Source organism: Micromonospora sp. NPDC049275 (assembly GCF_043197115.1).
In the GTDB taxonomy this organism is placed as follows: Bacteria; Actinomycetota; Actinomycetes; order Mycobacteriales; family Micromonosporaceae; genus Micromonospora.
Map to the genome: position 1 here is coordinate 168,800 of NZ_JBICSN010000003.1, position 56,393 is coordinate 225,192.

The 56,393-nt window shown below is 72.1% G+C and carries 55 protein-coding genes (2 of these 55 running past the window's edge); 39 read left to right on the top strand and 16 right to left on the bottom strand.

Going from position 1 to position 56,393, the window contains the following annotated elements:
- Positions 1-136, top strand: the 3' end of a protein-coding gene (locus ACGFIE_RS11290; RefSeq protein ID WP_393293489.1) for an NAD(P)/FAD-dependent oxidoreductase. 1,100 nt of this gene lie to the left of the window's left edge; 136 of the gene's 1,236 nt are visible here — the last part of the coding sequence; its start codon lies off the left edge, out of view; the stop codon is at positions 134-136.
- 31 nt (positions 137-167) lie between these two features.
- The gene (locus ACGFIE_RS11295) at positions 168-938 is read left to right on the top strand and encodes an isoprenyl transferase (RefSeq protein ID WP_363678495.1); all 771 of its coding nucleotides are present in this window, start codon (positions 168-170) and stop codon (positions 936-938) included.
- Between the two features lie 28 nt (positions 939-966).
- Here the strand turns inward: ACGFIE_RS11295 and otsB are convergent, their stop codons facing one another.
- From otsB to ACGFIE_RS11310, 3 genes are all read right to left on the bottom strand, one after another.
- Complete coding sequence (gene otsB / locus ACGFIE_RS11300) at positions 967-1,791, bottom strand: trehalose-phosphatase (RefSeq protein ID WP_393293493.1); 825 nt, start codon at positions 1,789-1,791, stop codon at positions 967-969.
- A gap of 66 nt (positions 1,792-1,857) precedes the next feature.
- Positions 1,858-2,211 (bottom strand): hypothetical protein, encoded by a 354-nt coding sequence (locus ACGFIE_RS11305; RefSeq protein ID WP_363678499.1) that lies wholly within the window; start codon positions 2,209-2,211, stop codon positions 1,858-1,860.
- Positions 2,212-2,373: 162 nt separating this feature from the next.
- Complete coding sequence (locus tag ACGFIE_RS11310; protein WP_266248891.1) at positions 2,374-2,817, bottom strand: XRE family transcriptional regulator; 444 nt, start codon at positions 2,815-2,817, stop codon at positions 2,374-2,376.
- A 264-nt stretch (positions 2,818-3,081) separates the two neighbouring features.
- Here ACGFIE_RS11310 and ACGFIE_RS11315 point away from each other — a divergent pair, with 264 nt between their 5' ends.
- From ACGFIE_RS11315 to ACGFIE_RS11345, 7 genes are all read left to right on the top strand, one after another.
- Positions 3,082-3,438: a hypothetical protein gene (locus tag ACGFIE_RS11315; RefSeq protein ID WP_039907344.1), complete on the top strand. Its 357-nt coding sequence runs from the start codon at positions 3,082-3,084 to the stop codon at positions 3,436-3,438.
- Between the two features lie 31 nt (positions 3,439-3,469).
- Positions 3,470-3,805: a hypothetical protein gene (locus tag ACGFIE_RS11320; protein WP_393293496.1), complete on the top strand. Its 336-nt coding sequence runs from the start codon at positions 3,470-3,472 to the stop codon at positions 3,803-3,805.
- A 471-nt stretch (positions 3,806-4,276) separates the two neighbouring features.
- The gene (locus ACGFIE_RS11325) at positions 4,277-5,692 is read left to right on the top strand and encodes a PhoH family protein (RefSeq protein ID WP_393293498.1); all 1,416 of its coding nucleotides are present in this window, start codon (positions 4,277-4,279) and stop codon (positions 5,690-5,692) included.
- Between the two features lie 275 nt (positions 5,693-5,967).
- The gene (locus ACGFIE_RS11330; RefSeq protein WP_393293500.1) at positions 5,968-6,648 is read left to right on the top strand and encodes a lytic transglycosylase domain-containing protein; all 681 of its coding nucleotides are present in this window, start codon (positions 5,968-5,970) and stop codon (positions 6,646-6,648) included.
- A 114-nt stretch (positions 6,649-6,762) separates the two neighbouring features.
- Entirely contained in the window at positions 6,763-7,416 is a 654-nt protein-coding gene (locus ACGFIE_RS11335) for a rhomboid family intramembrane serine protease (protein WP_393293502.1), read from the top strand.
- A 105-nt stretch (positions 7,417-7,521) separates the two neighbouring features.
- Positions 7,522-8,490, top strand: a complete 969-nt coding sequence (locus ACGFIE_RS11340; RefSeq protein WP_393294623.1) for an NAD(P)/FAD-dependent oxidoreductase — start codon at positions 7,522-7,524, stop codon at positions 8,488-8,490.
- Between the two features lie 65 nt (positions 8,491-8,555).
- The gene (locus tag ACGFIE_RS11345) at positions 8,556-10,205 is read left to right on the top strand and encodes a hypothetical protein (RefSeq protein WP_393293504.1); all 1,650 of its coding nucleotides are present in this window, start codon (positions 8,556-8,558) and stop codon (positions 10,203-10,205) included.
- A gap of 11 nt (positions 10,206-10,216) precedes the next feature.
- Here the strand turns inward: ACGFIE_RS11345 and ACGFIE_RS11350 are convergent, their stop codons facing one another.
- Together ACGFIE_RS11350 and glpX are read right to left on the bottom strand one after the other, a co-directional pair.
- Positions 10,217-11,188, bottom strand: a complete 972-nt coding sequence (locus ACGFIE_RS11350; RefSeq protein WP_393293506.1) for a DMT family transporter — start codon at positions 11,186-11,188, stop codon at positions 10,217-10,219.
- Positions 11,185-12,216, bottom strand: coding sequence for a class II fructose-bisphosphatase (glpX, locus tag ACGFIE_RS11355; RefSeq protein WP_363678513.1), 1,032 nt, complete (start codon positions 12,214-12,216; stop codon positions 11,185-11,187). The genes ACGFIE_RS11350 and glpX overlap by 4 nt, the downstream gene beginning before the upstream one ends.
- Positions 12,217-12,373: 157 nt before the next feature.
- On the opposite strand from glpX, the gene ACGFIE_RS11360 reads away from it, so the two are divergent.
- The 3 genes from ACGFIE_RS11360 to ACGFIE_RS11370 all read left to right on the top strand — a co-directional run bounded on the left by ACGFIE_RS11360 (position 12,374) and on the right by ACGFIE_RS11370 (position 15,089).
- The gene (locus ACGFIE_RS11360; protein ID WP_393293508.1) at positions 12,374-13,090 is read left to right on the top strand and encodes a DUF4245 domain-containing protein; all 717 of its coding nucleotides are present in this window, start codon (positions 12,374-12,376) and stop codon (positions 13,088-13,090) included.
- 105 nt (positions 13,091-13,195) lie between these two features.
- A complete protein-coding gene (locus ACGFIE_RS11365; protein ID WP_393293510.1) occupies positions 13,196-14,008 on the top strand; it encodes a hypothetical protein in 813 nt (270 codons plus the stop codon).
- Between the two features lie 232 nt (positions 14,009-14,240).
- Positions 14,241-15,089 (top strand): hypothetical protein, encoded by an 849-nt coding sequence (locus ACGFIE_RS11370; protein WP_393293512.1) that lies wholly within the window; start codon positions 14,241-14,243, stop codon positions 15,087-15,089.
- A 44-nt stretch (positions 15,090-15,133) separates the two neighbouring features.
- Here ACGFIE_RS11370 and ACGFIE_RS11375 read toward each other — a convergent pair whose 3' ends face one another.
- Complete coding sequence (locus tag ACGFIE_RS11375; RefSeq protein ID WP_030486721.1) at positions 15,134-15,355, bottom strand: exodeoxyribonuclease VII small subunit; 222 nt, start codon at positions 15,353-15,355, stop codon at positions 15,134-15,136.
- A gap of 51 nt (positions 15,356-15,406) precedes the next feature.
- Entirely contained in the window at positions 15,407-16,627 is a 1,221-nt protein-coding gene (xseA, locus tag ACGFIE_RS11380) for an exodeoxyribonuclease VII large subunit (protein WP_393293515.1), read from the bottom strand.
- 155 nt (positions 16,628-16,782) lie between these two features.
- Here xseA and ACGFIE_RS11385 point away from each other — a divergent pair, with 155 nt between their 5' ends.
- Together ACGFIE_RS11385 and ACGFIE_RS11390 are read left to right on the top strand one after the other, a co-directional pair.
- The gene (locus tag ACGFIE_RS11385; RefSeq protein WP_363678525.1) at positions 16,783-17,757 is read left to right on the top strand and encodes a 4-hydroxy-3-methylbut-2-enyl diphosphate reductase; all 975 of its coding nucleotides are present in this window, start codon (positions 16,783-16,785) and stop codon (positions 17,755-17,757) included.
- A gap of 90 nt (positions 17,758-17,847) precedes the next feature.
- Positions 17,848-18,258, top strand: coding sequence for a hypothetical protein (locus ACGFIE_RS11390; RefSeq protein WP_393293518.1), 411 nt, complete (start codon positions 17,848-17,850; stop codon positions 18,256-18,258).
- A 24-nt stretch (positions 18,259-18,282) separates the two neighbouring features.
- Here ACGFIE_RS11390 and ACGFIE_RS11395 read toward each other — a convergent pair whose 3' ends face one another.
- Positions 18,283-19,431, bottom strand: a complete 1,149-nt coding sequence (locus tag ACGFIE_RS11395) for a DNA recombination protein RmuC (RefSeq protein ID WP_393293521.1) — start codon at positions 19,429-19,431, stop codon at positions 18,283-18,285.
- A gap of 54 nt (positions 19,432-19,485) precedes the next feature.
- Between ACGFIE_RS11395 and ACGFIE_RS11400 the strand changes: the two genes are divergently transcribed.
- Entirely contained in the window at positions 19,486-20,373 is an 888-nt protein-coding gene (locus tag ACGFIE_RS11400; RefSeq protein WP_393293523.1) for a hypothetical protein, read from the top strand.
- A 92-nt stretch (positions 20,374-20,465) separates the two neighbouring features.
- On the opposite strand, the gene ppc is transcribed toward ACGFIE_RS11400, so the two are convergent.
- Positions 20,466-23,252 carry a phosphoenolpyruvate carboxylase gene (gene ppc, locus ACGFIE_RS11405; RefSeq protein WP_393293526.1) on the bottom strand — a complete coding sequence of 929 codons (2,787 nt, stop codon included), beginning with the start codon at positions 23,250-23,252 and terminating at the stop codon, positions 20,466-20,468.
- Between the two features lie 128 nt (positions 23,253-23,380).
- Positions 23,381-24,394, bottom strand: coding sequence for a hypothetical protein (locus ACGFIE_RS11410; protein WP_393293529.1), 1,014 nt, complete (start codon positions 24,392-24,394; stop codon positions 23,381-23,383).
- 84 nt (positions 24,395-24,478) lie between these two features.
- Between ACGFIE_RS11410 and ACGFIE_RS11415 the strand changes: the two genes are divergently transcribed.
- Entirely contained in the window at positions 24,479-25,519 is a 1,041-nt protein-coding gene (locus ACGFIE_RS11415; protein WP_393293532.1) for a S66 peptidase family protein, read from the top strand.
- Between the two features lie 44 nt (positions 25,520-25,563).
- Here ACGFIE_RS11415 and ACGFIE_RS11420 read toward each other — a convergent pair whose 3' ends face one another.
- Positions 25,564-26,721: a serine hydrolase domain-containing protein gene (locus ACGFIE_RS11420; RefSeq protein WP_393293535.1), complete on the bottom strand. Its 1,158-nt coding sequence runs from the start codon at positions 26,719-26,721 to the stop codon at positions 25,564-25,566.
- A gap of 210 nt (positions 26,722-26,931) precedes the next feature.
- Between ACGFIE_RS11420 and ACGFIE_RS11425 the strand changes: the two genes are divergently transcribed.
- Positions 26,932-28,167, top strand: coding sequence for a sensor histidine kinase (locus tag ACGFIE_RS11425; protein ID WP_393293538.1), 1,236 nt, complete (start codon positions 26,932-26,934; stop codon positions 28,165-28,167).
- A gap of 5 nt (positions 28,168-28,172) precedes the next feature.
- Complete coding sequence (locus ACGFIE_RS11430) at positions 28,173-28,823, top strand: response regulator transcription factor (protein ID WP_393294625.1); 651 nt, start codon at positions 28,173-28,175, stop codon at positions 28,821-28,823.
- Positions 28,824-29,063: 240 nt separating this feature from the next.
- Here the strand turns inward: ACGFIE_RS11430 and ACGFIE_RS11435 are convergent, their stop codons facing one another.
- Both ACGFIE_RS11435 and ACGFIE_RS11440 read right to left on the bottom strand, forming a co-directional pair.
- On the bottom strand, positions 29,064-29,984 hold the full coding sequence (locus tag ACGFIE_RS11435; RefSeq protein ID WP_393293540.1) for a helix-turn-helix domain-containing protein: 921 nt from the start codon (positions 29,982-29,984) through the stop codon (positions 29,064-29,066).
- A 143-nt stretch (positions 29,985-30,127) separates the two neighbouring features.
- Entirely contained in the window at positions 30,128-31,042 is a 915-nt protein-coding gene (locus ACGFIE_RS11440; RefSeq protein WP_393293542.1) for a cyclase family protein, read from the bottom strand.
- Positions 31,043-31,342: 300 nt separating this feature from the next.
- Between ACGFIE_RS11440 and mfd the strand changes: the two genes are divergently transcribed.
- The 4 genes from mfd to ACGFIE_RS11460 all read left to right on the top strand — a co-directional run bounded on the left by mfd (position 31,343) and on the right by ACGFIE_RS11460 (position 38,518).
- Complete coding sequence (gene mfd, locus ACGFIE_RS11445) at positions 31,343-34,972, top strand: transcription-repair coupling factor (protein ID WP_393293544.1); 3,630 nt, start codon at positions 31,343-31,345, stop codon at positions 34,970-34,972.
- A 47-nt stretch (positions 34,973-35,019) separates the two neighbouring features.
- Entirely contained in the window at positions 35,020-35,808 is a 789-nt protein-coding gene (locus ACGFIE_RS11450) for a hypothetical protein (RefSeq protein WP_393293546.1), read from the top strand.
- A 2-nt stretch (positions 35,809-35,810) separates the two neighbouring features.
- Positions 35,811-36,791 carry a nucleoside triphosphate pyrophosphohydrolase gene (locus ACGFIE_RS11455; protein WP_393293548.1) on the top strand — a complete coding sequence of 327 codons (981 nt, stop codon included), beginning with the start codon at positions 35,811-35,813 and terminating at the stop codon, positions 36,789-36,791.
- Positions 36,792-36,898: 107 nt separating this feature from the next.
- Positions 36,899-38,518, top strand: a complete 1,620-nt coding sequence (locus ACGFIE_RS11460) for a DUF885 domain-containing protein (protein WP_393293551.1) — start codon at positions 36,899-36,901, stop codon at positions 38,516-38,518.
- A 9-nt stretch (positions 38,519-38,527) separates the two neighbouring features.
- On the opposite strand, the gene ACGFIE_RS11465 is transcribed toward ACGFIE_RS11460, so the two are convergent.
- The gene (locus tag ACGFIE_RS11465; protein ID WP_393293553.1) at positions 38,528-39,220 is read right to left on the bottom strand and encodes a hypothetical protein; all 693 of its coding nucleotides are present in this window, start codon (positions 39,218-39,220) and stop codon (positions 38,528-38,530) included.
- 213 nt (positions 39,221-39,433) lie between these two features.
- Here ACGFIE_RS11465 and eno point away from each other — a divergent pair, with 213 nt between their 5' ends.
- From eno to ACGFIE_RS11485, 4 genes are all read left to right on the top strand, one after another.
- Positions 39,434-40,717 (top strand): phosphopyruvate hydratase, encoded by a 1,284-nt coding sequence (gene eno, locus ACGFIE_RS11470; RefSeq protein ID WP_007455677.1) that lies wholly within the window; start codon positions 39,434-39,436, stop codon positions 40,715-40,717.
- A gap of 84 nt (positions 40,718-40,801) precedes the next feature.
- Positions 40,802-41,440: a septum formation initiator family protein gene (locus tag ACGFIE_RS11475; RefSeq protein ID WP_393293556.1), complete on the top strand. Its 639-nt coding sequence runs from the start codon at positions 40,802-40,804 to the stop codon at positions 41,438-41,440.
- A gap of 34 nt (positions 41,441-41,474) precedes the next feature.
- Complete coding sequence (locus ACGFIE_RS11480) at positions 41,475-42,032, top strand: DUF501 domain-containing protein (protein ID WP_007455679.1); 558 nt, start codon at positions 41,475-41,477, stop codon at positions 42,030-42,032.
- Entirely contained in the window at positions 42,029-42,550 is a 522-nt protein-coding gene (locus ACGFIE_RS11485) for an amino-acid N-acetyltransferase (RefSeq protein ID WP_363678560.1), read from the top strand. Before ACGFIE_RS11480 ends, ACGFIE_RS11485 begins: the two co-directional genes overlap by 4 nt.
- 1 nt (position 42,551) lies before the next feature.
- Here the strand turns inward: ACGFIE_RS11485 and ACGFIE_RS11490 are convergent, their stop codons facing one another.
- Positions 42,552-43,427 (bottom strand): alpha/beta hydrolase family esterase, encoded by an 876-nt coding sequence (locus ACGFIE_RS11490; RefSeq protein WP_393293560.1) that lies wholly within the window; start codon positions 43,425-43,427, stop codon positions 42,552-42,554.
- A gap of 97 nt (positions 43,428-43,524) precedes the next feature.
- Here ACGFIE_RS11490 and ACGFIE_RS11495 point away from each other — a divergent pair, with 97 nt between their 5' ends.
- From ACGFIE_RS11495 to ACGFIE_RS11555, 13 genes are all read left to right on the top strand, one after another.
- Positions 43,525-44,517: an ArsR/SmtB family transcription factor gene (locus tag ACGFIE_RS11495; RefSeq protein ID WP_393293562.1), complete on the top strand. Its 993-nt coding sequence runs from the start codon at positions 43,525-43,527 to the stop codon at positions 44,515-44,517.
- A gap of 21 nt (positions 44,518-44,538) precedes the next feature.
- Positions 44,539-45,468: an exopolyphosphatase gene (locus tag ACGFIE_RS11500; RefSeq protein ID WP_393294627.1), complete on the top strand. Its 930-nt coding sequence runs from the start codon at positions 44,539-44,541 to the stop codon at positions 45,466-45,468.
- Between the two features lie 217 nt (positions 45,469-45,685).
- The gene (locus ACGFIE_RS11505; RefSeq protein ID WP_393293565.1) at positions 45,686-46,018 is read left to right on the top strand and encodes a PadR family transcriptional regulator; all 333 of its coding nucleotides are present in this window, start codon (positions 45,686-45,688) and stop codon (positions 46,016-46,018) included.
- Positions 46,015-47,010, top strand: coding sequence for an HAAS signaling domain-containing protein (locus tag ACGFIE_RS11510; RefSeq protein WP_393293567.1), 996 nt, complete (start codon positions 46,015-46,017; stop codon positions 47,008-47,010). The genes ACGFIE_RS11505 and ACGFIE_RS11510 overlap by 4 nt, the downstream gene beginning before the upstream one ends.
- Before the next feature lie 130 nt (positions 47,011-47,140).
- On the top strand, positions 47,141-47,647 hold the full coding sequence (locus ACGFIE_RS11515) for a hypothetical protein (RefSeq protein ID WP_393293569.1): 507 nt from the start codon (positions 47,141-47,143) through the stop codon (positions 47,645-47,647).
- Between the two features lie 227 nt (positions 47,648-47,874).
- Positions 47,875-48,561 (top strand): dienelactone hydrolase family protein, encoded by a 687-nt coding sequence (locus tag ACGFIE_RS11520; RefSeq protein WP_393293572.1) that lies wholly within the window; start codon positions 47,875-47,877, stop codon positions 48,559-48,561.
- A complete protein-coding gene (locus tag ACGFIE_RS11525; protein WP_393293574.1) occupies positions 48,554-49,294 on the top strand; it encodes a uracil-DNA glycosylase in 741 nt (246 codons plus the stop codon). Before ACGFIE_RS11520 ends, ACGFIE_RS11525 begins: the two co-directional genes overlap by 8 nt.
- A 20-nt stretch (positions 49,295-49,314) precedes the next feature.
- Entirely contained in the window at positions 49,315-50,124 is an 810-nt protein-coding gene (locus ACGFIE_RS11530) for a DUF4129 domain-containing protein (protein ID WP_393293577.1), read from the top strand.
- A 22-nt stretch (positions 50,125-50,146) separates the two neighbouring features.
- The gene (locus tag ACGFIE_RS11535) at positions 50,147-50,734 is read left to right on the top strand and encodes a hypothetical protein (protein WP_393293579.1); all 588 of its coding nucleotides are present in this window, start codon (positions 50,147-50,149) and stop codon (positions 50,732-50,734) included.
- On the top strand, positions 50,734-51,741 hold the full coding sequence (locus tag ACGFIE_RS11540) for an AAA family ATPase (RefSeq protein ID WP_393293582.1): 1,008 nt from the start codon (positions 50,734-50,736) through the stop codon (positions 51,739-51,741). Before ACGFIE_RS11535 ends, ACGFIE_RS11540 begins: the two co-directional genes overlap by 1 nt.
- Positions 51,741-53,189, top strand: a complete 1,449-nt coding sequence (locus ACGFIE_RS11545; protein ID WP_393293585.1) for a DUF58 domain-containing protein — start codon at positions 51,741-51,743, stop codon at positions 53,187-53,189. The genes ACGFIE_RS11540 and ACGFIE_RS11545 overlap by 1 nt, the downstream gene beginning before the upstream one ends.
- A 142-nt stretch (positions 53,190-53,331) precedes the next feature.
- On the top strand, positions 53,332-53,892 hold the full coding sequence (locus tag ACGFIE_RS11550; protein WP_393294629.1) for a hypothetical protein: 561 nt from the start codon (positions 53,332-53,334) through the stop codon (positions 53,890-53,892).
- A 103-nt stretch (positions 53,893-53,995) separates the two neighbouring features.
- A complete protein-coding gene (locus tag ACGFIE_RS11555; RefSeq protein ID WP_363678580.1) occupies positions 53,996-55,327 on the top strand; it encodes an NAD(P)/FAD-dependent oxidoreductase in 1,332 nt (443 codons plus the stop codon).
- 57 nt (positions 55,328-55,384) lie between these two features.
- On the opposite strand, the gene ACGFIE_RS11560 is transcribed toward ACGFIE_RS11555, so the two are convergent.
- Positions 55,385-56,393 carry the 3' portion of a hypothetical protein gene (locus ACGFIE_RS11560; protein ID WP_393293587.1) on the bottom strand. 851 nt of this gene lie beyond the right edge of the window, so only the last 1,009 of its 1,860 coding nucleotides appear in the window; its start codon lies beyond the right edge, outside the window; the stop codon is at positions 55,385-55,387.

Here is a 56,393-nt window from a genome sequence, read left to right on the forward strand (position 1 = left end):
CCGGGCGGCCCGCCGAGACGACCGCGTCTTCGACGATGTGGTCGAGCTGGGGCTCGGCGACGGGCGGCTCACGGCCCGCACGCTGGGCATGATCGGAATCGAACTGTCCGGCGGGGATCGCCCTCCGAAGGGGTGATCCTGCCGGCGGGTCGCTACGCTGCTAGGTGATGACGCTGCGGAACCTTATCTACTCCGTGTACGAGCGCCGGCTCACGGCGAAGCTCGCGGGCAAGCCGGTGCCCCGACACGTCGGGGTGATGTGCGACGGAAACCGCCGGTGGGCGAGGGAGATGGGCTACGTCGACCCCAACGACGGGCACCGGGTCGGCGCGGCGAAGATCAAGCACGTCCTCGGCTGGTGTGACCAGGCCGGCATCGGCCACGTGACCCTCTACCTGCTGGCCACCGACAATCTGCGCCGCCCGGCCAGCGAGCTGGATCCGCTGCTGCAGATCATCGAGGACCTGGTGGTGGAGCTGGCCGAGGAGGGCAACCCCTGGCGGCTGCGCATCGTCGGCGCACTGGACCTGCTGCCCGCGCAGACGGCGGCGGCGCTCAAGGGCGCCGAGGAGCGCACCCGGGACCGCAGCGGCGGCGCCGAGGTCAACATCGCCGTCGGCTACGGCGGCCGGCGGGAGATCACCGACGCGGTCCGTTCGCTGCTGCTGGAGCACGCCGCCTCCGGCGGCACCATCGAGGAGCTGGCCGAGGTGCTGGACGTCGAGCACATCGCCGAGCACCTCTACACCCGCGGCCAGCCCGACCCCGACCTGGTCATCCGCACCAGCGGGGAGCAGCGGCTGTCCGGTTTCATGCTCTGGCAGTCCGCGCACTCGGAGTTCTACTTCTGCGAGCTCAACTGGCCGGATTTCCGGCACATCGACTTCCTGCGCGCATTGCGCTCGTACGCGACACGTCAGCGCCGCTACGGGGCGTGAGCCCCGCCGGGGCGGGAGCCAGGCGGGGTCAGGGCAGCCGGGTCAGGGCCCGGGTGAGGAAGTCACCCAGTGCGGCCGGGGACTCGATGGTCAGGTCGGCGGCGTTGGCCACCTCCTGACCGGTCTCCGGGTTGGCGACTGCCACGCAGACGCCGAAGAAGTCCGGATCGGCCTCGGCGCGGGCGCGCAGCGCGGCGAACGCCTTGATGTCGGACACGTCGTCGCCGAAGTACCAGGCGCCGGTGGCGCCCTGGACCACCTCGCCGATCACCATTCCCTTGTCCCGGTCGACGGGCGGCTTGAGCTCCAGCACCATCCGGCCGGCCTGCACCCGCAGCCCCAGCCGGTCGGCCTGCGCCTGCCCCCACTGCTGCACGGTCCCGCCGAGCTGCGGCGCGGTACGCCAGTGCAGCGCGACCGAGAGCCGCTTGTACTCGACGAGCGTGCCCGGTGGCAGCTCCGCCCGGGCCAGGTCGGCCAGCTCGGCCATGGTGGGCACCCACGGCAGGGCGGTGGGCTCGGTGACGGTCTCCCCACCGGAGTGGCTGTGCTCCAGCCCGTAGAGACCGTAGAGGTCGACGCCGCTCAGCTCGCCGAGGCGATCCCGGAGGAACTCCACGGGCCGCGCGGAGACGATCGCGATTCGCTGCACCACCGGAGCCAGCGCCTCGATCGCGGCCAGGGCGTTCGGCGCGGGGCGCACCGCCGTCGGGTCGTCGTCGACGGGCGCGAGTGTGCCGTCGAAGTCGAAGAAGAGCACGGTTCCGCCCGCCCGGCCGGCAGTGACCTGCCATGCCTGGTCGGCGTTCAACGGGGTTCTCGGCTGGTGGTTGCCCAGATTCAACGGCGGCACGCGCGTCAGCGTACCCCGGCGTTGAGGGCTCATTCCTGGCCGAGCACCACCGCTCGGCGGCGCGTGTCAGCGTTCGGCGGCTCCTCGTCCGCGGCGTCCGAATGGCACCACAGCCGCGTCCTGACCGTGGCTGAGCAGGTAGCCCTCCACGAAGCCGGTGTTGCGGTCCCCGGTGTGGGTCTCGATCTCGTTGAGCCGTGCCACCAGGAACTCGGTGAGGGCGCTGATCCGGTCGTCGAGTCGCTCGTGCAGCTCGGCGACGACGGCCAGGATGACCGCCGTACCGGCGCTGGTCAGCGCGAGAAGGTTGACGAGCAGCGGCAGCTGCCCACCGTTGACCGCGAGGGTCACCACGTTGCCGGTCGCCCACAGTGTCATCGACACCGTGGCGACCACGACTGCCCACCACTTCAGGGTCATGGACAGACCCCTCCTTATGTCCCGCAGGGCTGGGTTCGGCCTTGTCCCGTCCCCCCGCCGATGACGAGCCCAAGCAGTACGAGTAGGGACGCTAGCGTGCCCGTTGTGGCCCCGGAGCGAAACGAATGAACCTGACCAGGCGTTCTTTCGCCATTTGAGGAACTACCCTGCCTGATTGCCTCTATTTCGGACATCGACCGGCAACGTTGGGCGATATGCGAGGTATCTAATGGTTTCCCGGATGTGGAACTTCTCCGCGTCCGACACGTTCGGGTCGACCAGGCGGCGCAGCAGAGCCTCCACGTCCGGGTCCATCGGCGGGGCCGGTTGGCCGGCGCGGGGGCCGCTCGCGGTGCGGTCCCAGCCGAGCGCGGCGAAGGCGGCGGCGGGATTCAGGCCCAGACCCTCGCAGAAGGCGACGACGCGTTCGGCCTCGGGGTCGCTGGCCCAGTCCCCGCGGACCCACCGGTTGATGGTCTGCCGCGAGACGCCGGTGCGCCGGGACACCTCGGTGCCGCTCCAGGCCCGCGTCGCTCGCGCCTCGTCGAGGGCGCGCCGGACGAAGGTGGCGAAGGCGATTTTTCGCGCATTGGCCGTCTCGGTCACCCCGTGACGGTACGGCCAGCCGGGCGCGGGTGTATGCCCAGGCGCGCTGCTGTCACGCGGACGGGACGGCACTCTCGGATTTGCGGTAAACGATCCAGTGCCGCTCTGGAGGGGTGTCACCCGGGCAGAATAGATGCCCGTAGTGGCGGATGTAAGCGGACGAAAAGCTGATACTGTCACGCTCATGGGACAATCTACGGTGTGTCACGTGCATGAGACGATTGGTGCTCACATGCGTCACGCCCCCGGTGCCGAGGGGGTGTGGTGACCGAGCTCGCCACCCGAGCCCAGGCCTTCGGGCTGATCGCCGAGGGAGTGGCCGCGGGGCTGAGCGCCCCCTGGCGCCTCTACCTCGCCCGAGGCTGCCGATACCTGTCGCTGAGCGTGGGCGACCGCACCGAGTGGAACGCCTGGCGTACCCATCTCGGCTGCCCCGAGTTGAGCGTCCGTGTCTACGACGCCGGCGGGGAGATCCGCCGGTCCTCCGTGGCCGAGGTCGTGCTGGACGGCTGCCGGATCAGCGTCGAGCTGGTCGAGGAGGTCAGCACCGACGACCTGGACCGGCTGCTGGTCGCTGATCCCACCGCCGACCCCACCACTGTCGAGCCGGAGGAACGATGATCCGGTATCCGGGTCGGGCCGGGGCCGCCCGATGAGCCCGTTCCTCGTGGTCTTCCTCGTCCTGGTGCTGGGTGCCACCAGCTACGCGGCCGGTCGCCTGCACGGGCAGCTCAGCTACCGCATCGGCTACCGCTTCGGCTATCGGCAGGGCTACTTCGACGGTGACCGGGGCGCCTGGAACCGGCGTCGACGCGACGCCCAGGCGGCGATCGCCTCCGCCCTGTCGGTCTCCTCGGCGGGGGTCGTCCGCTCCACCGGCACGGTGGCCCGCCCCGGCACCACGTACACCGGCTCGTCGTTCACCGCGCCGGCCGCCCCGATCACCGGGCGGCACCCGACCGGCACGCTCGTTCGACGGACCGGCTGAGCCGGCCGGCGGGCCGCTGCGGGCGGTCCCGCCGACCGGCGCGGAGAAACGCGGTGCGTCGTCCGCGGCGGACACGCACCGGCGGGGCCTCGTCAGACCGGTGACGGTGGCCCCGGCCGGCCGGGATGCGCGCAGGGGGCATGCATCCCGGCCGGCTCGCCGCGCCGCCGGCTCCGCGGGTTGCGGTCGCCGGTGTCGTCCTATCCGGGCGCGGGATCGGCCGTGGCGACGATCTGCCGGGTCATCCGACCGGGCGGTGTTCACGCGGCCGTTCCCGGAGATCCACGATCGCCCCTAGCCGGGACGGTCCGCCGCCGCTAGCGTCTAGGCATGGCACGGGGTTCTCCCGAGCCAGCCGGCCCGCCCGGATCTGCGACCTCGCACACGGGGTTCCGCATCCGACCCCGTGTCCCCGGGCACCGGACGAGGCGGAACACGGGTGGCCGGGTGCCCATCCGTCGGAGCAGGCCTGTGACGACTCGCCGTACCACCGCCGGTGCCGACCAGAACCCGGCCGCGACTGCCACGACCCGCCGTGCCCCCCGGAGCCGCCGTACTGCGGCAACCGCGCCGGCCGACCCCAAGGAGCCGCGACCAGCAGGCCAGGCGTTCGTTCTGGACACGTCAGTGCTGTTGTCCGACCCGGCGGCGTTCCACCGCTTCGCCGAGCACGAGGTGGTGCTGCCGCTGGTGGTCATCACCGAGTTGGAGGGCAAGCGGCACCATCCGGAGCTGGGCTGGTTCGCCCGGCAGTCGCTGCGGATGCTCGACGAGCTGCGGATCCAGCACGGTCGACTGGACACGCCGGTGCCCGCCAACGACGTGGGCGGCACGCTGCGGGTCGAGCTGAACCACACCGACGACGGGGTGCTGCCTCCCGGGTTCCGCACCGAGAGCAACGACGCCCGGATCCTCTCCGTGGCGCTCAACCTCGCCGCCGAGGGCCGGGACGTCACGCTTGTCAGCAAGGACATGCCGCTGCGGGTCAAGGCCGCCTCGGTGGGTCTGCGTGCCGACGAGTACCGGCACGGCCAGGCCGGTGACCCCACCTGGACGGGCATGTCCGAGCTGGATCTGAGCGAGGAGCAGATCTCCGCGCTGTACGCCGGCGACACGCTCGACCTCGACGAGGCGGCGGGTCTGTCCTGCCACACCGGCCTGGTGCTGCACTCGGGTCGCGGCTCCGCGCTGGGCCGGGTGCTGCCGGACAAGTCCGTCCGGCTGGTCCGGGGCGACCGGGAGGCGTTCGGTCTGCACGGCCGCTCGGCCGAGCAGCGGGTCGCCCTCGACCTGCTGCTCGACGAGACGATCGGGATCGTCTCGCTGGGTGGGCGGGCCGGCACCGGCAAGTCGGCGTTGGCGCTCTGCGCCGGCCTGGAGGCGGTGATGGAGCGTCGCCGGCACAAGAAGGTGATCGTCTTCCGCCCCCTGTACGCCGTCGGCGGTCAGGAGCTGGGCTATCTGCCCGGGTCCGAGTCGGAGAAGATGTCGCCGTGGGCGCAGGCGGTCTTCGACACGCTCGGCGCGGTGGTGCACGAGAACGTCCTGGAGGAGGTCACCTCGCGCGGCATCCTCGAGGTGCTGCCGCTGACCCACATCCGGGGGCGCAGCCTGCACGACGCCTTCGTGATCGTGGACGAGGCCCAGTCTCTGGAGCGCGGCGTGCTGCTGACCGTGCTCTCCCGGATCGGGCAGGGCTCCCGGGTGGTGCTCACCCACGACGTCGCCCAGCGGGACAATCTGCGGGTCGGTCGGCACGACGGCGTGACGGCGGTGATCGAGGCGTTGAAGGGCCATCCTCTCTTCGCCCACGTCACGCTCAGCCGGTCGGAGCGGTCGCCGATCGCCGCGATGGTGACCGACCTTCTGGAGGACATCCCGCTGTAACGGGGCTTTCGTAGGTTTTCGTCCACCTTATCGATGTGGTGCAAATCACAAACCTGCCGGTTGGTTTCCCATCAGCCTCACTGTGCGCGATCGTGTCCCACGAGCGCCCACGCACCACAGGCATCGTTGGTGATCGTTCGTCCGAGATCTGGGCGGCATCGGTGACGGTCGGTGCGTCGGCGCGACCGGCTCACCGGTCGGGGCGCTCACGGCACGGCTGAGGGCCACCTGGCCTGCGCCGCGCCGTGTCCATGCCCCCGACGAAGGGACACTTCGTGAGTCGGCTGTGGAGCCGGTTGGGCGCCCGTACGGCCGCTGTCGCGCTGCTCTCCGTGGGCGTTGCCGGTGGTTTCTACCTGGGCGAAGATCGGGAAACCCAGCAACAGGGCCTGACCGAGCAGGCTAGCGTCGAGGTCGAGCGGATCGACTTCGCCTACCAGCGCGAGCGCCAGGCCAGCCACCAGATCGCGTTCGCGCGGCAGCGGGCCGCCGAATACCAGGCGAAGCTGCGGGCGGCGCAGGTCGCCAAGGAGGCCGCCGAGCGGGCCCGCAGGGCCGAGGCCGCCGCGGCGTCGCGCAAGCGCGAGCGCGAGGCCGCTGCCAAGGAGGTCGCCAAGCCGTACGACGGGCCGATCCCGGCGTCCTGCGCGGAGTACAGCGGCAACCGCAAGATCGGCTGCGCGCTGATGCTCGAGGCGGGCTTCGGCATCGCCGAGTTCCCCTGCCTGGACAAGCTCTGGAACAAGGAGAGCGGCTGGAACCACAAGGCCAGCAACTCCTCCTCCGGCGCGTACGGCATCCCGCAGTCGCTGCCCGGCAGCAAGATGGGCTCGGTCGCGGACGACTGGCGGACGAACCCGGCCACCCAGATCAAGTGGGGGCTGGGCTACATCAAGGGCCGTTACGACACGCCCTGTGGCGCCTGGAGAAACTTCCAGAACAACGGCAACTACTGACGTCGCTGACCGGCGGGGCGGGTGGTCATCCACCCGCCCCGCCGTCGCGCGTACACCGGCGAGCGGGCGGGACGTGAGTGGCGGTAGGCCCCTTTTGCTGATAGCAGTTGGGGGGTGAGCCTGCAGCCGCCAAGCGGCGACCCCTACCGGTTCGGCACCGAGGCGTTCTACGCCGCGCTCGGCCGGGCCTTCGTCGCCATGTGCGCGGTGGTCCCGTTCCTCTTCCTCATCGAGGCGGTCGACCAGGGGCTCGCGTTCGGCCTGGACGCGACCGCCGGCATCATCCCGCACCGCATCGACGGCCTGGACGGGGTCTTCTTCTCACCGTTCCTGCACCACGGCTTCGACCACCTCTACAGCAACAGCATCCCGCTGATCCTGCTGGGCACCTTCGTGCTGGCCGCCGGTGCCCGCCGGTTCCTCTGGTCGACCCTGATCATCATCCTGGTCAGCGGGCTCGGGGTCTGGTTCACCGGCTCGCCCAACTCGGTGGTCGTCGGCGCCAGCGGCGTCATCTTCGGCTACCTGGGCATCCTGCTCACCCGGGGCATCGTCGAGCGCAGCTGGTGGAACTTCGCCGTCTTCCTGCTGGTCGGTCTGCTCTACGGCTGGCAGCTGGTCGGCATCCTCCCCACCGACGAGCGGATCTCCTGGCAGGGGCACCTGTTCGGCCTGCTCGGTGGCGTGGTGGCGGCGATCCTGTTCCGTCGGCGGCGACCGAGCGTGGACGGCACGGACTACTCGGGTTCCACCCTCAGCCTGCCCTGACCCGCTCCTCGGCGCGCCCCTGGGACATGCTTGCCCGACCGCTGCCCCCCGCCTACGGTCGAGATCAGCACGCGTTGATCCGTGAGCGGAAAGCGACGGTACGCCATGCGCGAGGTCGATGTCGCCGTGATCGGGGCCGGTCCCGCCGGCCTGTTCGCCGCGTACTACGCCGGATTCCGAGGGTTGTCGGTTGCGGTGATCGACGCGCTTCCGGAACCGGGCGGCCAGGTCACCGCCATGTACCCGGAGAAGCTCATCCTCGACGTCGCCGGCTTCCCGGCCGTGAAGGGCCGCGACCTGGTCGCCAATCTGGTCGCCCAGGCCGCGCCGTTCGGCCCGCAGTACCTGCTCGGCACGCGGGCCGAGAAGCTGTCGTACACCGAGGACCGGCCGGTGCTCGGCCTGGCCGGCGGCGAGCAGCTCGGCTGCGGCGCGGTAGTGGTCACCGGCGGGCTCGGCAGCTTCAGCCCACGCCCACTGCCCTGCGCGGACGGCGCCCCCGGCAACGGCATCGTCTACTTCGTCACCGACCCGGCCGAGCTGGCCGACCGGGACGTGCTCATCGTCGGCGGCGGTGACTCCGCCTTCGACTGGGCGCTGGCCCTGCAACCGCTGGCCCGCTCGGTGACCCTGGTGCACCGGCGGGAGAAGTTCCGGGCGCACGCCTCGACCGTCGCCCGGGTGCTGTCGCTGCCGGTGCGGGTGGTGGTCAACGCCGAGGTCACCCGCCTGCTCGGGGACGCCACGGTGACCGCCGCCGAGGTGACCGTGCGCGGCGGCGCGGCCGAGACACTGCCGGTGGACACGGTGGTCGCCGCCCTCGGCTTCACCGCCGACCTGGGCCCGCTCGCCGAGTGGGGTCTCCGGCTGGACCGCCGGCACATCCTGGTGGACAGCGCCATGGCCACGAACCTGCCCCGGGTCTTCGCGGCCGGCGACATCACCGAGTACCCGGGCAAGGTCCGGCTCATCGCCACCGGCTTCGGCGAGGCCGCGACCGCTGTCAACAACGCGGCGGTGGCCATCGACCCCGACGCCCACCTGTTCCCCGGACACTCCTCCGACGCCGGTTGACAGTCGGTATCGGACACACACCGATGCGTGTCCGGACCGAGACACGCCCGGCCGATCCTGAGGGAATGACGGGGTCGGAGAAGACGCACGACGGCGCACCCGTGACGTTGTCCTGGCTCTGTCATCCCGTCACCCTGCTCGCCCTGGCCGTGCTGCTGGTCAACGACCACGTGCTGAAGCCGGCCTTTCCCGGCCCGCTGACCGGCAAGCTGAGCGACGTCACGGGCCTGGTGCTCGCCCCACCGCTGGTCGCGGTGCTGCTGACGCTGCTGGTGCCGCGGCTGCCCACCCGCGCCGCCGCGCTGGTCGGCCTGGTCGCGGTGGGCGCCGGGTTCGCGGCCGTCAAATCCAGCGGGTACGCCGCCGAGCTGGCCTCCTCGGCCTGGACCGCGCTGGCGGGGCCGTCGCTGGTCCGGGCCGATTGGACCGACCTCCTCACGCTGCCGGCGCTCGGTCTGGCCTGGTGGAGTTGGACACGGGCCCGGACGCGGCCGGTGCGTCACCGGACCGCTCGGCTGGTCCGGCTGCTTGTGGTGCTCCCGCCGGCGGTGTTGGGGGTGGCGGCCACCAGCGCGGTCTACTACCCCTACGCGCTGGGCACCACGATGCTCGACGGTCAGCCCGCGATCTCGGTCGGCTCCGGCTACACCTCCTGGCCGACCGAGCCGTCCGACGGAGAGTGGGCGATCAGTGGCGACGCCGCGACCACCTGGCGACCCGCCACCGAGACCGAGGGGTCGCGCCTCGCGCAGCAGGGTCCCGGGCAACGGCAGGCATGCGTGCCCGACAACCCTCGGCGCTGCTACCGGGTGGTCACCGGTCATCTGCGGGTGGAGCAGAGCGACGACGACGGTGCGACCTGGCAGGCGGCCTGGGAGGTGTCGGACGCGCGACGGGAGGAGCTGGCCCGCAGATCCCCGAACCCGGGCAACGTCGGCCAGCACTTCGCGTCCCGCGACCTGATCGTCTACAGCACCGCAGGCGGTGGCCACGAGGTGCTTGTCGCCAACGGGCGGGACGGCTTCCTGCGCCGGCTGCCCGACGGTGGGTGGCGGCGTGCCGGGTTCCTCTTCGAACAGGGCAACTCCGCCATCGACTGGGACGAGCCACCACGGGTCGACGGCGGCAGCCCCGGCGAACGCCAGACGGACCTGCTGCTCGCCGTCGTGCTCGCCTTCTCCCTCGGCGTCACAGTCCTCGTGTTCGCCGCTCATCTGGCGGTCCGCCGCAGTGGCGGCGGGCCCTGGTGGGGGCTCGCCGGTGGGGTCTCGATGCTGTTCGCCGCCGGCCCGCTGGTGTTGCTCTGGCGCCGTGACGACGACTTCGCCACCGTGCCGGTGCTCCTGATGATCGTCATGCCCTTGGGCGCCGTCACGGCGGTCGTGCTGTTCATCGGTGCCCGCTACCAGGGTGCGACCACCAGGTGGGGCGGTTGGGCGCTGGGCGGTTTCGCGCTCACCGTTCTGCTGACCGCGGTGCCGCTGATCGGCTGGCTCTACGGCATGCCGTTGCGGACCCGGTTCGCTGTGGCGCTCGCCCTGTTGGGCACCGTGCCGGGCGTCCTGCAGGCGATCCGGATCTCCCGGTTGGTCGATCCGGCTCGCGCGTACGCCCGCCGGCATGCGCCCCGCCCGCTCTATCCGTACGGGTTCTACCCTCCGGGCCCACCGACGCTGCCCGAGCCGCCCTACCCGCAGCAGCCGCCACCGCGCTGAGCGTGCGCCGGTCAGCGGCGGGCGGGTGGCGCGAGCGCGGCGATCAGTACGGCCACCATGGTCAGCGCCGCCCCGAGCAGGGTGTTCACGCCGGGGTGGGAGGCCGCCGTGGGCAGCACCAGGTCCAGTAGGACCGCCCCCACGATCTGGCCGGCGATGGTGGCCAGGCCGAGCAGCAGCACACCTGTGAACCGTACGATCGCGGCGGCGATCGCGATGAACACGATGCCGATCGGTCCGCCCAGATAGAGCCACGGCTCGCTCGGCAGGTGGCCGGTCGGCCAACCCCGTACCGCGAGGTCGATGGCGAACGCCACGAGCAGGGTGACCGTGCCGACGGCGAAGTTGACGAGCGTGGCGGTCAACGCGCTGTCTGCCGCCCCCCGGACCCGTCCGTTGACCGCCTGTTGCCAGGCCGTGCCCACCCCGGCGACAAGTGGCAGCAGGGCCAGCGCCAGCGTGCCCGGAGCGCCGAGTCGATCACCGACGGCCAGGCCGACCGCGAGCACGGTGAGGACCGCGCCGGCCAGCCGTTGTCGGGTCACCGGCTGCCGGCCGGTCGGACCGATGCCGGCCCGGTCCACGGCGAGGCTGCTGCCGGACTGGCCGGCGACCACGGCCACGGTGAAGACCGCCACGCCCAACGTGCCGATGGTGAGGCCCTGGGAGGCCACCAGGAACGCGCCGCACATGCCGCCCAGGCACTGCCAGGGCCGGAGCGCGCCGGCCGCGAGGGCGCGACGTAGCGCGGTCAGCCCCCGTCGCCCGCCGGGGGTGGCGGGCACCAGCACCAGCAGCACCACCAGACCCACGCCGAACGAGACCACCGCGGCGGCGAACCCGTCGGCCAGGCGTACGCCCAGCTCGCCGTTGATCCGAGACTGCACCGCCACCGCGACCCCGGAGACCGACGCCAGCGCGACACCCAGGATCCGGCGGGTGGCCGACAGCGTCTGCGGGGTCGCCGTGTCGGTGCCGCTCACTCCTGCTCGGCCAGCGGACGACCGTCGAAGTCGACAGCGGAGTAGAGAGCCAGCTTCTCCAACCGGTGGTACGAGTCGATCACCCGGATGGTGCCGCTCTTCGAGCGCATCACGATCGACTGGGTGTACGCGCCGCCGGCCCGGTACCGCACCCCGCGCAGCAGGTCCCCCGAGGTGACCCCGGTCGCCACGAAGAAGCAGTTGTCCCCGGTGACCAGGTCGTCGGTGCCGAGCACCCGGTCCAGGTCGTGCCCGGCGGCGAGCGCCTTCTCCCGCTCCTCGTCGTCGCGCGGCCAGAGCTTGGCCTGCATCGCCCCGCCCATGCACTTCAGCGCGCAGGCCGAGATGATGCCCTCGGGCGTGCCGCCGATGCCCATCAGCACGTCGACGTCCGACTCGCCGCGGGCCGCCGCGATGGTGCCGGCGATGTCGCCGTCGGAGATGAACCGGATGCCCGCCCCGGTCCGGCGGATCTGGGTGACCAGGTCGTCGTGGCGGCTGCGGTCCAGCACGCAGACCGTCACCTCGGACACGTCGGTGCCCTTGACCTTGGCGATCCGGCGCAGGTTCTCGGCCACTCCGGCGTTGATGTCGATCACGTCGGCGTACGCGGGACCGACGGCGAGCTTCTCCATGTAGAAGACCGCGCTCGGGTCGAACATCGCGCCTCGCTCGGAGACGGCGAGCACCGCCACCGCGTTCGGCATGCCCTTGCTCATCAGGGTGGTGCCGTCGACCGGGTCGACCGCGACGTCCACCTCCGGGCCGGTGCCGTCGCCGACGTGCTCACCGTTGAAGAGCATCGGGGCGTTGTCCTTCTCGCCCTCGCCGATCACGACGATGCCACGCATCTGGATCGAGTTGATCAGCTTGCGCATGGCGTCGACGGCGGCGCCGTCGCCACCCTCCTTGTCGCCCCGGCCGACCCAGCGGCCGGCGGCCATCGCCGCGGCCTCGGTGACCCGGACCAGGTCGAGGGCCAGGTTACGGTCGAGATCCTGTGGGATCCGCGTCCTGGTGTTCGTCATGACGGCTGCTCCTCCTCGCGACGGTGCGGGGACGGCCGGCGGCGGAGCGCCCCGCTGCCGGCTTTGTCGCTGATCCTCACACGATGGCCGAACGGGCGTCGGTGCGGGGCGGTGATGGGCCGGATACCGCCGGTCGGGAAGCTGCGAAGATGGCAGGGTGGAACCCGCACAGCCTGCCGACCGCGTACCCGCCGACCGCACGCCGCCCGACGGGCAGCCGCCGGCCGACCTCCCCGCCGGCGCCGAGCCCACCGCGACGGGCCCGACGATCCCGGCAGCCGGCGAGCCGGCCCGTGTCGCCGGTGAGCCGACTCCGGCCACCGGTGAGCGGCCCGCGCCGCCGCCGCGGGTGGCGGCCGCGGCGCCCAAGGCCGAGCGGTCGCCGAAGGACATGGCGATCTCGCTGCTGGTGCTGCTGATCCCGATCGCGCTGCTGCTGGCGTTCTACCGGGGCTTCCTCGGCGGCGATCAGGCCACGACTGTCGACGCGGCCCCGGCGATCGAGCAGGCGCGGTCGGCGAACACCTTCCCGGTGAGCGAGCCGCAGGGGCTCGGCTCCGGCTGGCGTACGGTCAGCGCCCGCTACCAGACCGTCGATGGCGGGGCGAACCTCCGGATCGGTTACCTCACGCCGGAGGGACGGGGCGTTCAACTGCTGCAGAGCAACGTGCCAGCGGAGCGGTTGCTGCCGGCCGAGCTGACCGACCAGAGCCAGCCACAGGGCCCGACGGAGCTGGGCGGGCGCACCTGGCAGCGCTATACGGCCCGGGGAAACCAGCAGGCGCTGGTCCTGTTGGAGCCGACCCGCACGGTGCTCGTCGTCGGCGATGCCCGCGACAACGAGCTGCGCGACCTCGCCGGCGCGCTGCACTGATCGATTTTGGACCCTCGCTGACGGACGTATCCGCTAGGCTCCCTCGGCTCGGTCCGGTCCGCGCTCGCGGCCGGGCCATGTCCATCTTCATGAAGTGAGATCTCAGTGAATATTCGACGGTGGAGCTTCGGCTTCCTCGCCGCCACCCTGCTCGTCCCCGGCCTGGCCGCGTGCTCGTCCGACGCTGCCGAGCCGGCCGCCGCCCCGAGCTCGTCCGCCCCGGCCGTGCCTGCCGATCCGAAGGAGGCACTGCTCGCCTCCACCAAGGAGATGGCCAAGGGCGACTTCACCTTCACCGTTACCGGCGCCGACATGACCGGCGGCGGCCTGGTGCACAAGCCGAGCAACAGCGCGCAGCTCACCATGAAGCTGGGCGACGCCTCCGAGGACGTGTCGATGGAGATGGATCTGATCTACATCGACTCGGAGAGCTGGGTGAAGATGGACCTCGGTGGGGCCGTAGCCGCCATGATCCCCGGCGGGACGAAGAACAAGGGCAAGTACCAGCACCTGGACAAGACCAAGATCAAGGACGTCAAGGATCTCCAGCTCGACCCGGAGACGCTCGACCCGGTCGACAGCGAGACGCTGGTCAAGGGCGTTACCGAGGTGCAGAAGACCGGCGAGGGCACCTACAGCGGCAAGATCGACATCAGCGCCTCCACCGATTCGGTAGCCCTCGACGAGGATGTCGTCAAGGCGCTGGGCGCGCAGGCCAAGGCGCTGCCGTTCACGGCCAAGCTGGACCCGCAGGGCCGCCTCACCGAGCTGGTCATCCCGGTGCCGGCCGCCGGCGACGCCGCCGCGCACGAGATCAAGATCGCGTACGCGGGTTACGGCGCCGGTACCGGCGCGAAGAAGCCGCCGGCGGACAAGATCGTCGAGGCTCCCGCGGAGACGTACGAGCTGTTCAAGTAGGCCTTCACTGCGGACCGGGGCGGCCTCAGGTCGCCCCGGTCCTGACTTTCCGGCATCGGTCGCCACGGCAACCGGACAGAAGGGTGATTGTCCGCCCCGTCGACAGGGAACAGAGAGGGAGTGATTCGGGCGCGCTGCTCGGCCCGGATCGCGCGACGTGGCCGACGGGCTGCCGCGTCGCCCGGTTTCCGGCGCCGACCAGGTCGTCGGGTGACCCCCTTGGGAGACACGTATGACTGTTCGACGACTCGGTGCCGGCCTGGTAGCCGCCGCCCTGTTCACGCCCGCCCTGGCCGCCTGCGCGGGCACGACCGGCACCGCCGGATCGACCGCGTCCCCGACGGTGAGCGCGTCCGGCGCGCCCAGTGCGTCCGGCGGTGCACCGGTGTCAGGCGATGCCAAGCAGGCGCTGCTCGACTCCACCAAGGAGATCAGCAACGGCAACTTCCGGTTCACGCTCTCCGGCGCAGGCTCCACCGCCGAGGGGCAGGTGCACCAGCCGAGCCAGAGCGCCGCGATGAAGTTCTCCATCGGCGGCCCCTCCTCCGACCTCGCCATGAAGCTTGACGTCATCCACGCCAAGCCGGACAGCTGGGTCAAGCTGGAGCTGACCGGCCCCACCGCCAACAGCCTGCCGGCCATCAAGCAGCTCAACCTCGGCAAGTACCAGCACCTCGACCAGGCCCGCATCAAGGGCAACAAGAACCTCGGCTTCGACTTCGAGAAGGTCGACCCGGCCGGCAGCGCGGTGCTGACCCAGGGCATCACCGAGGTCCGCAGCACCGGCACCGGCACGTACGCCGGCACCATCGACGTCACCAAGGCAGCCGAGGCCGGCTCGCTGAACGCCGCCACCATCGCGGCGCTTGGCACCCAGGCGAAGACCGTCCCGTTCACCGCGAAGGTCGACCCGCAGGGCCGGCTCAGCGAGTTGGTGTTGCAGCTCCCGGCCGGCGGGCAGACCACCGCCCAGGAGATCAAGATGACGTACTCCGACTACGGCGCCGCCACCGCCGCGCAGAAGCCGCCGGCGGACCAGGTCGTCGAGGCGCCGGCCGAGCTCTACAGCCTGTTCAACTGATCGTCGTACGCGGGTGGGGTGGCTCCGGCCATCCCACCCGACGCTCAGGAGGTGGGCTCCTGGCGGGCGGCGTCGATCCGCGCCCGCGCGCCGTCCAGCCAGCGTTGGCAGATCACCGCCAGCGCCTCGCCGCGCTCCCAGAGCGCCAGCGACTCCTCCAGGGACGTGCCGCCGGCCTCCAGCCGCTCGACCACCGAGGCCAGTTCGGCGCGGGCCTGCTCGTAGCTGAGCCGTTCGTCCGGCCCGGCCTTCGTGTCGTCAGTCATCGCGTCCATCTCAGCACACCCGTGTCCGGGTCACCGCGTCGGCGCTTCCGCTCAGCCGTCGACGGTGGCGGCCAGCTCACCGTCGGCGAGGCGTACCCGCAGCGGGTCGCCCTTGCCCACCTCGGCCGCCGCCCGCACGACGTGCCCGTCGGCGCGCTGCACGATGGCGTACCCCCGGTCGAGGGTGGCGGCGGGGGAGAGGGCGCGCAGCCGCGCCACTGTGTGCCGCAGGTCGTCGTCGGCGCCGGCGAGCCGGTGGTCCAGGCAGCGCCCGGCCCGTTGGCGCAGCGCGGTCAGCTCGGTCGCGCGGTGCTCCACCATCACCTGCGGGCGGGCCAGCACCGGCCGGGATCGCAGGCTGTCGAGACGGTGGGACTCCCGGTCGACGAGGTTGTGGACCGCCCGTTGGAGGCGGTGCCGGGCCTGGCCGATGAGGCGTACCTCCTCGGTGAGGTCGGGGACCACGCGCTTGGCCGCGTCGGTCGGGGTGGAGGCGCGCAGGTCGGCGACGTAGTCGATGAGCGGCGTGTCCGTCTCGTGGCCGATCGCGCTGACCACCGGCGTACGGCAGCCGAAGACGGCCCGGCAGAGCGCCTCGTCGGAGAAGGGCAGCAGGTCCTCGATGCCGCCACCGCCCCGGGCGATGATGATCACGTCGATGCTCGGGTCGGCGTCCAGCACCTTGAGCGCGTCGATGATCTGCGGCACGGCGGACGGGCCCTGCACGGCGACGTTCACCGTCCGGAACTCCACGGCGGGCCAGCGCCGCCGGGCGTTGGTCAGCACGTCCCGCTCGGCGGCCGACGCGCGGCCGGTGATCAGCCCGATCCGGCCCGGGAGGAACGGCAGCCGCCGCTTGCGCGCCCGGTCGAACAGCCCCTCGGCGGCGAGCAGCTTCTTGAGCTTCTCCAGCCGGGCCAGCAGCTCACCGAGCCCCACCTGCCGGATCTCGTCGGCGCGCAGGCTCAACGTGCCCCGCGCGGCGTAGAACTCCGGCTTGGCGTGCAGCACCACGCGGGCGCCCTCACGCAGCTCCGGTGCGCCGGCGTCCAACACGTCGCGGTTGGTGGTGACGGTCAGGCTCAGGTCGGCCGACGGGTCACGCAGGGTCAGGAAGACGGTGGTGGCTCCGGGGCGGCGGCTGATCTGCGCGACCTGCCCGTCCACCCACACCCAGCCGAGCTTGGCGATCCAAGCTCCAACCTTCTGCGAGACAACCCGGACCGGCCAGGGCTCCTCCGCGCTGCTGCTGCTCCCACCAACCCCACTCACGCGCCCACCCTACGACCACCCCCACCAGACCCCGTCGATCATGAAGTTATTGCGCTGGGCGGCGGCGTGTCGCGGCAACAACTTCATGATCAACGAGCTGGGGTGAGGGGTTGCGGGCGAGTGGTGGGGTCTGGGCGGGCACGTAGGATGGGGGGGTGACTGATCTCCGGACCGGCAAGCGCGTGCTCCTGGCCAAGCCCCGCGGTTACTGCGCAGGTGTGGATCGCGCCGTGCAGACCGTCGAGGAGGCGCTGAAGCTCTACGGCGCCCCGATCTACGTCCGCAAGCAGATCGTGCACAACAAGCACGTCGTGCAGACCCTGGAGGCCCAGGGCGCGATCTTCGTGGAGGAGAACGAGGAGGTGCCCGAGGGCGCCACAGTCATCTTCTCCGCCCACGGTGTGGCGCCCGAGGTCTACGAGCAGGCCCGGGAACGCTCGTTGAAGGCCATCGACGCGACCTGCCCGCTGGTCACCAAGGTGCACCAGGAGGCCAAGCGCTTCGCCGCCGAGGACTACGACATCCTGTTGATCGGCCATGAGGGGCACGAGGAGGTCATCGGCACCGCCGGCGAGGCGCCCGCGCACATCCAGCTCGTGGACGGTCCGGACGGCGTCGACAAGATCACCGTCCGCGATCCGGAGAAGGTCGTCTGGCTCTCCCAGACCACGCTCTCGGTGGACGAGACGCTGGAGACGGTCGCCCGGCTCAAGACTCGGCTGCCGCTGCTCCAGTCCCCGCCCAGCGACGACATCTGCTACGCCACGTCCAACCGGCAGCACGTGGTCAAGGAGATCGCCCCCGAGTGCGACGTGGTGATCGTCGTCGGCTCGACGAACTCCTCCAACTCGGTCCGGCTGGTCGAGGTTGCCCTGGACGCCGGCGCCCGCGCTGGTCACCTGGTCGACTTCGCCCACGAGATCGACGACGCCTGGCTGACCGACGCCCGCACGGTCGGGGTGTCCTCCGGCGCCAGCGTCCCGGAGGACCTGGTCCACGACGTGCTGGCGCACCTGGCCGCACGCGGTTTCGGCGACGTCGAGGAGATCACCACCGCCAACGAGCGGCTCGTCTTCTCGCTGCCGCAGGAGCTGAAGCGCGACATGAAGGCCGCCGCGAACCGCGGCTGAGCGAGTTCGGGCGAAGGGCCGCGCGGAAACGCGGTCTCGGGTGCCGGATCATGGGGGAACGCCGTGCCGGCCCGGTGCGTCGAAGGCGGCATGAGGACATTTCGGCTCGTCGTCCCCGCCCTGGTCGTCTGCGCGGCGCTGAGCGCCTGCGGTGGGACGGACGGCCCCGCCACCCCCGACACAACGTCGACAACGAGCGCGCAGCCCACCTCGGCTTCGCCGAGCACCCCCGCCCCGGCGGCCACGCCCTCCCCGCCGCTCAAGTCGCCGGGCGGGCCCACCGTCCCGCCGCCTGTCGGCGCCACCGAACTCACCGGCACGATCACCGCCGGGGTGGAGCCGAACTGCCTGCTGCTCGACGGGTACCTGCTGGTGGGCGGCCCCCGGGACGTCCTGGCCGCCGGTGCCCGGGTCACCGTCACCGGCCGGGTGGAGACGGGCCTGATGACCACCTGCCAGCAGGGCACGCCGTTCGTCGTGGAGGGTGCCCACCGCGGCTGACGACCTTGACGGCCTGCGCAGCGGTCAGCGGTCGGCGTCGTCCAGCAGCTCCGGCGCCTGCGGCTGGCGGGGGGTCAGCTCGATCTGGGCGGGGGTCGCCAGGTCGTCGTCCGAGACGCCCAGCTCGGCCAGCTTGCGGGCGCTGACCAGCACCCGCGCCTCCAGGGAACCGACCGCCCTGTTGTACGCGGTCACCGCGCCGGCAAGCGACGAGCCGAGCTTGCCCACGTGGTCGCCGAGGGTGGAGAGCCGGCCGTACAGCTCCCGGGCGAGGGTGTGCACCGCCACCGCGTTGCGGGCCAGCGCCTCCTGGCGCCACGAGTAGGCCACCGTACGGAGCAGGGCGACCAGGGTGGCCGGCGTGGCCAGCACCACGTTGCGGGCGAACGCGTGCTCCAGCAGCGTCGGGTCGCGTTGGAGCGCGACGTCGAGGAACGGATCGGCGGGCACGAACAGGACGACGAACTCGGGCGAGCTGTCGAATGCGGTCCAGTACGACTTGGCGGCCAGGGCGTCGACGTGCCCCCGCAGGTGTCGGGCGTGTGCATCGAGGTGGGTGTCCCGGCCGCGCTCGTCGCGGGCCTCCATCGCGGTGAGGTACGCGTCGAAGGGCGCCTTCGCGTCCACCACCACCGACCGGCCGCCGTGCAGGCGGACCACCAGATCCGGGCGGACGACCTGGTCGTCGGTGGCGGCGGTGACCTGCTCGGAGAAGTCGCAGTGCTCCAGCATGCCGGCCGCCTCGACGATCCGGCGCAGTTGGTGCTCGCCCCAGCGGCCCCGCACCTGCGGCGCGCGCAGCGCGGCGACCAGCTGCTTGGTCTCGGTGCGCAGCTCCCCGGAGACCGCGTTCATCGAGCGGACCTGCTCGCGCAGCTCGGCGTACGCGTCGACGCGGTCGTGCTCCAGTTCGGCGACCCGCTGCTCGTAGCGGCGCAGGCTGTCGTGCAGCGGCGCCACGGCACGGGCCACCGCCTCCTGCGACTGCGCGGTGGCCTCGTAGCTCAGCGCCCGCATGGACTGCTCCAGCCGCCCCTCGCCCTCCCGGGTCGCGGTCAGGGTGGCATCCAGCCGGGCGATGTCGGCCGCCGACCGGGACCGGGCCGCCAGCCAGCCCACCGCCCCGCCGGCGCCAAGGCACACGATCACCACCAGCAACGTCGAGACGTCCATCACCGGAGCTTGCCAGACGGCTACGACGAGACACCCGGGGGTACGTTCGATGGCATGGAACTTGTGCTGTGCCTCGCCATCGTGGTGATCGGGGCGCTGGGCGCCGCGGCGCTCATCCGCTCCCAGTCCACCGCCCGTCGGCGCACCGAGCTGGGCGACGCCCGGGCGGAGGCGCACCGCTGGTACGAGCGGCTCGGTGGTCAGCTGTTGACCCTGCAGGGCGACGAGCCGGCGGTCCGCCAGGCGCTTGCCGACGCCGGTGAGCGGTACAACGCGGCGGGTTCGCAGCTGGAGCAGGCGCGTACGCCGCACCAGTTCGCGCTCGCTCGGGAGACCGCGCTGGAGGGACTGGCGTACATCCGGGCGGCGCGGACCGCGCTGGGCATCGATCCCGGCCCCGAGGTGCCGGCGCTGGCCGCCGCGCGAGGCGTCGGGCAGCTCACCAAGGAGCGCGAGGTCGACGTGCAGGGGCAGACCTTCCGGGCCGGCCCGCAGCCGGGAAGGCAGACGCCCTACTACTACCCCGGCGGCCGCTACCAGGGTCGGCCGGTGCCGGCCGGCTGGTATTCGACGCCGTGGTGGAAGACCGCGTTGGGCGCGGGGGCCGGTGTGCTCGGCGGCATGCTGATCGCCGACGCGCTGTTCTCGCCTGCCTTCGCCGACCCGGGGTACGGCTACGACGAGGGCTACCAGGAGGGCTTCGGTGACGGCGCCGACTACGCCGACGACCAGGGTGCCGATGGCGGCGACCAGGGTGGCGACGCCGGTGACCAGGGCGGCGACTTCGGCGGCGGTGACCAGGCGGGCGACTTCGGTGGCGGCGACTTCGCCGGCGGCGGTGACGTCGGCGGCGGCGGCTTCGGCGGCGGTGACTTCGGTGGTGGCGGCTTCGGTGGGGGTGACTTCGGTGGTGGTGACTTCGGCGGCGGCGGCGACTGGTGAGCGCCCGAGCCGCCGACTGGTGAACATCACCTGCTGAGGCGTGCAACGGGCCCCGGTCGTGACGACCGGGGCCCGATTGCTGTGCCGACCGGTCAGCCGGTGTTGCGCATGCCGGCGGCGATGCCGTTCACGGTGGTGAGCAGCGCCCGCTCCAGGGCCGTGCCGTCGCTGGGTGCGCGCCGGCCACCCGGTGCGGTGGCCACGGCACGACCGGCCGCGCCGGACTCCCGGTACTGCCGCAGCAGGGCCACCTGGAGGTGGTGCAGCGGCTCCAGGTAGGTGTCCCGGACGGCCAGGGTGCGCTGGAGCACAGGCGAGTTCTCCAGCAGGGCGGGGGAGGCGGTCACCGCCAGCACCTCGCGCTTGGTCAGCTCGTACTCCCGCTCGATCTGCTCGAAGATCGGGTGCAGCTTCTTCGGCACCAGTGTCTCGACGTACCGGCGGGCGATGCTGAGGTCGGTCTTGGTCAGCATCATCTCGACGTTCGACAGGAACGTGCGGAAGAAGTGCCAGTTGCGGTGCATCTCGGCGAGGACGTCCGCCAGTCCGGCCTCCCGGGCGGCGGCCAGCCCGGAGCCGACACCGAACCAGCCCGGCACGATCTGCCGGGTCTGCGTCCAGCCGAACACCCACGGGATGGCCCGCAGCCCGGACAGCCCGGCGCCGGTGTTGGGTCGCTTCGCCGGTCGGGAGCCGATGTTCAGCGCGCCGAGCAGCTCGGTGGGGGTGGACGCCCAGAAGTACGCCGGCAGGTCCGGGTCCTCGACGAGGGTCCGGTACGACCGGAACGCGGACTCGGAGACCACGTCCATCGTCGCGTCCCAGCGCTCCAGCATCTCGGCCGGCTGCCGGGGAGCGGTGTGCAGCAGCGTCGCCTGGAGCACAGCGGCGAGGGTCAGCTCCAGATTCTCCCGGGCAAGCGAGGGCAGGGTGTACTTGTCGGAGATGACCTCGCCCTGCTCGGTCACCTTGATCGCGCCGTCAAGCGTGCCGTACGGCTGCGCCAGGATCGCCTCGTGCGTCGGGCCGCCGCCGCGCCCGACAGTGCCGCCGCGGCCGTGGAACAGCCGCAGGCGTACGCCGTGCCGGGCGGCCACGTCACGCAGCGCGCGCTGGGCCCGGTGGATCGACCACTGGCTGGTGGTGATCCCGGCCTCCTTGTTGGAGTCGGAGTAGCCGAGCATGACCTCCTGCACGTCGCCGCGGGCCGCGACGAGCGCCCGGTACGCGGGCAGCGACAGCAGCTCGTCGAGGAGTTCGCCACCGGCGTTCAGCTCGGCCGGGGTCTCCAGCAACGGCACGAAACCGATCCGGGACCGGCCGCTGTGCACGTCGACGAGCCCGGCCTCGCGGGCGAGCACCACGGCGGCGAGCACGTCGTCGACGCCCATGGTCATCGAGATGATGTACGACTCGATCACCTCGTCGCCGAACCGGTCCTGCGCCTCGCGGATCGTGCTGAACACGTCGAACGTCTTGCGGGCGCTCTCGGTCAGCGGGGTGTCCAGGGTGGAGAGCGGTCGACGGCCGGTCAGCTCGTCGGCGAGCAGCTTGGTGCGCTCCAACCGGCTCAACGACGGGTAGTCGGACACCTCGCCGACGGCCCCGTACAGCTGGGTGAGCACCTCGTGGTGCTTCTCGGCGTGCTCCCGGACGTCCATCGTCGCGAGGTGCAGGCCGAACGCGGAGACCGTCCGGATGGTGGAGGCCAGCCGGCCGACGGCGGTGAGCTGCCCGGAGTTGCGGGCCAGCGAGGCGCGCAGCAGGTCCAGGTCGGCGATCAGCTCGGCGGACCCGCGGTAGTCGCGGCCCGGGACGTGCGCGGTGCCCTGGCGCAGCCGCTGCCGGGTGTTGGCCAGCTTGGCCTTCACGCAGCGCGCCTTGAGCCGGTACGGCTCCTCGGCGTTGACCCGACGGAACCGCTGGGCCACCTCGGGCAGCGCGTCGAGGTCGGCGGCGAGGCTGGCGGAGAGGTCCAGCGACACCCCGCGCAGTCGGCGGGACACCGAGACCTCGTTGATCAGGTGGTCCATCGCCTTCTCGGTGGCCGCGATGCCGTGCTCGTGCTGGATGGTCAGCACCTCGCGGGTGACCGCCGGGGTGACGAACGGGTTGCCGTCGCGGTCGCCGCCGATCCAGGTGCCGAAGCTCAGCGGGCGGGCCGTCGGCGACGTCTCCACACCGAGGGTGCGCAGTGTGTCGGCCAGGTCGTCCAGCACCTGCGGGGCGGCCTCGGCGTACAGGTCGCGCAGGTAGTAGATGGCGTTGCGGGCCTCGTCGGTCGGGTCGGGCCGGTCGAGGCGCAGCTCGTCGGTCTGCCACATCAGGTCCAGCAGTTCGGCCAGCCGGCGGTTGGCCGGGCCCTCGTCGCTGGCGCCGTAGAGGATCGCGTTGGCGGTCTCGGTGTCCAGCTCGTCGGCGATGGCCCGCAGCTTGGACAGGATCGAGCGGCGGGCCGCCTCGGTCGGGTGGGCGGTGAAGACCGGCCGGACCGCAAGCCGGCGGGCCGCGGCGGCGATCTCCTCGGCCGGCACCCCCCGCTCGGCGATCATCTTGGCCGCCTGGTCCAGCCAGCCGCCCTGCACGGCGCGGCGGCGACGCAGGTCCCGAGCGCGGTGCACCTGTTCGGTGATGTTGGCCAGGTGGAAGTAGGTGGAGAAGGCGCGGGCCAGCTTGGTGCCGGTGGTCACGTCGAGCCCACCGAGCCGCTGGGCGGCGGCCGGGACGTCGGAGCGGACCTGGGCGCGGATCTCCTCGACGAGGTCGAGCAGTGGGCGCCCCTCCTGGCGGGCCAGCGTCTGGCCGAGCAGGGTGCCGAGTCGGCGGATGTCAGCGCGCAGCGCGGCGTCCGGGCCGTCGTGGTCATGCTGGTCGGTCACGATGCGCTCCTTACGTGAGTACGAAGGACAGCGCTGTCCGACTCCCTGGATGGTATCCGCGCCGGGCCGGCCGGCAGGAGGGGCTCTCCGCATACCGGGCCGTGACACGGAACACCCCGGAGATCACTTCAGGGTCTTGCGCGGGCGATCGCCCGGCGCCCCCGTACCCCGGTCGCGCCGAGCAGGGCGGCAAGCGCGAGCACCGCCCAGAGCGCCAGACCGGTGAGCGGCCAGCCGATCGAGCGTCTGTCGAAGTACACGGCCGACTTGATCAGGTCGGTGGCCAGGCCGGGCACGTTCCAGCGGTGCATGCCGCGCAGCCAGGTGGGCAGGAACTCGGGGGCGTAGATGCCACCGGAGCCCGGGTTGCCGAGCACCACCAGCAACAGGATCACCAGCCCGGTGCCGAGGACGCCCAGCCAGCCCTGAACCGCGGCGGCGACCATCGCGGCGGCGAAGGCGGCCAGCATGCCGGTGCCGGCGATGGCCGGCAGGTCGTGGTGCCAGACGTCCAGCACCGGGCCGACGATCACCGCCCCGGCGATGCCGAGCACCACGCTGTAGACGGCCAGCGCCCCGATGCGCAGTCCGGCGGCGCGCAGGGTGCGCGGGGCGGTGCCGGCGGAGATGCCGAGCACTGTCGAGGCCAGGTATCCGCCGAGGACGTACCCGATGGCCAGATAGAAGGGGACCAGGCCGCGGGGGTCGGTGCCGGCCACCGGCACCTCGTCGGTCACCCGCAGCGGCACCCGGGCCTGCTGGGCGGCGCTGGTGAGCACCTGGATGACCAGGTCGGTGGCGGACGGCGCGCCGGCGCTGGCGGTGGTCAGGACGAGCCCGCCGTCGGGGGCGGCGCTGAGCACGGCGTACACCTCGCGGCTGGTCAGGCCGTCGTCGGCGGCGCCCGGGTCGGCGTACTCGATGGCTTTGATCTTGTTGGTCCGGTCGCGGACGGCGGCCAGGACCGTGCGCGCGGACTGGTCGCTGGCCGCCACGCCGACCGGCACGTCGCGGGGGTGGGGCTGGTGCAGGGCGCCGACGTACGCGGCGATGAAGGCGACGGCCAGCGCGAGGGTGCCGAGCAGCAGACCGGCGGTACGGGGGAGCCAGTCGCGTACCCGGACCTCCGACGCCTCGTCCACCAGGCCAGCCTAAGGGGGCGTTTGCCCTGCTTGTGGCGTTTCTACGGGCCAAAAACCCCTGGTGCCGCCCGTTAGCGTCTGATCATGGTGTCACCCAGCTACCCCGCCAAACCCAAGCCGGGCGACCGGGTCGCGGTCGTCTCCCCCTCCGCCGGACTGCCGGCGATCTTCCCCCACGTGTACGAGTTGGGGCTGCGCCGGCTGCGCACGGAGTTCGGACTGGAGCCCGTGGAGTACCCGACGACCCGCGAGATGGGGGCCGACCCTCGTGACCGGGCCCGCGACCTGACCGCCGCCTTCGCCGACCCGACGATCACCGCGGTGCTCGCCACCGTCGGCGGGGATGACCTGATCACTGTCACCCCATACCTCGACGACGATGTGCTGCGGGCCAATCCGAAGCCCTACTTCGGCTACTCCGACAACACGAACGTGCTCAACCACCTCTACCGGCTGGGGATCGTCGCCTACCACGGCGGCTCGGTGCTTGTGCACCTCGGCCGGCCGGGCCGTCCGCACCCGTTGACCTTCGACTCGCTGCGCGCCGCCCTGTTCACGAGCGACTGGTACGAGTTGTCGCCCGCCCGCGAGTGGGGCGACCAGCCCAACTCGTGGTCCGAGCCGGAGACGTTGGCGTACGAGCCGGAGATGCTGCCGGGCGAGGGCTGGCGCTGGCAGGGGCCGGCGCGGGTCGTACGGGGGCGCACCTGGGGCGGCTGCCTGGAGATCGTGCACTGGCTGCTGGCCACCGACCGGGTGCCGACCGCCGCCGAGTTGGACGGGTCCGTGCTGGTCGTCGAGACCTCGCAGGAGATGCCGAGCGCCAAGGAGGTCTTTCGGATCGTGCGGAACCTGGGGGAGCGGGGGCTGCTCGCCGCCTTTCCGGCGGTGGTCGTCGGCCGGCCGAAGGCCTGGGACTTCGACAAGCCACTGACGGTGCCCGAGCGGCGGGCCTGGGGTGAGGCACAGCGGGACGCCATCACCCGTGCCCTGGCGCTCTACAACCCGGAGGCGGTGGTGGTGTTCGACGTCGACCTCGGCCACACCGACCCGCAGTTGATCATCCCGTACGGCGGGGAGATCCTTGTCGACGCGATCGAGGGCCGCATCTCGGTGCGCTACTGAGATCCGTGCACCGCCCGCGCCGGCGGGCGGTGCACGATTCCTGATCAGCCGTTCGCGCAGAGGACCGATCGCAGGGCGGCCAGGAGACCCGCGCTCGACGGCACCGGAAGCTGCCCCTGGACGTCCCGGTCGATGTCGTAGACGTTTGCGGCCAGGACGAGCTGCCGGGAGTTGTCCGGGCTGGTCGCCGCGATGCTTGTGAAGCCCGGCCCGCCGCCGTCGGTCGTCCACACTCCGATCGCGCCCGACGCGCACGGCAGCATCACCCGCTGCACCCCCAGGCCGTACTCGTTCGGCGAGTCGCCCATCGGCACCACGGTCTCCAGTTCTCGCTGCTGTGCCGGCGCGAGCAGTCGTCCGCCGAACAACGCCCGGTGGAACCGCGCCAGGTCAGCCGTCGTCGAGATCATCGCCCCGGCCGTCCAGTCGTACGACGGGCTGAACCGTGTCACGTCCCGACCGGTCAGGTCGTAGCCGTGCAGATGCCGGCCGTGGATCTCCGGGTCGGTGATCGGGAACGAGGTCTGACTCAGGCCGAGCGGCCCGATGATCCGCCGCCGCACCTCGGTCGCCGCGTCCCGGCCGGTGACCGCCTCGATGATCAGACCGGCCAGCAGGTAGTTGGTGTTCGAGTAGCGCCACGAGGCGCCGGGGGCGAACTCCGGCCGGTGAGCCACCGCCAGGGCGATCACCGTACGGGGTGTGATGACCCGGTCCCAGTCGTGCTCGTCCAGGTACGGGGCCCAGAAGCTCCGTTCGCCGGTCGGGTCCCAGATGCCGCTGGTGTGGTTGAGCAACTGCCGCACGGTGATCGTCGAACCGTCGTTGCCGTTGCCTTGGACGACCCCCGGCAGCCAGCGCTCGACCGGGTCGTCGAGGGTCAGTCGGCCCTCGCCCACCAGTTGCAGCAGCACCGTGGAGACGAACGCCTTGGTGTTGCTGCCGATCCGGAAACGGTCCTCCGGCCGGGCCCGCGCCCCGGTGGCCCGGTCGGCCACCCCCGCCGCCAGCTGCCACCGTCGGCCGTCCACACGCCCGTAGGCCGTCGCCGCGGGGAAGCCGTCCGCGACCAGTTGGTCGAGCGCGGCGGCCAACGCAAGGCGTTCCGGCGCCCGACTGTCGGCGCGGGCCGGTTGAGGTGGAACGGCGAGGGTGGCGACAATCGTGCCTACCGACACCACCACGGTCCAGAACGAACGCATCACGACCTGCTCCCATCGACGAAACGTGTGTTGCCGTCGACAGTGCCGGCCTGTGGACCGCAGCGGCATGTGGCTCTCCCGCCGATCGGGTGGGGTTAACCCGACGGGTTGTCCGGCTGGGCGGACGGCCCGCATCCGGGCATGCTGATCCGGAACACCCGCTGCCGGCTCGTCCGGGACGGTGTCGTCCGGCACGGTCGGGAGGATCAGATGACGCGTCTCCGGCAGCTCCGCAACCAGGTCGGGTACGTGCTGGCCAGCCTGCCGCTGGCGGTGGTCGGCTTCGCGTACGCCGTCGTCACTGTGGTCGTCGGCGGGGCGCTCGCGTTGACGCTGCTCGGCCTGCCGCTGCTCGCCTCAGGCGTCCTCGGCGCTCGCGGTTGGGGATGGCTGCACCGCGCGCTGGCCCGGGCGACGCTGGGGTTGCGGGTGGCGGGCCCGCGACCGGTCCGACGACGACCCGGGCCGGTGGGGTACGTCCGGAGCGGCCTCGGCGATGCCACCGGCTGGCGGGCGCTGGCATACCTGATCGTGAAGCTGCCGGTGACCCTGGTGGCGACGGCGGTGATCGCGGCCTTCCTCTGCTACCCGGTGTTCCTGCTGAGCCATCCCCTCTGGTGGTCGCAGCGCGCCGCCCTGCAACTCGGTGACTTCCTGTTCGACACCTGGCCGCGGTCGTTCCTGCTGGCCGGGATCGGCGCCGGGATGCTCCTCGCCGGCACCTGGCTGCTGCGCCTGGTCCTGCTCCTGGACGGGCTGTTGATCCGCGGCCTGCTCGGGCCGACCAGCCTCGACGAGCGGGTCGACGACCTCGAAGAGGCCCGCGCGCTGGCCGTCGACGACGCCGCCGCGCTGCTGCGCCGCATCGAGCGCGACCTGCACGACGGTACGCAGGCACAACTGGTAGCCCTGGCCATGAAACTCGGCCTGGCCAAGGAGAAGCTCGCCGGTGACGCCGCGCCCGAGGCCAGGGCGCTCGTGGAGACCGCGCACCGGGACGCGAAGATCGCCATCACCGACCTTCGTGACCTGGCCCGGGGCATCCATCCGCCGATGCTCGACAACGGTCTGGAGGCGGCACTGGACACCCTGGTGGCGCGGGGCGCCGTACCCGTGCGGTTGCGGGTCGAGGTGCTCGACAGACCGTCACCTGCCGTCGAGACGACCGTCTACTACTGCGTCGCCGAGCTGCTCACAAACGTAGCCAAGCACGCGGCGGCCCGGCGGGCGACAGTCGAGGTACGGCAACTCGACGGTCTGCTGCGGGTGCAGGTCGCGGACGACGGCGGCGGCGGTGCCGTGATCGGGAAAACGACACACGCGCTGCCCGGCGGCGGGCTGGCCGGCCTGCGCGACCGGGCCCGCACCGTGGACGGCACGATGCGGATCGACAGCCCACCGGGTGGGCCGACGCTCGTCACCCTGGAACTCCCGGTGCGGCGATGACCGGGCTGCGCGTGGTCATCGCCGAGGACTCCGGGATCCTCCGCGACGGGCTCAGTTACCTGCTCGCCGACCGAGGTCACCTGGTGCTCGCCGCCGTTGCCGACCCGGGGGCGTTGCGGGCCGCCGTCGACGAACACCGCCCCGACGTCGCCGTGATCGACATCCGGATGCCGCCGACGTACACCGACGAAGGGCTGCGGGCCGCGCTCGCCGTACGCGCCGCCCATCCCGGCACGCCGGTGCTGCTCTTCTCCCAGTACGTGGAGACCCGGTACGCGGCGCAGCTCCTCGCTGGCGGTGCCGAAGGTGTCGGTTACCTGCTGAAGGACCGGGTGGCCGAGGTCGGCGAGTTCGTCGACGCCCTGACCCGCGTCGCCGAGGGCGCGACAGTGCTCGATCCGGAGGTGGTGACGCAGCTCCTCGGCGCGGCAAGGGGCCCAGGGCACCTGGCCGGTCTCTCCGAGCGGGAACGGGCCGTGCTGGCCCTGATGGCCGAGGGACGCGCGAACGTGGCGATCGCCTCCGCGCTGTTCCTCAGCGTGGGGGCGGTGGAGAAGCACATCACCAGCATCTTCGGCAAGCTGGGTCTGCCGCCCACCGAGACCGACCACCGTCGGGTCCTCGCGGTGTTGCGGTACCTCCAGTCCGGAAGGTGACGTGTCGCGGTGCGCTACTGACCCGCCGGCGATACGAGCAATTTTCTTCAAGACCGTGGACGGGCACGCCGGGAGGATGGATCACGTCGGTTCGGAAGCCGCCCCACCGGGTCGGCCCCCCGGGCACGCGGACCTGTTCGGGGAGGTCCGACGCCCCGGCCGGGCCCTGGGCGGGCCGCGTTCGCGCGTGCCTGAGGAGGTGCCGCACGCCCCCCGTGCGGCACCTCCGACCGCCTTCGGTCAGGCCGCTTCGGTCGGGTCTTCGCCGGTCGCGGTGAGCAGGCGGCGCAGTCGGGCCGGTGGGTGGCCCACCTGCTCGCGGACCACCCGGGTCAGGTGTGCCTGGTCGGCGAAGCCGTACTCGCTGGCGAGCGCGCCGAGCGGCCGGCCGTCGGGCTCGGCGAGCGTGTCCAGCACCGCACGGACCCGCAGCCGGTTGCGGTAGGCGGTCAGGCTGCTGCCGGTCATTCGTTGGAACACCCGGCTGAGGTGGTGCGGCGAACTGCCCACCTGCCGGGCCACCTCGTCCAGACCCATCGTGAACCCGGAGTTGGCGAGCACCTCCCGGGCCTGGTCGGCGAGCCGCCGGTGCGCGGCAAGGGTCGCCGGCCGTCGACGGACGGCCCGCTCCACCTCGGCGTCCGGGTCGTCGGAGTGGAGGGCGCTGTGGTGCAGCAGGCGGGCCAGGAACCGCTGGAGCCGTTCGGCCATCTCGAAGCCGTCCAGCCCACGCCGGAACTCGGCCACCAGCAGGCGGTGCGCCAGGTCCAGGGTGGCATCCGACGTGCCGGCCCAGCCGCCCTGGCCCAGCCAGCGCTCGGCGTCCCGCCGCTCCAGGAGCACCGCCGGATCGATCTCCAGGCAGGTGTACGAGTCGCCGCAACCGAACGGATGCGCCACTGCCATCTCGTCGCCTGGTCGGGTGAGCAGGACCGAGGTGGCGTCGGAGAGCCCCACCCTGCCGTTCAGCCGACGCCGGTACGCCCCGGAGCGACCCAGGACAATCTTGTGCCGGTCCTCCGCGACGGTCTCCGTCCACCCGTGGTCTTCCACTATGCAGCGAACCTGGTAGATCAACATCCCGTCGGGGTGCCCCAGCACCCGCCACCGCGCGGGCGTCGTGCGGCGACGCGGATCACTGCCGAATCCCTCAGCGGGCATCGCTTCCCCCTGGCGCGGCGACCGTCCACTCTCCGCAGGAATGCTGCCGACTCACCATCTTCTCCGTCCACCCCCGGCCCGACGCGGTGGATCAGCCGGCGCTGCCGGTCGGCTGCGCACGACCCGGCGTCGCTGTCGCGGGGTCACCGGCCGACGACCGCGAAGGCGCGGACCGGGAAGGTGCCCATGCCGGCCACCATCGGCGGGGCCGCGGTGAAGCGGAACCCACTGGGCGGCAGCGCGCTCAGGCCGGTCAGGTGCTCGACGATCGGGATGCCGGCGGCGAGCAGGATGCTGTGCGCGGGGCGTACGCCTCCGGCCGCCGGGCTCATGTCGTCGATGTTGATCGAGTCGATGCCGACCACTGCCGCGCCGGCGTCGGCCAGTGCCTGGGCGGCGTCCCCGGTCAGGTACGGCGCTTCCAGCGCGCCGTACCGCTCGGTGCCGAAGTGCGCGTCCCACCCGGTGTGCAGCAGCACCGCCCGCCCGGCCACCTCGTACGGGGCCAGCATCAGTCGGTCCACGGCTCGGGTCTCGGCCGGCACCCGGACCACCACGCCGGGCAGGTCGGCGAGGCGGTCCAGCGGCACCCCGGTCAGATCCGCGCGGCCGGCCCAGCGGTGGGCGGGAGTGTCCACGTACGTGCCGGTGTTGGCGATCATGTCGATCCGGGCCACGTGGAACTCGGTGCCCGGCGCGTAGTTCGCCCGGGACGCCGCGAAGGTCAGCCAGTCGGTGATCCGCGGCGCCGGCCAGCCGGGCAGGGTGGTCATCCCGTCGCTGATCACGTGGCTCAACTCGACCAGCCGACGGTCGGTGCCCGACTCGTCGACGGCGACGCCCCGGCCGCCCCTGTGCGGCTCCTCGATGATCGTCTTCGCGCTGATCCGGACCTCGGCGACCATCAGCAGCCCCAGATGCCTGACGAACAACGTCGCCAGATCATCGTCGGTGATCTCCCGCCCGGGTATGTCCAGCCGGAACCCCTCGGTACGCAGCCCGCCGCCGTTGGCGAAGCTCACCTCCGCGTCGAACTGTGCCCGCCACTGCGCACCCATGCCGAAACCCGACCATGCCGGCCGGCCATCGGTCAAGATCTACGCAACATCAGGGAAAGTGCTGCCTCCCGCGTCTCGGAAGCAGCAACTTCCGGGACGTTGCGCGGATCTTGGGACCGGGATGGCGTGCGGGGCGCGCGGTGCGGAGGGAGGGGCGGGGGCGACGCGCCGGAGTGACGTCGGACCTGGGCGGAAGGGGGTGGCTGTCGGTGGACGGGGATAGGCTTGTTGTCGTGCACCCCCCGTCCGGCTGGACGAGGGGCCGCAGTCGTGTGCGTCGACTCCCCGGAAAGGTTTGCCTTGCTCACCGGTCTGTTCTCCGCCGCCCTGGCCGACCCCGGGCTGACCCGGGCGCGTGACCTGGCGCGCTCCGGTGCCGCCCAGGTTGACGGCCTCGACATCACCGCTCCCGCCGCGCTGCGTCCGTTCGCCGTCGCGGCGGTCGCCGCCGACGAGCAGGGGGCCGGGCGACCGGTGCTGGCGGTGACCGCCACCACCCGGGAGGCCGACGACCTGGCCGCCGCGCTCGGCGGGTTGCTGCCGCCGGAGCAGGTGGTGGTCTTCCCCTCGTGGGAGACGCTGCCGCACGAGCGGCTCTCCCCCCGCTCGGACACGGTGGGCCGCCGGCTGGCCGTGCTGCGCCGCCTCGCGCACCCGGAGGCGACCGACGCGCACGGCGGCACCGGGCCACTGCGGGTGGTCGTGGCACCCGTCCGGTCGGTGCTGCAACCGCAGCTCAAGGGCCTCGGTGACCTGGAGCCGGTGCAGCTCGCCGCCGGCGAGGAGGCGGACCTGGAGGAGGTCGCCCACCGCCTGGTCGACATGGCGTACGCCCGCGTGGACCTGGTCACCAAGCGCGGCGAGTTCGCGGTGCGCGGCGGCATCCTGGACGTCTTCCCGCCCACCGACGAGCACCCGTCCCGGGTCGAGTTCTGGGGCGACGAGGTGGAGGAGATCCGCACCTTCGCCGTCGCCGACCAGCGGACCATCGAGCAGGTGCCGCTGCTCTGGGCGCCGCCCTGCCGTGAGCTGCTGCTCACCCCGGAGGTGCGTGCCCGGGCCGCCGCGCTCGCCGAGCAGCACCCCGAGCTGGCCGAGATCCTCGACAAGCTGGCCGAGGGCATCCCGGTGGAGGGGATGGAGTCGCTGGCTCCGGTGCTTGTCGGCCCCGACTCGCTGGAGTTGCTGCTCGACGCCATGCCGGCCGGCACCCACGTCCTGCTGTGCGACCCGGAGCGGATCCGCACGAGGGCGCACGACCTGGTGCGTACGTCGGAGGAGTTCTTGCAGGCCAGCTGGGCCGCCGCCGCGGTCGGTGGCCAGGCCCCGGTGGACGTCGGCGCCGCCGCCTTCCGCACGCTCGGCGAGGTCCGCGCCACCGCCGGCACGCTCGGCCAGCCGTGGTGGACGCTGTCCCCGTTCGGTCTGGTTGAGGCCGAGACGGCCGAGACGCGGCAGCCCTGGGAGGACGCGCCCGAGCAGGCAGCGGTCACCCCGGACGACGCCATCGCGGTGACCCTCGCCGCCCAGCCGGCACCGCTCTACCACGGTGAGACGTCGCGGGTCGTCGACGACCTGAAGCGCTGGGCCGGCGAGGGCTGGTCGATCGCGCTGGTCTTCGAGGGGCACGGCCCCGCCCAGCGGGCGGTGGAGGTGCTGCGCGACGCCGGGTTGGGCGCCCGGCTCACCGAGGAGGTGCCGACCGCGCCGGCCCCCGGCGAGCTGGTCGTCACCTGCGGCGCGCTGAGCAGCGGGTTCGTCGACGAGGCGTCCCGTTTCGTGCTGCTCACCGGCAACGACGTCACAGGCGGTCGGGGCACCTCGACGCGGGACATGCGCAAGATGCCGAGCCGGCGGCGCAACACCATCGACCCGCTGGAGCTCAAGGCCGGCGACTTCGTGGTGCACGAGCAGCACGGCATCGGCAGGTACGTCGAGCTGGTGCAGCGCACCGTCAACGGCGCCAGCCGGGAATACCTGGTCATCGAGTACGCGGCCAGCAAGCGCGGCCAGCCCGGCGACCGGCTCTTCGTGCCGACCGACCAGCTCGACCAGCTCTCCCGCTACGTGGGTGGTGAGCAGCCGACGCTGCACAAGATGGGCGGCTCGGACTGGCAGAAGTCCAAGGCGCGGGCACGCAAGGCGGTCCGGGAGATCGCCGCGCAGCTCATCCAGCTCTACGCCGCCCGTAAGGCGTCAAAGGGCCACTCGTTCGGCCCGGACACGCCGTGGCAGCGCGAGCTGGAGGACGCGTTCCCGTGGCAGGAGACGCCGGACCAGCTCGCCGCGATCGACGAGGTCAAGCGGGACATGGAGCAGACCGTCCCGATGGACCGGCTGATCTGCGGCGACGTCGGCTACGGCAAGACCGAGATCGCGGTCCGGGCGGCCTTCAAGGCCGTACAGGACGGCAAGCAGGTGGCGGTGCTGGTGCCGACCACGCTGCTGGTGCAGCAGCACTACAACACGTTCGCCGAGCGGATGAGCCAGTTCCCGGTGCAGATCCGGCAGCTGTCGCGGTTCCAGACCCCGAAGGAGACCGAGCGGACGCTGGAGATGGTGGCCGACGGCACCGTCGACATCGTCATCGGCACCCACCGGCTGTTGCAGACCGCCACCCGGTTCAAGCAGCTCGGTCTGGTGATCGTCGACGAGGAGCAGCGCTTCGGCGTCGAGCACAAGGAGCATCTGAAGACCCTGCGGGCCTCGGTGGACGTGCTCAGCATGTCGGCCACCCCGATCCCGCGCACCCTGGAGATGGCGATCACCGGCATCCGGGAGATGTCCACGATCGCCACCCCGCCGGAGGAGCGGCACCCGGTGCTCACCTTCGTCGGAGCGCAGGACGACAGGCAGGTGGCCGCGTCCATCCACCGCGAGCTGCTCCGCGACGGGCAGGTCTTCTACCTGCACAACCGGGTCGAGTCGATCGACCGGGCGGCGCGGCGACTGCGGGAGCTGGTGCCCGAGGCGCGGGTCGCCGTCGCGCACGGCCAGATGGGTGAGGACGCCCTGGAAAAGGTAATGGTCGGCTTCTGGGAGAAGGAGTTCGACGTCCTGGTCTGCACCACGATCGTGGAGTCGGGCATCGACATCCCCAATGCCAACACGCTGATCGTGGAGCGGGCCGACCTGCTCGGCCTGGCCCAGCTGCACCAGATCCGTGGCCGGGTCGGCCGGGGCCGGGAGCGGGCGTACGCCTACTTCCTCTACCCACCGGAGAAGCCGCTCACCGAGCACGCCCACGAGCGGCTGGCCACCATCGCGCAGCACACCGAGCTGGGCGCCGGCATGTACGTGGCAATGAAGGACCTGGAGATCCGTGGCGCCGGCAACCTGCTCGGCGGTGAGCAGTCCGGGCACATCGAGGGCGTCGGCTTCGACCTGTACGTGCGGATGGTCGGCGAGGCGGTGTCGGCGTTCAAGGGTGAGCGGCCGGAGGAGGAGGTCGACGTCAAGATCGACCTGCCGGTCGACGCGCACCTGCCGCACGACTACGTGAGCGTGGAGCGGTTGCGGCTGGAGATGTACCGCAAGCTCGCCGAGGCCCGCGACGAGGAGCGGTTGACCGAGGTCGTCGCCGAGATGACCGACCGGTACGGCGAGCCGCCGGCTCCCGTGCAGAACCTGGTGGCGGTGGCCCGGTTCCGTCTGCTGGCCCGCCGGTACGGCCTGACCGACGTGTCCATGCAGGGCAAGCACGTGCGGTTCGGGCCGCTGCCGCTGCCCGACTCGAAGCAGATGCGGCTCAAGCGCTACCACCCGGACGCGGTCTACAAGCTGGCCACCGACCAGGTCAGCGTGCCCCGACCGACCACGCGTCGGATCGGCGGCGAGCCGCTGCGGGACCAGGCGCTGCTCGAATGGTGTGCGCAACTGCTCTCCGACGTGCTGGGCGCCCCCGCCCCGCTGGTCGCCGCGGCCGGGTGAGGTGGGGGCCGTCACAGCGGGCGGAAGGGCATGAGAGAGTGACGGGCATGCGTGCTCGCCGTGTGATCGCCGCCGCCAGCGTCGCGGCTCTGGGTGTCCTCTCCCTCGCCGCCTGCGGGAAGTCCGCGCCGGACGTCGCCGCGTACGTCGGTGACAGGACCTATTCGCTCGACCGGGTCAACGGGATCTACGACGAGGTGCAGGCGAAGTACGGTGACGCGGTCCGCCAGGAGGCCGGCCAGGCCAGCGCGACCCCGTCGCCCGAGCAGTTGCGGGCCCCCGTCACCCGGCAGGACGTGGTGAACCTCCTGGTCAGCCTGGAGCTGGGCAAGCGGTTGGCGGCTGCCAAGAACCTCCAGGTGCCCGACGAGGTCACCCCGCAGCAGCTGGAGCAGAGCCTGCGGGTGCCGGCCACCACCGAGTACGCCAAGCTCTGGGGGGAGTGGGTCGACCTGCTGCAGGTGTTCAACCAGCAGCTTCCTCCGGCCGAGGTGAGCGACGAGTCGGTGATGGCCGTCTACCAGGCCCTGGTCAAGGCCGAGGCGATCGAGGGCGGGCTGCCTGTCGCCGAGGTCCGCCAGAAGTTCGGCGAGGGAGCCTTCGTCGGCAGCGCCACCGCGCTCAGCGCCGCCCTCGAGGAGGAGGCGAACCGGGTCGACGTCTCGATCAACCCGCGCTACCGCGAGGTGGGGGTGCCCTCGTTGGTGAGCACCGGCCAGTCGGTCATCTTCTACTCGCTGCCGTACATCAACGAGGAGGGTCCGGTCACCGACATCTCCAGCCCGGACGCGGCGTCGCCGAGCGCGAGCCCGGACGCCGAGGGCACGGCCAGCTGAGCATGACGGCACGGATCGTCCTGCTGGTCACCTCGCCCCGGATGCCGGCCGGCCTGCTGACCTCGGCCGCCTGGGACGTCGTACGCCAGCATCCGGTCCTGGCCGGCGCGGAGAGCGAGTTGACCACTGCCGTGCGTCAGGCGGGCGCCGAGGTGACGGTCGTGGACGGCCCGGCGACGCAGCCGCTGCTCGACACGGTGGCGGCACACGGCGCGGCGGTGTGGTTGGCCGGCCCGGCCGGTGACGAGTCGCTGGCCCGGGAGCTGGGCCTGCGGCTGGCCCGGGAGCCGGGGCTTGCCGAGCTGGAGCTGATGTACGGCTCGTGGGACCCGCCGGGGGCCCGGCTGCTGGACGCGGTGGCCGTGCTGGACCGGCTGGCCTCTCCGGGGGGCGACCCGTGGAAGCGGGCGCAGACGCACCGCAGCCTCGCGGGTTATCTGCTGGAGGAGAGCTACGAGGCGTACGACGCGATGGTCTCCGACGACACCGACTCGCTGCGTGAGGAGTTGGGCGACGTCCTGTTGCAGGTGGTGCTGCACGCGCGACTCGCGGAGGAGCTGCCCGAGGGCGAGCGGTGGACCATCGACGATGTGGCGGGTGGCCTGGTCGACAAGATGATCCGGCGCAATCCGCACGTCTTCGCCGGTGCCGAGGCGGGCACCCTGGAGGAGATCACCGCGAACTGGGAGCGGATCAAGCGCGTGGAGAAGGCGCGTGACTCCGTCCTGGACGGTGTGGCGTTCAGCCAGCCAGCGCTGGCCCTGGCCACGCAGATCCTGGACCGGGCCGCCCGCAACGGCCTGACCACCCCACTGCCGAACCCGGACGATGAGCCCGACGACGAGGCGAAACTGGGCGCCACCCTCCTGACCATGGTCGCCAAGGCCCGCAACGCCAACCTGAACCCAGAAGCAGCCCTCCGCAAAACAACCCTGACCCAAGCCGAAAAGATCCGCGAAACGGAATCCCAACCCCGCGGCTGACCCGCGTTGATCATGAAGTTATTGCCGCGACACGCCGAAGCGGGCGGCAACAACTTCATGATCGACCGAAGTGGGGTTGGGGGTGGGGGTGTCGGTAGGGTGGGTTGGTGGAGGAGTTCGGGGTACTTGCGGAGCGGGTTGTCGAGGCACTGCTGGAGTCGCGGCCGGGGGTCGCCACCGCTGCCGGGGATCATCGATTCGACTCTCGGCTTCCGGATCTCTCCGTCGACGCGCTGGCCGCCGACCGGGTGATGCTCGCCGACGCGGCGAACGCGCTGTCCGAGCTGGACCCCGACGCGCTGGACGTCGACGAGCAGGTGGACCACGCGCTGCTCACCTCCTTCGTGGACCGGGAGCTGTTCGAGCTGACCGAGATCCGGTCGCACGAGTGGGACCCGTTGCACCACAACCCCGGCCCGCTGCTGCACCCGCTGCTGGCCCGCCCGTACGCCCCGGCCGAGGTGCGGTTGACGCAACTGGCCGGCCGGCTCGCCGACGTACCGGATGCTCTCGCCACCGCCCGCGCGACGCTGCGGGACATGCCGCGGATCCACGCCGAGACGGCTGTCGGGCAGTTCACCGGCACTGCCGCGCTGATCCGCGACGAGCTGCCGGGGCTGATCGCCCAGGCGCCGGGCCGGCTCGCCGAGGTCGAGCCGGCGGCCACCGCCGCGATCGCCGCGCTGGACGAGTTCGTCGCCTGGCTGCGTACCGGCCTGGCCGCCGACGCGGGTCCCGGCCGTGACCCACGGCTGGGGCGCCGCCGCTGGGAGGCGCGGCTCTGGCACACCCTCGACACCGAGCTGGGGGCCGCCGAGATCCAGCGCCGCGCCTGGGCCAACCTGGACCGGATCACCGCGGAGATCCGCGCGGCGGCCGTCGAGCTGGTCGGCGGACCGGCAGACGACGCTGCGGTACGTCGGGCGCTGGACGTGCTCGCCGCCGAGCACCCGGACGACTCGACGATCGTCGAGCTGGCCGGGGTGACCCTGGACGAGGCGACCGACTTCGTCCGCCTCCACGACCTGGTCACCCTTGTCGACGACAGGTGCGTGATCCAGGAGATGCCGGAGTTCGCGCGGGGTGTCGCGGTGGCGTACTGCGACTCGCCCGGCCCGCTGGAGACGGCGCCGGTGCCGACCTTCTACTGCATCGCGCCCACCCCGGCGGACTGGTCGGCGCAGCGCGTGGACTCCTTCTACCGCGAGTACAACGATCACATGGTCCGCAACCTGACCGTGCACGAGGCGATGCCCGGCCACTTCCTCCAGCTCGCCCACGCCCGGCGGTACGTCGGCGGCACGCGGGTGCGGGCGCTGGCCCGGTCCGGCCCGTTCGTGGAGGGCTGGGCGGTGTACGCCGAGGAGCTGATGGCCGGGCTCGGTTTCGGTGGCCTGCCGGTGCGGTTGCAGCAGCTCAAGATGCAGCTCCGCATGACCATCAACGCGCTGCTCGACCAGTTGGTGCACGCCGAGGAGCTGCCCGAGGCCGAGGCCATGGCGCTGATGACCGGGCGCGGTTTCCAGGAGGAGGGCGAGGCTGCCGGCAAGTGGCGTCGGTCCCTGCTCACCTCGACGCAGCTCTCCACGTACTTCGTCGGGTACAGCGAGGTGGCCGAGATCGCCGCCGCCCGCCCGGAGGGGGTGTCGGTGCGCGACTGGCACGACGCGATGCTGGCCCACGACTGCCCGCCTCCGCGCCACCTGCGCACGTTGCTGGACGTGTGAGGACGCCGGCTACTGGCCGCCCGGCCGGCGGTCCACCACGCCGGCGCCGGCGGGCGGGTCGAACGCTGTCTCCTCCACCGTCTCGGAGTAGTCGCTCAACGCCAGCTCCCTCGGTTTGCCGTCGACCGAGCCGAGGAAGCTGCCGAGCACGCCTTCGGTGGTCACGCAGGCGCTGAAGTCGCCGTCCGAGCGCTGCACCTCGACGCAGGCCGCGTGATGCCCGGCGACTGTGGTGTCGCTCTGCTTGATCACCGCCTGCGGGTCGAGTGCGGCGGCGGTCAGCAGCCCGACCACCACCGGCGGGGTGACGAGACCCTGCCGGTTCGCCTCGGTGAAGAGCGCCACTGTGGGCTTGCTTCCCGGGCTGGGCGGCGCGACGAGCGTGCACGCCATCCTTCCGCCGGTCGCCGTGCAGCGGGTGACGGCGTCCGGTGTGACGGTGAGCCGCCCACCCGGATAGGTGTAGGCGGAGCGGGCCGGATCCTGCGCCTGCACGATCGCGGCGGTCTGGCCGCCGGGCAGCTGGTAGTCGGCCGAGTAGGTCAACTCCAGCGCCCGATCGAGGCGGGCGGCGAGGTCGTTGACGAGATCCGAGCGGCCCATGGCGCTGCCGGCGTCCTCGAATGTCTGACAGCCGGTGACCGTGAGCGACGCGATGACCGACACGGCGAGCATGCGGAGGGTGGTCGAGGCGGCGGGCATGACGACCAGCCTGGTGGATCAAGTCGGCGCAGCGCAAACCCGTTGCCGGTTGACGCCCGGAAATCCGGGAATGTCCGTCAGTGCGGGCCGACTCGGGTGCGCGGGCGACGCCGTGCCCGATCCCGCCGCCCGATACGCTGCGTTCAACACCTGCCTCAGCCGCACCGTCGCGGCCCACCCACGGACCGGATCACAACAACGAGGAGCGACTCAGTGGCAACCATCGAGGGAATCGTCGCCCGGGAGATTCTCGACTCGCGGGGCAACCCGACGGTCGAGGTCGAGGTCGGCCTGGACGACGGCACGGTGGCCCGCGCCGCAGTGCCCTCCGGCGCCTCCACCGGCGCGTTCGAAGCGATCGAGCTGCGCGACGGTGACGCCGACCGCTACCAGGGCAAGGGCGTGGAGAAGGCGGTCTCCAACGTCGAAGACAAGATCGTCGACCAGATCATCGGGTACGAGGCCAGCGAGCAGCGGCTCATCGATCAGAAGATGCTCGACATCGACGGCACCGACAGCAAGTCGGAGCTGGGCGCGAACGCCATCCTCGGGGTCTCCCTGGCGGTGGCGAAGGCGGCCGCCGGCAGTGCCGAGCTGAGCCTCTTCCGCTACCTGGGCGGCCCGAACGCGCACCTGCTGCCGGTGCCGATGATGAACATCCTCAACGGTGGGGCGCACGCCGACTCCAACGTCGACATCCAGGAGTTCATGGTCGCGCCGATCGGTGCGCCCACCTTCCGTGAGGCGCTGCGCTCCGGCGCGGAGGTCTACCACGCGTTGAAGTCGGTGCTGAAGAAGAAGGGCCTGTCGACGGGGCTCGGCGACGAGGGTGGCTTCGCGCCGAACCTGCCGACCAACGCGGCTGCCCTGGACCTGATCTCCGAGGCGGTCGAGAAGGCCGGTTACCGGCTCGGCACCGACATCGTGTTCGCCCTCGACGTGGCGGCCACGGAGTTCTTCGACAACGGCACCTACACGTTCGAGGGCGCCGCGAAGTCCGCCGAGGAGATGAGCAACTACTACACCAAGCTGGCCGGTGACTACCCGATCGTGTCGATCGAGGACCCGCTGGCGGAGGACGACTGGACCGGCTGGCAGACGCTCACCGCGTCGATCGGCGACCGGGTGCAGATCGTCGGCGACGACCTGTTCGTGACCAACCCGCAGCGCATCGCCCGCGGCATCGCGGAGAAGGCGGCCAACGCCGTCCTGGTCAAGGTCAACCAGATCGGTTCGCTCACCGAGACCCTGGACGCGGTGGACCTGGCCCACCGGGCCGGCTTCAAGTGCATGATGAGCCACCGCTCCGGCGAGACCGAGGACACCACCATCGCCGACCTGGCGGTGGCCACCGGCTGCGGCCAGATCAAGACCGGCGCGCCGGCCCGCTCGGACCGGGTCGCCAAGTACAACCAGCTGCTCCGGATCGAGGAGGAGCTGGCCGACGCGGCGCGCTACGCGGGCGCGGGTGCGTTCCCGCGTTACCGTTCGGCCTGAGAGATTGTCGGGAAGCCCCGCAGCGGTCCTGGGGCTTCCCGGCGAACTCGGCAACACACGTAGCCTCGGGGGAGGGGTGTGACGATGCAGCGCCGCACACCGGGTGGTCAACGTCCCGCCCGTCGGCCGGGTCAGACCGGGCGACCGGGTGCTGGCCGGGCCACCCGTGGGTCGCTCCGGGACGCCGGCGTACGCGCCGAACCGCGCGGCGCCGCCGGTCGGGCGCCCGGCGCGGTCCGGGGCGCCGAGGGCGTACGCTCCGCGAACCGTCCGGCCGCTGCCCGGCGTACGGCCGCCGGCGGTTCCGTCAAGCGGCTCGCCGCACCCCATCCCCGTCGCTTCACCGGCCGGGCCACCGTGTTGTTCGCGGTGTTGATCGCCCTCGCCCTCGCATACACCTATCCGGTGCGGGTCTACCTGGATCAGCAGGCCGACATCGAGCGGATGGAGGCCGCCCAGGCGGCGCAGGAGGAGGAGATCGCCAAGCTGACCGCGGAAGCGGCCAAGTGGCAGGACCCCGAGTACAAGATGACGCAGGCTCGGGAACGGTTCTTCATGGGCCGGCCGGGCGAGAAGATGATGGTGGTGCTGAACGACCCGGTGGGCGCCGCCCGCGACGCCGGGAAGTCACCCGGCTCGGGCGCCCCGGCGGGGCCGACGACCTGGTACGACACGCTCTGGTCGAGCGTGCGGGCGGCGGACACCCAGCAGCCGGGCAAGTGACCCACCGATCAGCACACCAGGAGAGACGAGCACCGTGACTGTCGCACCACCGCCGGAGTCGGCGGCGGATTCCGTACCCCTGCCGCAGCGGGAGCCGGCCACGGAGGCCGACCTGGCCGCGGTGGCGGCTCAGCTCGGCCGGACGCCCCGGGGCACCCGGGCGGTGGCCCACCGCTGCCCGTGCGGCCTGCCCGACGTGGTGGAGACGACGCCCCGCCTCGCCGACGGCACCCCGTTCCCGACGCTGTACTACCTGACCTGCCCCCGGGCCACCGCGGCGTGCAGCCGGCTGGAGTCGGCCGGGCTGATGCGGGAGATGGCCGACCGGCTGTCGACTGATCCGGAGCTGGCCGCCCACTACCGGGCCGCACACGAGGACTACCTGGCCCGCCGCGAGGCGATCGGCGAGGTGCCGGAGATCGCGGGCATCTCCGCCGGTGGGATGCCCGGCCGGGTGAAGTGCCTGCACGTGCACCTCGGCCACGCCCTGGGTGCCGGCCCCGGCGTGAACCCGTTCGGTGACGAGACGTTGGCGCTTGTCGAGCCCTGGTGGGCCAGCGGCCCATGCGTCGACGTGCCCCCCACGGAATGACCACGCAGGCCGAGGGTCGGATCCTGGTGCGGCGGGCCCGCACCGGGGACGTGCGGGGCATCCGCCGGTTGGTCGACACGTACACCGACGACCGGCGGCTGCTGAGCAAAGCCACCGTCACCCTCTACGAGGACGTGCAGGAGTTCCGGGTGGCGGTCCGGCCCGATGACGGCGTCGTGGTGGGCTGCGGGGCGTTGCACGTGATGTGGGAGGACCTGGCCGAGATCCGTACGGTGGCCGTCGACCCGTCCTGCCGCGGCCAGCGGATCGGGCACCGGCTGGTGGGTGAGCTGATCGACGCGGCCCGGGAGCTGGGCGTGGCGCGGATCTTCGTGCTCACCTTCGAGACCCGGTTCTTCGGCTCGTTCGGCTTCCGGGAGATCGACGGCGCTCCGGTGCCGCAGCCGGTCTACGAGCAGTTGCTGCGCTCGTACGACGAGGGTGTCGCGGAATTCCTGGACCTGGAGCGGGTCAAGCCGAACACGCTGGGCAACACCCGGATGCTGCTGCGCCTGTAGCTCAGGTGCGGCGGGGGTGGCTGGCGAAGAAGTCCCAGATCAGGTCGGTGGCGGTGACACCCGCGGCCGGCGCGGCGAGCTGACCGGAGGTCGCCCCCGGCCAGCTGTGGCCCATGTCGGCGATGGTGTAGACGCTTACCTCGCTGCCGTCCGCGCACCGGGCCTCGGTCCGCGTCACCCTCGGCACCCCGGACGCCTTCGACGCCGGCGTGCACCGGAGCCGTTGCTGCCAGGTCTTGATGCCCGCCTGGAACTTCGGGGCGTACTCGTCCTGAGCGCCGATGAAGGTGATCACGGAGACGGGTGACTTCGGCACGTAGCTCTCATCAGTGGTCAGCGCACCGCTGTAGCCGCCGCTGACCACCCCGATCGCGGCGTACCTGCCGGTGGCCTCCACCGCCGCCCGGAAGCTCATGTCGCCGCCGTTGGAGATGCCCGTGAGAAAGACCCGGTTGGGGTCCGCCCGCCAGGTCTGGACCAGGTGGTCGGTGAGGGCGTTGAGGAAGCCGACGTCGTCCGCGTTGCCGCAGCAGGACAGCGCGTTGTACCCACCGTCCAGCCCGTCCGGGTAGGCGACCAGGACGTTGTCCCTGTCGCCCCGAGCCTCCAGGCCCGCCAGATCCCGCACGAGGTAGCCGGATCCGGGATAGAAGTGCAGCGCGATGACCAGGGCGGGCGCACGGCTCGGGTCGTACGCGGGTGGGGCGTGCAGCAGGTAGCCGCGGTCGAGCCCGTTGTGCTTCAGCGTGAGCTGGTGGTCGCCCGGAGCCGGGCGTTCGCTCGACGCGGACGGGGTCGACGAGGGTTGCCCCCGCTCACAACCTGCGGCCACGACAATGAGGCAGAGCCCCGTCAACACCGCCACCGTTCGCCGCACGTCGGCCACCCCCCGTCGACCCCGCGTCCACACTGGACGTGATCGGTGCGCGGATCAACCCTTTCGGTCCTGACCGAAGGGAGGCAGGCTGTTTCTCATGCTTCGCCTCCAGCTCGGCCCGGCGGACCTCTGCCGGGTGCGGTTCGGCGATCGACTGCACCCGGTCGGCACCGCGCTGCTGGCCGGCCAGTGGCTGCGCGATCCGACGGTCGCCGTGCTGGCCCCCGCGCTGGCCGAGCGGGCGACGGCGGTCGAGGCCACGGGCGCGGCCCAGGCAGCCACCGCGATCCTTCGACACCTGCTGCCGGAGCGGGGGCGCCTGCCGGATTTCGTCACTCCCCTCGACGGTCTGGAATCGCTGGCGGCAGGTCTGGAGGCCATCCGTGCCACCCCGGCCTGCCGGGTGCGCGCCGAGGCCACGGCGTCGTACGCCGGCGTGAGCGCCACCCCGCTGCGACGACGGTTCGCGGCGGCCGACCCGGAGGTGCTGGACCTGTTCGGCGGTGCCGTGGCCAGCTGGTTCGACACCGTGCTCGCGCCGCTCTGGCCCGATCTGGTGTCGACACACCGCCAGCAGGTGACCCTCGCCAGTCAACGACTCGCGCAACACGGCCTCGCCGGGCTCTTCGCGGGTCTGCATCCGGCGATCCGGTGGCATGAGCCGGTGCTGGAGGTACGGACCTGGTGGAGCGGGGACGTGGCCGGAACCGGTCACGGCGTGATCCTGCTGCCCTCTCCGTTCGCCGGGCTCCGCCCCCGGGTGCTGGTCCAGCCGGGGCGGCCGATCCTGCTCGTCTATCCGGCGCCGATGCCGATCCGCGCCGACACCCCGGAGGGCGATCCCCTCGGCCGACTGCTCGGCGCCACCCGCGCGGCGGTGCTGCGGCGTCTCGCCGGCGAGGGCGGGCTGACCACCACGGCACTGTCCCGGGCGGTCGGGGTCAGCCTGTCGTCGGCCTCGGAGCACGCCACCGCGCTGCGGGCGGCCGGTCTGGTCGTCAGCGAGCGGGAGGGCGGGACCGTCCGACACCACGTGACGCCGCTCGGCGCGGGTCTGTTGGGCGCCGGGCCGCCCGGAGGGCTGTCGTAGGGTTGCGGGGTGACGACGCGTGTGGCGGCCATCGACTGCGGGACCAACTCGATCCGACTGCTGGTCGCCGACCTGCCTGAGGAGGCGGCCGGGCCGCAGGCCCCGCTTACCGACGTGACCCGACGGATGGAGATCGTCCGGCTCGGGCAGGGCGTCGACCGGACGGGCCGGCTGGCGCCGGAGGCGATCGAGCGGACGCGTGTGGCGTTGGCGTCGTACGCCGCCGACATCGAGAAGCTGGGTGCCCAGCGGGTGCGGATGTGCGCCACCTCGGCCTCCCGGGACGCCGCGAACGCTGCCGACTTCACCGAGATGGTGCAGCGCACCCTGGGCGTGGCGCCCGAGGTGGTCAGCGGCGACGAGGAGGCTCGGTTGTCGTTCACCGGCGCGGTGCGCGGGCTGCCCGCCGACGCGTCGGAGCCGTTCCTGGTCGTCGACATCGGCGGTGGCTCCACCGAATTCGTGGTCGGTGACCGGGCCGCCGGCGTGCGGTCGGCGATCTCCGTGGACATCGGGTGCGTCCGGATGACCGAGCGGCACCTGCCGGGCGACCCGCCGACGGCCGAGCAGATCGCGGCCGCCGAGGCCGACATCGCCGCCGTCGTGGACCGGGCGCTCGCGTCGGTGCCCGGCCGCGAGGCCGCCACCCTGGTCGGCCTCGCCGGTTCGGTCACCACTGTGGTCGCCATCGCCCAGGGCCTGCGGGAGTACGACCCGGAGCGCATCCACCACGCCCGGGTGTCGTACGAGGCGGTGGCGCGGGTGACGGCGGACCTGCTGGGTCAGACCCGCGCGCAGCGGTTGGCGGTTCCGGTGATGCACCCGGGCCGGGCCGACGTGATCGGAGCGGGCGCGCTGGTGCTCCGCGTGATCATGGAGCGCGCCGGAATGCCCTCGGTGGTCGCCTCGGAGCACGACATCCTCGACGGCATCGCCTGGAGCCTCCAGTAGGCCACCCGCGGCCTTGATCGACTCGGTTTCAGTGAAATCGGGGTGTCCCTGGCATTGGGATGCCCCGATTTCCAGGAACTCGTGTGGATCAAGCCGCCCAACCCCGCCCAACCCCGCCAAACCCCGCGCGGCCCCGCCCAGGCCCGCCCGGCCCCCGCTCGGCGCGTCGGGGGCGAATCGTTGACGGTACTTCGCATTGCATACTAGTGTGCATTGCGTGGACACCACACAGTTGCTGAAGGGCGTGCTCGACATGGCCGTCCTCGCCGTGCTCCGGGAGGAGGACGGTTACGGCTACGACATCCTGCGCCGGCTCCGCGAGGCCGGCCTGGAGGAGATCGGCGACGCCTCGGTCTACGGCACGCTGCGCCGTCTCTTCGCCGCCGGCCTGCTCACCACCTACGTCGTGCCGAGCGAGACCGGCCCGCACCGCAAGTACTACTCGCTCAACGCCGCCGGGCGTGACCAGTTGACCCGCTCCGGCAAGCTCTGGCGCTCGTTCGCCACGACCATGGACACTCTGCTCGACGATCGGGGGCTGGCGGCATGACCGTCACGGAGCAGGAGATCACCGACTACGTGGCGCGGGTCCGGGCGGCTCTGGCCGACCTGCCGCCCGACCGGCGCAACGAGCTGACCGAGGATCTCGCCGACCATCTCACCGAGGTCGCGGCCGAGGGCGAGGGCACCCTCGTCGAGCGGCTGGGCGAGCCCGAGACGTACGCCGCCGAGCTGCGCGTCGCGGCCGGCGCCGGTGTGGGCAGTGGACGCAACCTCGACCAGCGCGTCGCCACCGCGGTGATCCGGGCCCGCAGGCGGCTGCGGGCCGTCGACGTCCGGCTCGGCCCACCCCTGGGGTACGAGACGGCCAGCGACTTCCTCAAGCTGCTGCGCCCTGCCTGGTGGGTGCTGCGCGGCTACCTCGCGGCGATGCTGGTCACGGTGATCACCACCGGCGGCGACTTCGGCCTGCTGCCCCGGCTCGGTGGTGAGCTGCTCGCCGGCCTGATCATGCTGGTCGGCTTCGTGCTCGCCTCGATCTGGCTCGGTCGCCGTTCCGCCCAGCTGACCCGTTGGCCGCGCTCGGCGGTGCAGGTCGGCAGCGCGGTGCTCGTGGTGTTCGCGCTCTCCGCCCTGGTGCAGGCCGAGGACCGGATGCGCTACGGCGACTACGGCTACCAACCGACCTCGGTCGACAACCCGTACGACCGGATCATGGACGTCTTCGTCTACGACAGCGAGGGCCGGCTGGTGGAGAACGCCCACCTCTTCGACGAGAACGGCAACCCGATCCGACTGGGCTACCCGACTTGCGAACAAGCGCTCAACAGCCAGGACAAGCTGCTGCGGGCGTACCCTCTCTGTCCGGAGCAGGCCCCCTTCGGGCCCCGGGGCCCGGGCATGCCCGTCCCGCCTCGGGCGCCGGCCACCACACCGGAGCCGACCACCACACCAACTCCGACAGTCACCGGTCAACCCACGGCGAGCCCGAGCGGCACGCCCAGTGGCGACCCGACCCCGACCCCGACCGCGACGAGCTGACGGGCGATGTGAACCAGATCATGCAGACGATGCTGGGAAATAGCTGAACGGACGAGGCGAGCGGGACGACACCGGAAATCAATGATCGTTACGGTGTCGTCTGCTCATCCACCCCTCGGAAGGAACCCCCGTGTCAGAGCAGGTCGCACCGCCCTCCGCGTCAGACGCCGCGCCGCAGTCGCCGGCCGGCGAGACGCCCGCCCAGCCGGCCGTCGAGACGCCGCCCCCGGCCGAGCCGGAGGCGAAGAAGTCCGGTGGGAAGAAGGCGCTCGGCATCATCGGCGCGATCGTCGTGTTCCTCGTCATCGCCGGCCTGAAGTTCGGTCTCGCCTCGGCGGTCGGCAACTTCCTGAACAAGGATGAGACGGCCGACGCCAAGGCCGGCGACTGCATCGCCGAGCTGCCCGAGATCAAGGGCGACAAGGAGGAGAAGGTCGACGGCGCCAAGGTCGTCGAGTGCACCTCCACCGACGCCGCGTACAGCGTGGTCGGTCGGATCGACGGGCAGACCGAAACCCAGGCCAAGGCCGACACCACGTGCAACGAGTTCTTCAAGGAAGACCAGGAGGGGTACGTCTTCTACAGCATCGAGTCGGGCAAGAAGGGCTACGTGCTCTGCCTGACCAAGAAGGCCTGAGCGAGAAGGCCTGAGCGAGAAGGCCTGACCGGGCTGCGACACCGACGACGGCGGCGGGGGAGAGTTTCCCGCCGCCGTCGGCATACCCGGAGTCACCGTCCGGCGAACGGGAGGTGAATGCCACTGTTCCGGCGTCTTCCGGGCGGGGGGCGCGGCATGGCAGGCTACCGGCACGTAGGACCACTGGGCGACCAGCCAACGATGACTGACCGCTAGGAGGACGGCCGATGGGCGACATGGTGAGCTACCGCAGCAACGGGGGGACGAGCGAGGGGTATCTCGCGATACCCGCCAGCGGCACGGCCAGCCCCGCCGTCATCGTGATCCAGGAGTGGTGGGGTCTCGTCCCGCACATCCGGTCGGTCGCGGACCGGTTCGCCGAGGCCGGCTTCGTCGCCCTGGCCCCGGACTTCTACCACGGTGAGACCACAAGCGAGCCGGACGAGGCGCAGCGTCTGCTGCTGGGAATGCGAATGGACGAGGCGGCGAAGGACATCGCCGGCGCCGCCGACTACCTCGCCGGCCGGCCGGAGGTCACCGGCAAGGTCGGCGCCGTCGGGTTCTGCGCGGGCGGCAGTCTGGCCCTCTGGTCGGCGACCCTCTCCGAGCGGATCGTCGCAAGCGTCGGCTTCTATCCCGTGCTGCCGTGGGAGTCGATGCGCCCCGACTGGGTCGACTACGCCGGCAAGGCGGCGGTCATCCACTGCTCCGAAGAGGACGGCACCTCGACCGACGAGGGTGTGCAGACCGCGCGCCGGGCCATCGAGGAGGCCGGCGGCACCTGCCAGCTCTACGACTACCCGGGCAGCTCGCACGCGTTCTTCAACGACGACCGGCCGGAGGCGTTCGACCAGCGATCCGCCGCCAGTGCCTGGGCCCGTACCCTCGAGCTCTTCCGGGCCAAACTTGGCTGAGCCGCGTACCCCCGACCAGGTAGTCGCCCGCGCCGCGCGGGCGACCGACCTGGCCGACCTCGACGCCGCGGTCAGCGACTGTTTCGCCTGCCCCCGGCTCGTGCGGTGGCGGGAGGAGGTGGCCCGCACCCGGCGGGCCGCCTTCCGCGACCAGGAGTACTGGGGTCGACCGGTGCCGGGGTTCGGCCCCGCCGACGCGCGGATCGCCATCCTCGGGCTGGCGCCCGCCGCGCACGGCGGCAACCGCACCGGCCGGATCTTCACCGGCGACCGCTCGGGCGACGTGCTCTTCGCGGCCCTGCACCGGGCCGGGCTGGCGAACCAGCCGACAAGCGTCGCCGCCGACGACGGCCTCACCCTGCGCGACACCCGCATCTTCTCCGCCGTCCGCTGCGCGCCGCCGGACAACAAGCCCACCCCGGAGGAGCGGGACACCTGCGCGCCCTGGCTGCACCGGGAGGTCACGCTGATCCGGCCCACCCTGCGCGTCGTGGTGGCGCTGGGCGCGTTCGCCTGGGCCGCGTGGTGGCCGGTGCTGCGCCAGGTGTACGGGCAGCGCCCGCCCAGCCCGCGACCGGCGTTCGGCCATGGGGCACACTGGTCCGGCGCGGCCGTGCCGGAGTTGCTCGGTTGCTACCACGTCAGCCAACAGAACACCTTCACCGGGCGGCTGACACCGGGGATGTTGGACGATGTCTTCGGCCGGGCCAAGCAGCTGGCCGAAGTGGACTGAGAACGCGTGGGGTGGTGGCGATGACGAACGGAACACGCCCACCCACGCCGTCCCCGGTCGCCGGACCGGGTGTGGTCCGTCCGGTGCTCGGCCTGCTGCGCCGCTGGTGGCCGGTGGGTACGGTGGTGGCGCTGCTCGCGGCCGCCGCACTGGCCTCGGCGCACTCGTCGATCGGCGCCAGTCAGATCCCGCCGGCCGCGGACAACGTGCCGTGGGTGCCCGAATATCCGACGGACATTCCGACGCCACCGCCGTCGATCCCGGTCGAGCCGAGGGACGCCGGCGAGGCCACCCAGGCGCACATCCCGCAGTGGATCGCCACCGTGGCGATGGTTCTGCTCGGGCTGGCCATCCTCGCGGTGCTGGGTTACCTCGGCTGGCTCCTGATCCGCGGTGCGTTGCGCCGCACCACCCGGGCGCTGCCGGCACGGAGTGCCCGCCGTACGGCCGAGGGCACCGCCCTCGAGGTGGTCGCCGCCCTCGACGCCGGCCTGGTGGAGCTGGACGACCAGGCCACCGACCCCCGCGTCGCGGTGATCGCCTGCTGGGTACGCCTCGAGGAGGCCGCCGCCGTGGCCGGCGTGGCGCGGCAACCCGGCGACACCCCGACCGACCTGGTCACCCGGCTGCTGCGGGGCGATCCGTCGACAGGGGTCCCGGCGATCGTCAGCGCCGACGTGCTCGCCGAGTTCGCGCACGTCTACCGCGAGGCCCGGTACGCCACACGGGACGTCGACGAGGGCACCCGTGACCAGGCCCGCGCCGCGCTGCGGCGGCTGCGCGGTGAACTCACAATCGTGACGGCGGGCGCCCCCGAGGTGCCGTCATGAACGGGCCGGGGACGGTGCAACGGTGAGCGGCAGCGCCAGCATCGACGACCTGCTCACCTTCGAGGAGGAGCGGCCGAAGCGCGACGACCGTGACCGGGGTGGCCGTGCCGGGCGCGTCTTCCGGGCCCTGGCCGGCAACGCCGCCATGGTCGCCGTACTGGTTGTCGGGCTCCGGGCGGTCGGTCTGCAGATCTCGCTGATGATCCTGATCGCCGGGGTGTTCGCGGTGTCCGCGGTGCGCCGGATCGCGGCCGCCCTCGCGGCGCCACCGCCGCCAGCGACCCGGCGCTCCTCCACCACCCAGTACGACGAGGGCACCTGGAACTGGGGTGCGCGGGACGCGCTGCGCGCCGCCATCAACGGGTGGGAACTCCCGCTGGACTGGTCCACGACGCGACCCGAACGTTTCACCGGGGTCATCCTGCCCCGGCTCGCGGAACTGGCCGACGAGCGGCTGCGCCTGAAGCACGGCGTGACCCGCGAATCCGACCCGGTCCGCGCCCGTGCCCTGCTGGGTGACCGGCTGTGGACGTTCCTGGAAAGCCCGCCCCGCCGCCCTCCGTCGCCGCGCGATCTCGCGGTGATCGTCGCCGAACTGGAGAAGATCTGATGAACGACGTGGACCGGAGCATGTCCGCCGCCGAGGTCGGTCGCCTGGCCCGGGCCGTCCTGGACGCGGTCGGCACCGTCGTGGTCGGCAAGCGGGACGCATTGGAGCTGGTCCTCGCCGGGATCCTGGCCGGCGGGCACGTGCTCCTGGAGGACCTGCCCGGTCTGGGCAAGACGCTCACCGCGCGCTCCTTCGCCCAGGCGCTCGGGTTGGACTTCCGTCGACTCCAGTTCACCCCGGACCTGCTCCCCGCCGACGTCACCGGCTCCTTCCTCTACGACCAGCGCAACGGCGACTTCGCCTTCCGTGCCGGTCCGGTCTTCACCAACCTGCTCCTCGCCGACGAGATCAACCGGACGCCGCCGAAGACCCAGTCCGCGCTGTTGGAGGCCATGCAGGAGAAGCAGGTCTCGGTGGAGGGCGTGACGTACAAGCTGGACGAGCCGTTCCACGTGCTGGCCACCGCCAACCCCATCGAGTACGAGGGCACCTACCCGCTGCCCGAGGCGCAGCTGGACCGGTTCCTGCTGCGGGTCTCCTTCGGCTATCCGGAGCACGAGGAGGAGTGGGAGGTGCTGCGCCGCCGGATGGGCCGCCGCCGCGAGGAGGCCGACATCAAACCGGTAGTCGACGCCGCCACCCTGCGGGCGATGCAGGCCGCCCTGGAGGACGTGGTGGTGGAGGATTCCATCGGCCGGTACATCGTGTCCCTCACCGCCGCCACCCGGGAACACCCGTCGGTGCTGGTCGGCGCCTCGCCGCGTGGCTCGTTGGCGCTGCTGCTGCTGGCTCGGGTGCGCGCGGTGTTCGGTGGCCGGGACTACGTGGTGCCGGAGGACGTCAAGGAGGTGGCGGCACCCGCCCTGGCCCACCGGATCACCCTGCGCCCGGAGATGTGGCTGCGCCGCGTCGACCCGGCCTTCGTCGTGGGTGAGGTGTTGGAGGCGACGCCCGCCCCGGCCAGTGGCGCGCTGCCCAGCTACGCCGCCGGCGGGCTCCGGCGCTGATGACCGGCCCGAGCGTGCCCGAGCCGCGATCCACCGAGCTGGAGTCGACAGCCGGCTGGGCGCCCACCCCGGCGCTCGGCCGCGCGGTACTGCTCGCCGGCCTGCTGCTGGTGGCGGGGGTCCTGCTGGGGCGGGTCGACCTCGTCGTGCTGGCGGCCCCTTTCGCGCTGGGCACCGCGTACGCGCTGCGCCGCCGGCCCACGACGTTGCCGCAGGTCTGGATCACCGCCGGGGACGACGCGCCGCTGGTCGAGGGTGGCGACGTGTCGGCGGCGGTGAGTGTCGGCAATCCGGACACGGTCGACTACGACCTGGTGGTGGTGCGGTCCCGGGTCTCGCCGTGGTTGCGGATCAGCCGTGCCGGCTTCGCCGGTGCCGACGACGCCGCGGCCCCCGACGCCCCGACCGCCGACGCCTCGCCCGCTGCTGGCACGCCCGCCGGCACCGGCCGTTCGGTCGCCGACCGGCCGTTCGTCACCTCGGTGCCCGCCGCCGCGGCGGTGGACCTGGAGTTGGCCGGCCGGGCTCTGCGCTGGGGTCGACACCCGGTCGGTCCGGCCGGCGCGCGGGTCGCCGCGGCGGGTGGCCTGCTCGTCTCCCGAGCGGTGCTCACCGATGCGGTCGGGGTGCGGGTCTATCCGCGTACCGAACCGTTCGAGGCGGTGGAGGCGATGCCCCGCGCCGCCGGCCTGGTCGGCGCGCACCACTCCCGCCGGCCCGGTGAGGGCGGCGAACTGGCCGGTGTGCGGATCTTCGCCCCCGGTGACCGGCTCCGCCGAGTCGACTGGCGGGTGTCGCTGCGCGCCCGGCAGTTGCACGTGGCGGCCACCCTCTCCGACCGGGACGCCGAGGTGGTGGTGCTGCTCGACGTGCTCGCCGAGGCCGGGCGCTCCGGCGGCGTGGACGGCTCCACCTCGGTGTTGGACACCACGGTGCGGGCCACCGCGGCGATCGCCGAGCACTACCTGCACCGGGGTGACCGGGTGTCGCTTCTGGAGTACGGGCCGGGTGCCCGCCGCCTACGCGCGGCCGCCGGTCGCCGGCAGTACCTGACCATCCTGGAGTGGCTGCTCGACGTGCGTGCCGACGCCTCTCAACACGAGCCGTACGACCAGGTCTTCGGCCCGCAGCAGCTCTCCTCGGACGCGTTGGTGGTGGTCCTCACCCCGCTGCTCGACGAGCGGTCGGCGCAGATGTTGGCGCGGCTGGCCCGCGGCGGCCGGTTCGTGGTGGCGGTCGACACGCTGCCGGCCAACCTGACGCCGCCGAAGGATCGGGGCTGGGCCGAGGTGGCGTACCGCCTGTGGCGGCTGGACCGGGAAACCATGATCGGGCAGCTCCGGGAACACGGCGTGCCCGTCGTGCGCTGGGCCGGCGCGGGCAGCCTGGACCAGGTGCTGCGGGACGTGGCGCGGCTGGCGACGGCCCCAAGGGTCGGTTCCCGGTGAGCGCGAGGAGTGAGCCGGGTTTGCGAGCCCCGCAGTCGCGAACGATCGGCGGCCCGGTGAGCGCGAGGAGTGAGCCGGGTTTGCGAGCCCCGCAGTCGCGAACGAACGGCGGCCCGGTGAGCGCGAGGAGTGAGCTGAGATGATCGACGCGGTCACCGGGCGGGTTCGGGCTGCTCAGGAGGCGGTGGCCCGGATCAGCGCCGTTCCGCTGATGGTCCGGGCTGCGATCTTCGTCATCGCGCTGGCCGGGTTGGCGCTGGCGTTTCCCGCCGAGGTGTTGACCGGCCGGCCGCTGTTGTTCCTGGCGGTGGCCGCGCTGCTGCCCGCGGTGGGTCCGCGGCGGCTGTGGCCGACCTTCGTGGCGCTGGTCATGGTCGGTGGCTGGTTGCTCGCCACCGACGGGTACGGCCGGCCGGTGGCGCTGTGGCGGCTGCTCGCCGTCGCCGCGCTGCTCTATCTGGGGCATTCCCTGTGCGCGCTTGCGGCGCTGCTGCCCTACGACGCGGTGGTGGACCCGGAGCTGGTCACCCGGTGGTTGCTGCGGGTGGCGGCGGTGCTGTTGGGTACGGCCGTGCTGGGGGTGCTGCTGTTGCAGGCGGCGGGCCTGGGTGGGGAGGCCGGTCATCAGTGGGTAACCGTGCTGGGGCTGCTGGTGGCGGTGGGTGTCGTCGCGTTGCTGGGTTGGCTGCTGCGGCGTAGGTGAACCCGTGGGACGGCAGGGTTACGCAGGTCACAGGGGTTGTGTTCCGTCACAGATGGGGGGCGCGAGCGGGATTACCTGAGCCGGGCGGGGAAAGATAGATGACGTGAATCCGAAGCGGATCCTTGTGGTGGGTGCCGGGCATGTTGGTCTCTACGCGGCCCTGCGCCTGTCAAAGAAGCTCAGCTCCCGTGAGGCTGAGGTCATCGTCGTGGACCCCCAGCCCCACATGACCTATCAGCCGTTCCTCCCCGAGGCGGCGGCGGGGAACATCTCCCCCCGGCATTCCGTGGTGCCGCTGCGCCGCGAGCTGCGCCGGTGCAAGGTGGTGGCGGGAACGGTCACGCGCGTCGAGCACGACCGCAAGGTGGCCACCGTGCAGCCGATCGTCGGCCCGGCCCGGGAGATCGCGTACGACCACGTGATCGTGGCACCGGGTTCGGTGTCCCGGACGCTGCCGATTCCGGGCCTGCACGAGCAGGGCATCGGGTTCAAGACCATCGGTGAGGCGATCTACCTCCGCAACCACGTGCTGGACCGGCTGGACGTCGCGGCCGTGACCCCGGACCCGGAGGTTCGCCGCTCGGCGCTGACCTTCACGTTCGTCGGCGGCGGTTACGCGGGCATCGAGGCGCTCGCCGAGATGGAGGACATGGCCCGCGACGCGCTGCGCTACTACCCCGAGCTCGAGCCCGAGGACATGCGCTGGGTGCTCGTGGAGGCCACCAACCGGGTCCTGCCCGAGGTCGATCGGGACATGGGCGCCTACACGGTGCAGCAGCTCATGAAGCGCAACATGGACATCCGGCTGGACACCCGCTTGGAGTCCTGCGTCGACGGGGTGGTCAAGCTCTCCGACGGGGACAGCTTCCGGTCCGACACGATCGTCTGGACGGCCGGTGTGAAGCCGTCGCCGATGCTGGACGCGACGGACTTCCCGCGTGACGATCGTCGGCGGGTGACCTGCATTCCCACGCTCCAGGTGGTCGACGGTGACCGGGTAATCGAGGGCGCGTGGAGCGCCGGTGACTGCGCCGCCGTACCGGACCTGACCAAGGAGCCGGGTAACTTCTGCTCGCCGAGCGCGCAGCACGCTGTGCGTCAGGCGGCGCGGATGGCCGACAACATCGCGGCGGTGATCCGGGGTCGCGAACCGGTCAACTACAAGCACAAGCACGCCGGCAGCGTGGCGAGCCTCGGCCTACACAAGGGCGTCGCCCAGGTGTACGGCATCAAGATGACCGGTTGGCCGGCGTGGGTGATGCACCGGACGTACCACATGAGCCGGATCCCGTCGTTCAACCGCAAGGTCCGCGTGGTGGTGGACTGGTCGCTGGCGTTCTTCCTCAAGCGTGAGGTGGTCGCCCTGGGCCAGCTGCACGATCCGCGCGAGGAGTTCGTCGAGGCATCCCAGCCGGTTGGCGCGCCGCGCGTCTGAGCAAACTGGACGAAAGGGCCTCTCCCGATCGGGAGGGGCCCTTTCGCGCTCCTCGGCTCAGACCCGCCAGGTCCAGGCGTCGGCGACGCGGGTGGCCGGACCGTACAACTGTTCCAGGGTCGCCCGCAGGCTGTCGGCGTGCGGCGCGTCGTCGGCCAGCGCCACGCAGGACGCGCCCCAGAAGTCGACGTCCCGGGCGGCCTGCCGGCGCTGCTCGTCGCCGATGGCCGGCTGGTCACCGCGGCGGGCCACGTCGGCGAGCAGGGCGGAGGTGGGCTGCTTGAAGGTGCCCATGGCGGCGGTGCCACCGCGCCCGTACGGGCCGATGAAGAACCCCTCGGGCAGGCCGAAACCGGCGTCGGCGGCGGCCGCCCAGCGCATCGGCCACGGTTCCTTGGGGGTGGGCAGCGGCACCGGCACCAGCACCCCGCCCGGCTGGACGCACTGCCGCCAGTGCCCACCGGTGATGAACTCCGGCACGGCCGGCCGCGCGGCGGTCGGCAGGGGAGTCGGAAAGAGCGGCAGCAGCGCCGCGACGACGGCCAGCGGCACCAGCCGCCCCGCCCGACCGGTGCCGCGTAGTGCCCGGTCGACGGCCAGGACCAGAAGCGTCGCCACGATCGGGAGCAGCGCCAGACCGAACCGCATCGGCAGCGCGCCGTCCACCACCGGCAACCCGGCCAGCAGGGCGTACGGGCCGGGCAGCGCGGTGCGGGTGCCGCCGAACACCACCTCCGGGCCGAGGGAGAGCGCACCCATCACCAGCGCCGCCACCACGCAGGCGCGCACCAGCCGCCGCCGGCCGGCCCAGACCGCGCAGGCCGCGGTGACCAACAGCAGCGGCCAGCCGAGGAACGTGTTGTACTCGGCGGGGCCGGTGGTCAGCCGGGACGCCTCGACGCTGCCGGCGACCGACAGCGGAGAGATCGCCCACCAGCTGCTGAGGTCGGCCGAGAAGTAGGCCGGGCTGAACATGCCGTCGGCGACGCCCTGCGGCCCGGCGAACTGGAACCACAGCGGGTAGCCGAGCACCAGCAGCGCCAGGCCGGCGGCGATCGCCAGCCCG

Excerpts from the sequence above, each read along its gene's own strand:
- ACGFIE_RS11450 (WP_393293546.1), top strand. The coding sequence starts at position 35,020 with ATGCGTGCTCGCCGTGTGATCGCCGCCGCCAGCGTCGCGGCTCTGGGT.
- ACGFIE_RS11495 (WP_393293562.1), top strand. The coding sequence starts at position 43,525 with ATGCTTCGCCTCCAGCTCGGCCCGGCGGACCTCTGCCGGGTGCGGTTC.
- ACGFIE_RS11540 (WP_393293582.1), top strand. The coding sequence starts at position 50,734 with ATGAACGACGTGGACCGGAGCATGTCCGCCGCCGAGGTCGGTCGCCTG.
- ACGFIE_RS11425 (WP_393293538.1), top strand. The coding sequence starts at position 26,932 with ATGACGCGTCTCCGGCAGCTCCGCAACCAGGTCGGGTACGTGCTGGCC.
- glpX (WP_363678513.1), bottom strand. The coding sequence starts at position 12,216 with ATGACGAACACCAGGACGCGGATCCCACAGGATCTCGACCGTAACCTG.
- ACGFIE_RS11530 (WP_393293577.1), top strand. The coding sequence starts at position 49,315 with ATGACGAACGGAACACGCCCACCCACGCCGTCCCCGGTCGCCGGACCG.
- ACGFIE_RS11375 (WP_030486721.1), bottom strand. The coding sequence starts at position 15,355 with ATGACTGACGACACGAAGGCCGGGCCGGACGAACGGCTCAGCTACGAG.
- ACGFIE_RS11465 (WP_393293553.1), bottom strand. The coding sequence starts at position 39,220 with ATGCCCGCCGCCTCGACCACCCTCCGCATGCTCGCCGTGTCGGTCATC.
- ACGFIE_RS11455 (WP_393293548.1), top strand. The coding sequence starts at position 35,811 with ATGACGGCACGGATCGTCCTGCTGGTCACCTCGCCCCGGATGCCGGCC.
- ACGFIE_RS11520 (WP_393293572.1), top strand. The coding sequence starts at position 47,875 with ATGGGCGACATGGTGAGCTACCGCAGCAACGGGGGGACGAGCGAGGGG.
- ACGFIE_RS11440 (WP_393293542.1), bottom strand. The coding sequence starts at position 31,042 with ATGGGTGCGCAGTGGCGGGCACAGTTCGACGCGGAGGTGAGCTTCGCC.
- ACGFIE_RS11485 (WP_363678560.1), top strand. The coding sequence starts at position 42,029 with ATGACCACGCAGGCCGAGGGTCGGATCCTGGTGCGGCGGGCCCGCACC.
- ACGFIE_RS11415 (WP_393293532.1), top strand. The coding sequence starts at position 24,479 with ATGGTGTCACCCAGCTACCCCGCCAAACCCAAGCCGGGCGACCGGGTC.
- ACGFIE_RS11510 (WP_393293567.1), top strand. The coding sequence starts at position 46,015 with ATGACCGTCACGGAGCAGGAGATCACCGACTACGTGGCGCGGGTCCGG.
- ACGFIE_RS11400 (WP_393293523.1), top strand. The coding sequence starts at position 19,486 with ATGGAACTTGTGCTGTGCCTCGCCATCGTGGTGATCGGGGCGCTGGGC.
- ACGFIE_RS11305 (WP_363678499.1), bottom strand. The coding sequence starts at position 2,211 with ATGACCCTGAAGTGGTGGGCAGTCGTGGTCGCCACGGTGTCGATGACA.
- ACGFIE_RS11435 (WP_393293540.1), bottom strand. The coding sequence starts at position 29,984 with ATGCCCGCTGAGGGATTCGGCAGTGATCCGCGTCGCCGCACGACGCCC.
- ACGFIE_RS11390 (WP_393293518.1), top strand. The coding sequence starts at position 17,848 with ATGAGGACATTTCGGCTCGTCGTCCCCGCCCTGGTCGTCTGCGCGGCG.
- ACGFIE_RS11345 (WP_393293504.1), top strand. The coding sequence starts at position 8,556 with ATGACGGGGTCGGAGAAGACGCACGACGGCGCACCCGTGACGTTGTCC.
- ACGFIE_RS11475 (WP_393293556.1), top strand. The coding sequence starts at position 40,802 with ATGCAGCGCCGCACACCGGGTGGTCAACGTCCCGCCCGTCGGCCGGGT.
- ACGFIE_RS11395 (WP_393293521.1), bottom strand. The coding sequence starts at position 19,431 with ATGGACGTCTCGACGTTGCTGGTGGTGATCGTGTGCCTTGGCGCCGGC.
- ACGFIE_RS11340 (WP_393294623.1), top strand. The coding sequence starts at position 7,522 with ATGCGCGAGGTCGATGTCGCCGTGATCGGGGCCGGTCCCGCCGGCCTG.
- ACGFIE_RS11295 (WP_363678495.1), top strand. The coding sequence starts at position 168 with ATGACGCTGCGGAACCTTATCTACTCCGTGTACGAGCGCCGGCTCACG.
- ACGFIE_RS11370 (WP_393293512.1), top strand. The coding sequence starts at position 14,241 with ATGACTGTTCGACGACTCGGTGCCGGCCTGGTAGCCGCCGCCCTGTTC.
- ACGFIE_RS11545 (WP_393293585.1), top strand. The coding sequence starts at position 51,741 with ATGACCGGCCCGAGCGTGCCCGAGCCGCGATCCACCGAGCTGGAGTCG.
- ACGFIE_RS11320 (WP_393293496.1), top strand. The coding sequence starts at position 3,470 with ATGAGCCCGTTCCTCGTGGTCTTCCTCGTCCTGGTGCTGGGTGCCACC.
- ACGFIE_RS11420 (WP_393293535.1), bottom strand. The coding sequence starts at position 26,721 with ATGCGTTCGTTCTGGACCGTGGTGGTGTCGGTAGGCACGATTGTCGCC.